The sequence below is a fragment of the Ovoidimarina sediminis genome (assembly GCF_032586175.1).
Classification (GTDB): Bacteria; Pseudomonadota; Alphaproteobacteria; order Rhodobacterales; family Rhodobacteraceae; genus Ovoidimarina; species Ovoidimarina sediminis.
Genome location: NZ_JAWHTE010000002.1, coordinates 55,734 through 110,723 on the forward strand (window position 1 = coordinate 55,734; position 54,990 = coordinate 110,723).

Here is a 54,990-nt window from a genome sequence, read left to right on the forward strand (position 1 = left end):
ACATCGGATGACTAGGACCGGCCTTATGACCACCACCGGCCCCATGGACGCGGCACACACGCCACCCACGGACCGCAGGGCTACTTTTGCGCCTCTCACCCGTGCGCTTGGCGGTAGCGCGGCACCTGGGCGCGTCTCTGAGGCATTTGTCGTACAAGCTGTTTCGGTTTTGATCCGCGTCATTGCGCTCGGAAGGTCTTTGAGGTGGAATTAACATTGGATCGGCTACTGTCCCACCGGCTGGGCCCTGCGCATAGGCGGCGTTATTGCCTTGTTGTGCCTTTCGCAGCGGGGCAATTTCTTTAAGACAAGAATGACCCAGTTCAATCCTTTGGGCCGTGGGAACAAACTGAGAGAGTCACGGCGCAATACCCTGATGCGGTATTGAACGTCGGATTGCAGATTGCAGCGCTCCACAATGAGCGGAACGCTGCAAGAGAACTTCACGCAATAGCCGGCTGAATCAGTCAGATTTTCGATTCACGCCTTAACGCTCGGGCAATTCCTATGCTTGAGAGACCTGCTAGGAGTAACGGAAAACTGGCTGGCAATGGGACTGGAGGTGGTTCTGGTGTATCACTTACTGCCGATAGGCGTATCCGCTGGCCAGAAACAAAATCCAAGTCCAAGAATCCGCCGCCACTACCTGCGACCAACCAGTCAGAAATCCCGGTCGCGCCCGATAGGAATTCGCCGGTGAGCGACCACGAGCCATCTAGCGAACCAAGCGCATACCCATCTGTGCAACAGCCAACCCATGCGTTGCTGGCCTCAAATAGAGTGCCTCCACCGCTCAATGTGTAAGCATCGCTGACATCATCCCTGAGCAGAAAGTCAGCTGTATCTCCCAAAAGGCTCCAACTGGTTGTTATTGAGCCGCCGCTTCCATCCGAAGCCGCATCATGAACGACGCCTAAAGATAATCCGTCGCTCCCATCAAGAAAGTAGATTATCGTCAACCCATCAACGGCAACAGGCCCACCGTTCTGGTCTCCATTATAGCTCGACCCTGCGGGATTGTTATATTGGTAAAACTCCTCGGCCGTAAGAGCCGATTCAAACGGACTGATATAGCCGAGGATGTTTGCATCAAAGTCGCCAGCTCCGGCCGACGTCTCTTGTGCCACTTGGATTGTTGCCGCGCCTGCTGCGCCAGTTAGAAACGCGAATGCAGATGCCGCCGTTAATACTCTGAACAGAGCCCCCATATCGAATCCCCCCCTAGAAAGCTCAACACAAAATCTTCGCCGGCTTTTGACTGAAACCAACCCACCAATTAATACGCTGCCACCGAAAAGATGTGGATAAGCTATCACGAAGTACCAAACTTTTCAAATTTTTGTGAGGAGCTGAGCAGTTGCAAGCTATTGAACAGGAAGGCGCAGAACCTCATCCAGCCGCCGCGCCATCTCGGCCTCCTGTGACCTCCCGCCGTGCACCCACCTCGGATGCTTCGGTCCCGCCTTGTGCCCGCCACCGGCGCCGTGAACGTGGCACACACGCCACCCACGCACTGCGGGACACTTGCACCGTTCTCCCGTGCGTTTGGCCTTAGCGCGGCATCTGGGGGCGTCTCTGAGCCGCTGGACGGGGCCAATGGGGTTATCGTCACTTTTCGTCATCCTCCCCCCTCCTGTAGCTGACATCGCCTACAATGGCCTGGCCGCCGTCCTGAACCTCGACGCGTTCGACGCGTACAATCTGCTGCGCCTTCGCGCGGTACTTCTTCAGCCCGTCCACTTGAGAGAGGAACGTCCGGCTCAGCCGCGTCATCGAACGCTCATACGCCTCCCTCAGTTGATAAGAGGGCGCATCAGCCATTTTTTGCGAAGTTGCTGTCATCGCGACATGCGTGGCCGTCATCTGGCTCACCAGCATGGCCTCGACGGCGTCCCGGGGTTCCATTTCTATGGCCATCGTCGTCATGAGATTCATGTAGTCCAGGCCAGCTGTGCCGAGAGCGTTTAGTGCGGACCTGAGAATGCCTTCTGCTGCTGCATCAGTATCGGTGCCGTAGAGGGTCTTGAGTTGCCCCGTGTCTTCCAGCTGCACATTCATCTCGCGCTCTGCCGTCATCTCAAGCTTCGGGGCCTTGCGACGGGTCGGCGCTTTCTCTGCTGCCGGTGCTTTCTTATCCTTGCTCATGCCTGCCTCACGTATAGGGGAGTGGTTAGTATTAGTGTTCCGTTTCAGAACCGAGAGAACGGCGGGATTTGGCGCTGACGGGTTCTGAGGTGGAACCAAGACTGGCCTTTGGGTTCTCAAATGGAACCACAGATGAGGGCGACGGGTCCGTATCAGAACCGCGTTCTGTTTTTTCAGGCCGCCATTTGCGCCAATCGTTCGTCGCGGGTTCGGCGTCGCGAACGCGCTGCATCTGCTTCGTGGTCAGCCGCCATTCATGCGCGCGGCGGTGATACCAGTTGCCCGGCTCTTCCAGAGCGAGCAACCCGTGCTCAACAAGCTCGTTGTACGCGCGCTGAACGGTCGCCTTACCCATACCCAGGGCTTCTGCAGCCTCCGCGTAAGATAGAGTTATTCGCCCATTGTTGCCGCCGTTAAAGCGTGCGTGGAGTTCGAAGTAGACCTTGATGGCGGCCCCGGAGAGGGACCGCCAGGCAGGCGACTTCAGGAGCGCGTACGGCATCAGCGCGTACTGCCCCTCGGACCGCTTGCCTTTGTTTCTAGCCACGCTGAGCGCCTCCAAGGTAGAGGGCGGCTATGACCCGTGCAGATGACTCTGACAGGCCGTGACGAACTCGCAGACGACGCTCCAGGCGCTCTGTGCTGTCTCGGCGGCGGTTGCGCATGTCACCCCTCATGCCGCCTCTCCGTCGCTTTGAACCAATGTCACGCGCGAGCGTAGAACATACCTGGCGTGGGTACCTGCAAAGGGCCCATCGTGCGGCTCATAGATGGTCTCGATGGTCACGCCCAGATTGCGGAGTATATGAACGTATCCGCTCCAACGCGGGGCAGGGTTGTTGATGGGGGTACAGCCCCGTTCCCCTGCGCTGATGAGTTCTTCCAGTGTCCAACGGACACGGCCAGAGACGGTGATGGTTTGCTTACCCTCGCTGTTCGTGACGAGGTAGTCGGCATCGCCCCACGGGGCATTTTCGCTTGTTGATGTCATCTTTTGCACTCCTTGAGAAAAGGAGGCGCTGGGCGTAGAATGCCAAAGTTCTTTGGATGGAACAGCACCCACCCCCAGCGCCTCGGTTAACCCCGAGCCGGGGGTGGTTGTCATTCCGCCAGTTTTTCCATGGCGGCGTCGATTTCGGATTCCGGCCAATAAAGGCGGGAACCGAGTTTTACCGGTTGCGGAAGCCGCCCGGCTTCAAGGTCGCGGTAAATCGTAGAGCGGCCCCGGCCACCGAGTTTTGCCTGAAGTTCGCGAAAGGTGAGGTAGTGCATCTTGATGCTCCGTGTTGTTGGTCGCGCCAACATGCACCGGAACACATCACTACGCATGTTTTGGAAGCCTTCACTTAATCGTTGCCCAAGGATTAAGTCTCGGCTTCTAACAAACCTGATTTCGAAAGGGCGTTTGTAACAGACTCGTGGGAGTCCCAGTCGACAGCCTGCCAATCTGTCTGAAGCACCTGTCTTGCTACCTCAATTTGTTTCCGAACGAGGTGGAACCGTTGATGAACCATGAGGTCTTTTAGCAAAGAGTATTTGGTGTCATATCCAGCCTCAGATAGACCTTCAGCTACGGCATCGCAGGCACTGATTCCCGGCGATACGTCGTTTCGTGTTATTGACAAGTGAAATAGACTTTCGACGTCTAAAACAAAATCATGGATCGTCATAAGCCGCAAGAAGTCCGGATTACTCTCGCGATGGCGCGGTGTGGGTCTCTTGGCTTTACCTTTTAGAACATCGGCCGCAAGAAACCGGAGGCCGAGTGGAACTGGTTTCCCCGCAATCACGTTCCTGGCACAAATCTCAATGGCGTAGTCGAAAACTTTTGGAGCGCTCTCGGAGAACTTCGCAATCGCCAATGCTGCCTGGTGAGGGAGCGTATCGTAGTGTGTTGGTCCGTACTCGTTTTCGTGTTCGATGGACTCGACTTGAAAAACCCGGCGGCCAATGAATGCTTGAAACGTGATGATGTCGTCTTTGCGCTTCTCTTCCAGGTGCGTTAGCGGCTGCTCGTTTCCTTGAATGCTGTCTACGACCCAGTCAACGGCACGCCGATAGTTCTTATTGGACATACTATGCCCTTCTCACCGATGAGAGTTCTTGCAAACCAATTCGCCCCAACTCTCCATCAGTGCCCGCCTTTGCTCCAGATAATCCGTTCGGCGATACGCGCGCTCTACCGCGCCGCCTGAAACATGCCCCAGCGACGTCTCGGCCACTTCGCGCGGCGTATTCGTCGCCTCTGCACACCAATCTCTGAAACTGGACCTGAAGCCATGGGGGCGCGCCTCAAGCCCGCGGCGCTTCATAAAAGCACTCATCGTCATGTCGGAAATCACGCCCGTCCGGACGCCCGGAAACAGGTAGCCGCCACGAGACAGCTTGCGCGCCTCGTCAATGACCCTCACAGCCTCGTCGGATAGAGGGACCCGGAAATCGGATGTCGTGCCAACGCGGCCCTTCATCGATGTTGCCGGAATGGTCCATACATCCCCGTCGATTTGGTCCTCGTGGATATGGCGCAGGGGATAAGAGCGCACTGCAGTGAGGATGAGAAGGCGCAGCGCGAGTTCCGTGACCGAGCCGCCAGACAGGCTTTGATAGAAAGCTGGCACGTCCTGCCAAGCCATAGACGGCACGTGCTGGACGGTATGACGCTGCTTACCGAGAAGAGCCTTGGCCTTATCGGTGGCTTGCAGGTCCACATCTAACCCCAAGGCTGCAGCATGCCGCAGGCAGATGTTCAACCTGTTCATGGCCTTTCGGGCGGTATCCGCTTTCGCATGCCAGATGGGGGCGAGGGTGTCGCGAATATCGCGCTGGTCAATCTCGGCGATGGGCATCCCGCCTAGCTTTGGAAGAACGTGAAGTTCAAGTGGCGTAAACCACCGCCCTGCCTTGCCATCGGCCTTAAGCTCGGCCTTGCGGCTTTCAAACGCATCGGCAGCTATGTCTCGAAGAAGGTGCATATTGCGCTCGGCCTCGCGGCGCTGCCGCTCCCGCTCCTTGATGGCATCTTTGCCCTGCCGGACGACGGCTCGCCATTTCTCGGCTTCCTCACGTGCCTCCTTTAGGCTCACATCCGGGAATCGCCCTAGGCCCATCTCATGGCGCCGGCCAAAAAGGGTGTATCTCAGAACCCATTGTGCGCCCCCATCGCGCCGCTTATAGAGCCATAAACCTCCGCCATCAGAATACTTGCCTGCATCGGCTGACTTGGCTTTGGTGGCGGTGAGGCGATGAAGCGCGTGCTTCACGTCTATCCCCTTTCCAATCCCCCTCTATATATGGGGTGCATTGGGATAGTACGAAATGCGATGGGGCACTGAAAGCCCTTTTTTTGTTGAAAAGTACGGCGTCCCGGAACATCCTGGGGCATCAAGATATAGGGGTTGGCTGCCTCTCCTGGGCACCAGCCTTCCAGCTTAAGAAGGCAAGGCCCGTGACAAATCACCTTTACAAGTACGACCTTCCCGATGGCCTGGATCTTGGCCCTGTCGTCGCGATCGACTGTGAAACCATGGGGCTGAACCCCCATCGCGACCGTCTTTGCGTCGTACAGCTTTCGGGCGGCGACGGCGACGGGCATATCGTGCAGATCGGCAGGGATCAGACAGAGGCCCCGAACCTCGCACGGCTCGTCACCGATCCGGATGTGCTGAAGCTCTTCCATTTCGGGCGATTCGATATCGCTGCGATCTATCACCGGTTCGGCGCGCTGGCCGCGCCGGTCTATTGCACCAAGATCGCTTCGAAGCTCGTGCGCACCTATACCGACCGGCACGGGCTGAAATTCCTGCTCGACGAACTTCTCGGCATCGATATTTCGAAACAGCAGCAGATGTCGGATTGGGGGGCGGAGGAACTGACCGAGGCGCAACTCGCCTATGCCGCCTCCGATGTGCTTTACCTGCACAAGCTGCGCGAGGCGCTCGACGCCCGGCTTGCCCGTGAAGGCCGCACCGACCTAGCCCAGGCCGCGTTCGATTTCCTGCCCACCCGCGCCCGGCTCGACCTCGCGGGCTGGCCCGAAACGGATATCTTCGCCCATTAGGGAGGTGCCCCGGGGGCGATGCGTCGGCGATACGAGAACTTCCATTCCCGCCTCGTGGCCTGGATGAAGATCCTGCTGCCACTCGCGGCGCTCAGCATTCTTTCGAGCGTCGTGTTCTTCGCTCGCGAGAACGAGGACGTGCGCGACATCCCCTTCCTGATGACCGGCGAGACCGACGCCCCCGATCAGCGCATCGCCGCGCCCGAATACCAGGCACTCACCGATGACGGCGCCCGCGTGAAACTCACCGCACGCGAAGTCACGCCGTCGGAGGAAGACGAGGGCTGGCTCGATATCTCGAACGTCGCGGGTCGGATCGAAACGCGTTCCGGCCGCGTCTTTCAGGCCACGGCGCCGGGCGGGCGGGTGAATTTCTCGGTCGACGAGGCGGAGCTGTCCGGCATCGTCTCGGTCGATACGTCGGACGGGTTTCATATGCTCTCCGACGCCCTGCGCCTGAAACTCGACAGCACCTTCGCCGAAACCGGCGGCGCGGTGCGCGGCGAGGCGCCCTTCGGCGTGCTGGAAGCAGGGGGCATGCGGCTGGGCGAAGCCGAAGGCAGCTTGGGCTCTGAGCTTATGGTTTTCAACGGCGGCGTGAAGCTGGTATATCAACCGCGGCAATGAAGGGTGTGCGTGGCATGGGACGGATCTGGGCATTGGGAATCGCGCTTGCGCTGACCCCCGTCGTGGCCATCGGCCAGGGCACCGGCATCACCCTCGGCAGCCTTCAGCACGACACGAGCCTGCCGGTCGAAGTGACTTCTGACAACCTGTCGGTCGAAAACGAGGCAGGCGTTGCGATCTTCGACGGCAACGTCATCGTCATCCAGGGCGCAATGCGGCTGGCGGCCGGGAATATCCGCGTCAGCTATGGGGAAACCGGCGATGGCGGGCGCACGGAAATCAGCGAAATGATCGCCTCCGGCGGCGTGACCTTCGCCAATGGCTCGGATGCCGCGGAAGCCAGCGATGCCGTCTACAGCCCCGAGGCGGGAACGCTGGTGATGACCGGCGATGTCGTCCTGACGCAGGGCCCGAGCGTGATTTCGGGCGAACGGCTGACCGTCGATCTGGGCGCCGGCACCGGCGTGATGGAAGGCCGCGTGCGTACGATTTTCCAGAGCCAGAACTGATGGCCACCCAACCCGATCTGCGCGTGGCCCCGGGTGGCCAGGGGCTCGAGGTGATCGGGCTTCGGAAAAGCTACCGCAAGCGACCGGTGATCCGCGATGTCTCGATGTCGCTGTCCCGAGGCGAGGTCGTGGCGCTTCTGGGCCCCAACGGCTCGGGCAAGACGACGTGTTTCTACGCCATCGCGGGGCTTGTCGCGATCGACGGCGGGCAGGTCATCCTCGATGGCCGCGACGTCACCACCCTGCCGATGTACCGCCGCGCACGCCTCGGGATCGGCTACCTGCCGCAGGAAGTGTCGATCTTCCGGGGCCTCAGCGTCGAGGATAACATCCTCGCCATCCTCGAGATCACCGAACGCGACCGGATCAAGCGGCACGAACGGCTTGACGAACTTCTTTCGGATTTCTCGATCACGCATCTGAGGCGCGCGCCCGCGCTGTCGCTTTCGGGGGGCGAACGGCGACGGACGGAAATCGCCCGCTGCCTGGCCGCCGATCCGAAATACCTTCTTCTCGACGAACCCTTCGCCGGGGTCGATCCGATCGCGGTGGGTGAAATCCGTCAGCTTGTGGGGCAGCTGAAAGACCGGGGGATCGGGGTGCTGATCACCGATCACAACGTGCGCGAAACGCTCGAGATCGTGGACCGGGCCTATATCCTCCATGACGGCCAGGTGCTTATGAGCGGCACCACCGCCGAAGTCGTCGAGGACGAGAACGTGCGCCGCGTCTACCTTGGCCAGCACTTCAAGATCCATTAACCTTTTGTTGTGGCAACCGCCTATGAAGACGCAATATATCGGGGTGACCCCGGCATTGTTCCAAGGCACTCCGGTTATCGTTGACAACCCTGCCCGGGATACAGCCAAATGCTCTTAATGTTGCACCGTTCGGCCGATCCCGGCACCCCGCATCAGGGGCCCGCTTCACAAAGACCACCCCGGCCAGCCGGTGCATCACCACTCAATCAGATCAATAACAAGACCGGCCGGGCCTCGCCACGGCCGTGAAAACGGAGGACATCGTGCGTTTCCAGATCAGCGGCAAGCAGATCGATATCGGAGCCTCGCTGCAGGCCCATGTCGAACAGGAACTTACAGGGGTGACACAGAAATTCGCGGGCCGGCCTACGGACGCGACGGTGATATTTTCCAAGGACGCACACGAATTCGTCTGCGAAAGCACGATTCACCTCTCCACCGGCCTGACGGCCCAGGCCAAGGGGCAGGCGACAGAGATTTACAGCGCCTTCGACAAGTGCACGGAAAAGCTGGAAAAACAGCTGCGCCGCTACAAGCGGCGGCTGAAGGATCATCACCGCGAGCGGACCGACCCCGTTGAACATATCGGCGCGGCCTCGTATATCCTCGCCGGATCGGACGACTCGGAGACCGAGGAACCCGAAAGCCTGCAGCCGATGATCATCGCAGAGATGGAAACCAAGATCCCATCCCTGACCGTCGGAGAGGCCGTGATGCAAATGGAACTCGCCGGGGCGCCCGTTTTGGTCTTCAGAAACGAAAAACGCGAAAACGGCGTGAATATCGTGTACCGGCGGGACGATGGAAACATCGGCTGGATCGACCCGGACTGACGCTCTGCGACCACCTGACCGAACAGCTCAGCAAAAGAGATTTATCTGACATGCAACTGTCGTCGCTGCTTTCTCCAGAGGCCGTCCGCACTTTGCCAGGCATCACCTCCAAGAAACGCCTGTTTCAGGAGATCGGGGAAATCTTCGAACGCCGCCATGACCTGCCGTCGGGCAGCGCCTTCGACGCGCTGCAGGAACGCGAAAGCCTCGGGCCCACGGGCGTCGGCAACGGCATCGCCCTGCCGCATGCGCGCATCTCCGGGCTCGACGGCGTTTCGGGCGTGTTTCTCAAGCTCGACAAACCGCTGGAATTCGAATCGGTCGATCGGTTGCCCGTCGATCTCGTCTTCGCGCTTTTCGCGCCCGAGGATGCGGGCGTCGATCACCTGAAGGCGCTGGCGCTTGTCTCGCGCACGATGCGGGATACGGCGTTGTGCGTGAAGCTTCGGGCAAACGAAGACCCGGCCACGCTCTATGCGCTTCTGACCGACACACAATCGACCCGCGCGGCCTGAACCGCGCGGGTCGCCGACAACGGGCAGGCCGTCAGGCTGCCGCCGGCTCTCCCCCGAACATCGCCCAAAACTCAACGCGCGCGTTGCTGCGCGGGAAAGCCGCGCCGGGCACCGGCACGCCGAGAAAACGGCACAGCGGATCCCAGCCCTCCGACGGGGTGAAGACCAGAAGCCTGTCGCGCCCGATCGTATCGCGCACCTTCTCGTTGTTCCGCCGGTAGGCCCTGATTGCGCTGTCGCGGTCGAGCCCCGCCTCGCCGCCCTGCCCGAGGATCCGGTCCATCGAATCAAGCACCGCCTGAACCTCCGCTGGCAGGGCAAGGCCCTTGCGGTGCATCCAGAACTTGTTGATCGTCTGCGAATAACTCTCCCACCACTCGTCCTCCGGACGCTCGGTGTGAATCACCTTCGCCTCGGGAAAGGCGATCGACAATTCGTGCCAGAACACCGCGCCGGGATTGTCCACCTGCGCCCTGTAGCCTTCGAAGACATCCGCCCAGTCAACCTCCTCGCCCCGGGCAAGTGCCGCCCAATGCACCGCCTGCCCGGGGTTTCCCAGAACCTCGACCATGTGGTGACAGGGGCCGAACCCCAGCGCCTCAAGCGCCAGTTTCGTCGACATCGTCCCCGTCCGTCCAAAACCCGATCCGATGATTTCAAGTGCCATGATGCGTTCTCCTTCCGACGTCCGTTCGCTGGTGTTGTGGGGAGAATTGTGAAATCAAATTCATCAGGAACCTAGAAAAACGATTTCATTCAGCATGAACGATATTCAGCTTCATCGGCTCGACCTGAATTTACTTGTGACGTTCGAGGCGCTTATGGATGAGGGAAGCGTCGCCGGAGCGGCGAACAGGCTTGGCAAGACCCCCTCCGCCATCAGCCACGCCCTGGGCCGCCTGCGCGAGCAGGCCGGTGATCCCCTCCTCGTCAAGGTCGGCGGCAGGATGCAGCCCAGCCCCTTCGCGCTTCGCCTGATCGAGGATGTGCGCCCGATCCTCCGGGCGGTGCAACGCGCCTTCGCCCCGCCCGAACCGTTCGATCCCGCCACAAGCCGCCGCGTCTTCCGCATCGCCATGCCGGCGATGACCTCGCTGATCGCAGAGATCTTCGAACGCCTGAACCGCGAGGCGCCCCATGTCGCGCTCGAATGGGCCTCGCTCGACGCGGGCATCCTCACCGCGGTGGCGGACGAACAGATCGACCTTGCGCTCATGGGGGCCGACAAGACGCTGCCCGAAGGGTTGATGGAACGGCGAATGGCCCCGCTTGAACGATTGACCTTCCTGCGGCAGGGCCACCCCGCGCTTGCCAACTGGAACCGGCAGGCCTGGCTCGACTGGCCGCATGTCATGGTCGGAATGGCAAGCGCGGGGCGTCAGACGGTGGAAGATCACCTGCGCCGTGACGGGCTGGACCGACAGGTGGGCGCGCGGCTTTCCGAATTCTCCGGTGTCGCGCCGCTCATCGCGCGCACCAACATGCTCTGGACAACCGTCCTGCCCTTCATGGTCCGCGACATCGCGACCTACGACCTTGCCGTGCGCCACCCCCCGGTCGACCTGCCCGATTTCGAGTTCCGCTTTCTCTGGAGCAGCCGGCTTTCGGCCGACCCCGGCAACCGCTGGCTGCGCGACCTCGTGATCGGGGCCTACGAAACGCTGGAGCGCGAGGCGAAGGCTGCGCGGTTTTCCAACGGAGAGTGATGGTTTCTTCGTTGATCCGCCAAGCTCCTGCGTGCCACGGTGCGCGAAGGGGACTAACGGGCAGTCCGGCGCGCACCGGGCTGCGGGACGGGGGGAACACCATGTCGCACAAGACCACCGCGGAAACATATTTCGCCGCCTGGAATGCCAGGGATGCCGACGCCATCCTGGCGACACTGGGCGAGGGCGGAACCTATCAGGATCCGTCAACGGGCGGGCCGATTTCGGGCGAGGCGCTTCGCGGCTATGTCACGGCGATCTGGAACGTGTTTCCCGATCTCGGCTTCGAGATCGCGTCGCATTCGGATGATGGTGCGTCGGCCCAATGGATCATGCGCGGTACCAACCACGGGTCGTATCACGGCTTGCCGCCCACCGGCCGGCAGGTGGAACTTCCCGGCGCCGATTTCTTCACCTTCGATGCCTCGGGCAGAATCGCGTCAGTGACCGGCTATTTCGATGGCGGCGTCATCCCCCGCCAACTTGGCCTCGACATCATCGTGCAGCCCTCCGAGATCGGCCCGTTCCGCTTCGGCACCTCGACCGCCGTTTCCACCGGCAAGCGCGACGAACCCGCCGCCTTCTCGGTCACCTACCTTCAGGCGCGCGACGACGAGAGCGTCGAAGAAGTGCGCAACCGCTCGCGCGAGGCTCTGACAGAGATGCTGGGAATGGAGGCCTTCATCGGCGCTACAACGGCGAAACTGGGTCACCGCCTCGTCACGATCACCGCTTGGAACGATCCCGACGCCCCGCGCCGCCTGATGCGGGAAGGCGCCCACGGGGAGGCGATGAAGTTCTTCTACGACGGATCGTTGGCCTCGGCAGGCTACACCTCGGTCTGGACGCTTCACCGCAACAACGGGTTCTGGGTGCGCTGCAACGCCTGCGGAACGATGGCGCGCAACGCGGCGGATGGCGAGGCCTGCCGCGACTGCGGCGAGGTTTTGCCGGATCGGCCTGCCTACTGGTAGGGAGGCAATCTAACCCGCCCGCCAGGGCCCGTAGCCGAACATCATGTAGTCTTTCTGATAGGCCCGCCGCGCCGCCCGCTCGATGACGCCCGAATAGATCTCGTCAAGTCCGTGGAACGAAGCCTCGTGGTGCGGCAAGGGTGGGGCATCAGCCCCCAGACGCGCGGCGATCGCCGCAAGCTCGGCCTCCAGATCCTCGGCCCGAAGCACCCTGTCCGGCGGACCGAAACTCGAAATCCCCTGCACCGTCGCCGTCTGCGAGGCCCAGGCCCCGTCGATCCGGATCGCCGTCTGCCCGCTGAGGTTTCCCTTGAGAAAGCGCAGGAACGCCAGGAAAGCGGCACCGTGGGCCTTGGTGTCGAAACCGGGATCGGCGGGGTCCTCGGGCAGCGGCACACCATAGCTGCGCCGAAGCGTAGACCGGATGCCGGTGAAAGCCCCATCGCCCGTGGGCAGGATGAACCGGCAGAACGCCTCATGCGCCCGCGCCACGGGATGCGCCACCACCGTAAACGACAGGTGCGTCCCGGCAGTGCGCTTCCATCCCCTGAGCTTGCGTTGGGTGAACCCGGTTTCAAGCGCCTCCGCCGGCCCGCCATCCAGCGCGGCCAGCCAATCCTCCACCACGAGATCGGCCGCGCATTTCACGGGCATGTAGAGTAGCGGATGCCGCCGCGACGCCAGGAAAGAGGGCACGTTCGGCCCGCGCGGCGGTTCGAAATCCGGCACCGCATCCAGATCCACCGGCGCCCGCGCCTCGAGCGCGGCCTTCATCTCGGCAGGGTTCACCACTTTCTCCGAAAGCGGCACGGGGTTCTGCACGCGTCCCTTCTGGGTTGTCTCCTCCGCCAGATCCTTCGCACCCAGAAACCGCGCGAGGCCCGCAATCACATCCGCATCGCCCAATTCCTCGTAGCGAATTTCGAACGGCACCTGCCCGGTGGATTTAAGCCGGTGGCGAATGCGCCCCAGATGCGCCGCACGCCCCGCCAGGTAGGCTTCGAATTCATCGGGCACGAAGCGCGCCTTTTCGCTCTTCGCGCGCTTCAGATCGCCCAGCCACCACTGGTTCGTCGCCCGCGCGATCTTCAGCGAAACATAGCTGTCGAGCGGGTCGCGCGTGAGGATGATCTTCGCAGTCTTCCGGTCTGACAGAACGTGGTCGAGCATCCGGGGGTCGTGATCGGAGAAGAGCCGAAACCCGGCAAGCCCCTTCGTCGCCTTCTGCACCGCCTCGATCAGCCGCAGCGGATCGGCGTCGCGCTCCTTCAGCGTCAGCCCGAACAGCGCCTCCGTCCCCGGCTTGCCGATGAAGCCGGGATTGAACAGCTCTCCATGGCTTGTCAGCCCGGCATAATCGTTCAGCCGCTCCTCAAGCGCGTTCGATCCGGTGCGCATATCGGCGAGGATCACGAAGCTGTCGAAGTTTCGCGCCATGGCCTATCGCACCAGAGCCGGACGCGCGCGTTTCCGCGTCTCGGGCCGCCCGTCGACCAGGGTGAAATCACCAGCGATATGCGGGTTCATTCCCTCGTTGCGCAGATGTTGAAGGAACCGGCCGAACCCCTGAAGCGACCGCATCCGGGGCGCTTCGGTCAGCCCGTGATCCTGCCGTGGGCCCACCTCTTCGACCAGGTCGACGAGGTTTTGCATCGGGTCTTCCAGAAATTCCGCCATCGACCAGATGCGCGTGCGGGCCTTGGCATGCGGTCCGCGCAGGATGTCGAGATACCGCGCCTCGGTCTTCTGAAGAAGCGCGGCCTCTTCCCGCAGTTCCGAAAAATCACGGTTCGAGCGGCACATCGGCACGGCCCAGGCCCCGCTGATCACCATGATCCGGGCGTTCGGGTCAGAGGCCACGAACTCCGCGATTTCCTGGGTATCGCGCGGCCCGAAGAGGAAGCACTGGCGCTCCCCCCGCGTGTTCCACAAAAGGTTCGTCAGAAAGGCGCGCGGGTTGTGATCCCTCAGCGCCGCGCTGTCCGGCAAGCCGCCTGCAAAAACGTTGTGCCGCTCCGCGAACTCGGCCCGCTCCGGCCCGAACAGGTGGCCATGCGCCAGGCATTCCGCCGCCCCCGAAAGCCAGCGCTCGAACCCTTCGAACAGATCACCGAAGCCCGACAGCACGTGATAGGGGCTGGCGGTGCGCCCATTCTCCCAATCCCAGTTCGGGAATCGGCTTTGCATGTAAAGCCCGGCGCGTCCCCGCGTGCGCCGCTCCACCGCACGGGCGAAAACACGGTCTATCTTAGCCGGATTGGGGCTTTCGCCGCGCCGCAACCCCCGGTCGAGGAAGGCATCATAGATCGCATCCGCCTCGGGCCAGATCTTCCGCGCGAAGAACGCCTCCGACCGCACCAGAAGCTGCAGGTGATCGTCGTAGAAGATATGCGGCTTGCCCTGGAAATCGAATTTCGACAGCGTCAGAGACCGGCTTTCCACCCGCCGCGCATAACGCCGGATCAGGGTCTGATAGTAGCTTTCGTCGGGGATCCAGACGCGCCGGAAATAGCGTTCGAACTGCCGTCGCTTCGGGTCTTCGAAAATCTGCGTCAGGGTCTTCCGCGTCAGGCACCACCATTGCGACCCCAGATGCGGCACAATGCCCTCGGGCGTGTTCCTCTGGCGCCGCATCTTGCGCTGTACCCAGACGGCGGCATCGAACAACAGGCGCTGACGCTTCCACGAGAACGGAAAGCTGAAGGCGAAACGTTCGGTGTCGAACCCCCCGATCGTCCAGGGCACGTCGCGTGTTGTCACGCTTTCGATGAAATCGGTGTCGGGATGGGTATCGAGGAAGGCGCGCAACTCGGCAATCGGGCGCAAGGGCAGGCAACTCCCCGACACAAGGTAGACGTGACGCACCTCGGGAAAGCGCTCCAGCATCATCTCTGACGCCGTTTGCGACGCGGCGACAAGCGACCACGTGCCCCATTCGCAGGCATGGCGCCTGCAGAAAACGACGTTCGGAAACTCTTCAAGCTGGCGGCGGAACGTATCGTAGGACGCGCGCGACACCCGTGCATCCACGTGAATGACGATCGGGCATCCCACGCGGGCGAGGTGACGCGAAACCTGGCCGGCCCGCCGCAGCGGATCGTGGACGAGCATGACGAAGCCGAGGCTCACGCCCAGTTCCCCTTCGACATCAAGCCCAGCGCGTCAAGCTGGCGCCAGTTCACATAGCGTTCCGACCACCGGTTCCAGAGGATCGGCCGCTCCTTCGCCCGCGCCTGATAGGCACGGTATTCGCGCCCCTCGGCATAGTGCTCTCGGCGCACCGTTTCCTCGCGCGCCTTCTCGTCGAAGACCGACAGGAATTTCGCGTGCAGAAGAACGCCCGAGGCCTTCTCGCCCCCCCATTCGTCATAGGTCAGGTTCAGCCCGCGGGGCAAAAGCATGTGCGTCCCGCTCACATAGGCATAGCGCCGGTCCCAGTTGACGAGCGGGATCTTGTTCAGCGCGGGCGCCTGGTGCGGATCGTCGGCAAAGAACATCCTCGCCCGGGGGCCGCCCTGGATCCAGAGGTTCCGGTGCCGCCAGTTGCGTTCGATCGTGTAGTTGCCGCTGTCGAACCAGTGGGCGATTTCCAGCGGATCCTGGCCCGCGTGATAGGCCACCTCGTCGATCGGGCCCTTGGGGTAGAGATCAAGAAGAAGCGTCCCGAATGACCGGATCGCGGAGGCCTGAAGCCAGTCGGTGAGCGCCGGCAGGGGCCGCGTGTCGCAGAACGGGTAGATCAGGAATTCGTCGGGATCGACCGTCAGGCACCAGTGCCCGTGCCCATAGGCGTTCAGAAGCCAGTTCATCCAGTCAATGCCGTACCGGGCCCGCCGGTAGCTGGCATTGGTGTGGAAAAGCGAAACGTCCGTCTGCTCCGCCAGGTAATCCGCAGTGCCGTCGGTCGATCCGTTGTCGACGATCAGGAAGTGCCGGGCGCCGAGGTTGCGGTAATACCGCAAGAAGTAGGGCAGCCGGATCATCTCGTTCCGGACGGTCGAGAAGACCAGGATATCGTCGGGCCGGATCGACCGTGTGCGATCGACCGCCCGCATCAGATCGCGCCGCCGCCGCCGGGCACGCATACGCCACCGCTTGCGTTCCAGCCGCAGCCCATATGCTTCGATCACGCCCACGCGTACCGCCCGCTTTGCCTGTTTTCCCCGCCGCCTTGGCCGAAACCATGGGCGGGCCGCCTGTTTTTCGTTGCCGGAAGACTACGCGTTCAGGGCTTGGCTGTAAATCGCCGCCAGCGCGGGCGAGGCGGGATCGGAGATGCGGGTCAACCCCAGCTCTTTGGCCTGCGCCCAGCCCTCGAACGCCGCAGTTTCGGCATGCCACAATGTGGGACCTTCCGCGAGCGCTTCGTAATAGGCATCGTAAAGTTCAGGTTCGCCGAAATGCTCGCCGCGGGCACGTTCGGTCCGGGATCGCTCCACCACCGAAGGCAGGAACTTCGTGTGCAAAAGCAGCGCGTTCTCCCCCCCCCGCCAGTCATTCAGGCGGCGCGGCAGAAGCGAATGGGTCGAGCTGACATAGGCATATCCCTTCCGCCAGTGCACCAGCGGCGTCTTGTTCAGCGTCGGCGCGTGGTCAGGGCGGGCCCGGAAGAAGGCGCGCGCCCTGGGCCCGCCCTGCACCCAAAGCTGCCCGAAGCGTGGCTGCACCCTGGCGCTGTAACCCCGCGCATCGAACCCCTTGAGCAGAAGAAGCGGGTCGTCCCCCGACCCGAAGGATTGCGCCCCAAGCGGCCCGTCCGGGTAAAGCTCCAGCATCAGCGCGCCCTGCACCTCGCGGCCTTCCCGCTCCAGCGCCGCCGTCACATCCGGCAACCGCGCGGGCCCCATCCAAAGCTCATCGGCATCGACCGTCAGGCACCAGTGCCCGGCCCCGTAGCGGCCCAGAAGCGCGTTGATCCAATCCATCCCGAAGCGCGAGGCGCGGTAACTCGCCGTCGTCCGCCAGAGCGAGACATCGGGCTGTTCGGACAGGAAGCGGTCGCTGCCATCGCTGCTGCCGTTGTCGACGGCAAGGATATGGTCGACGCCGAGCCCCCGGTAATGGCTGACGAAGGCCGGCAAACGCTCCATCTCGTCGCGAAAGCAGAGGAACAGCAGGATCGCGTTTCCGCCGATCCGGTCGGTCCGGTCCGTCACGGTGGTCAGATCCCGCGCCGCGCGCCTGGCCCGCCAGCAAAAACGCCGCCGCCGCCAGCGCAGCGCATAGGCCCTGAGCAGAGACATGAGCGTGCCCCGGTCAGGCCGGTAGTTCTTGAGTGGCACGGCGCGCGGCAATCGTGTCGCCCCGATCACAGGCCCCTTCCCCCTTAAGGCGCGTCGCCTATTCGGCGGCGGTCTTCATCGCAAGCGTCCGGTGCAGGAAGTCGCGCAACTCGTCGCCCAGATCCTCCCGCGCCAGCGCAAAGGCCACCGTCGCCTGAAGATACCCGGCCTTCGAGCCGCAATCGAACCGTTCGCCCTTGAAGCGGAAGCCGTTCACCGGCCGCCCCGCCTCGATCTCCTTCGCGATCGCATCGGTCAGCTGTATCTCGCCACCTGCACCCGCCGTCGCGTTGGTCAGGCTGTCCATCACCGTGGGCGGCAGGATGTAGCGCCCGATCACGGCGAGGTTCGAAGGCGCTGTTCCCGGCGCGGGCTTTTCCACCATGCCGCGGATGGGCATGCAGTCGGGGCCCGCGTCGTCCGCGTCGAGAATACCGTAGGCGGGCGTCTTCTCGGGCGCGACTTCCATTGCCGCCACCATCGCGCCGCCGGTATCCGCGTAGGCATCGACCATTTGTTTCAGGCAAGGCACGTCGCCGGCAATCACGTCATCCGTCAGGATCACGGCAAACGGTTCGCTGCCGACAAGACGCCGCGCACACCAAACCGCGTGGCCCAGCCCCAGCGGCCGGTTCTGCCGGATATAGGCGATGGCGCCGGAATCCATGTTGGTGCGTTCCAGCACCTTCATAAGCTGATCCTTGCCCTTCTCCTCGAGAGAGGCCTCAAGCTCGGGCGCGGCGTCGAAGTAATCCTCAAGCGCGTTCTTGCCGCGCGAGGTGACGAAGATGAACTCGCTGATTCCCGCCTCGCGTGCTTCGTCGATGGCATACTGGATCAGCGGGCGATCGACGAGCGTCATGATCTCTTTCGGGATCGATTTCGTCGCAGGCAGAAATCGGGTGCCAAGCCCGGCCACGGGGAAAACTGCCTTCGTCACCTTGCGTGTCATTTTCGTGTACGCCTTCCGATTATTCTACCTAGCCGCTCGCGACACCAACCGATGGCGTCGTGATCCGTTCCCTAACAGACGCAGAGTAACGCAAGCGACACGATTTGCGAGACCAGTCTTCCGCCGGCCGAAGCGTTGTTGCACAAACCGCAATAATCTCGGGCAGGCACCTGCTCACTGTGCCTCGCTGGGAACCAGTTCGACACCGGGCGCACGAGCCAGGAAGAACGGGTTCTCGAAGCCGGACTTGCCGTAGACGAGCGGGCTGTGGTCATCGAATCTCAACACCTCGCCGCCCGCGCCCAGAAGCACCGCGTGGCCTGCCGCCGTATCCCATTCCATCGTCCGGCCGAGGCGTGGATAGAAATCGGCCTCGCCAGCCGCCACGAGGCAGAACTTGAGCGACGAACCCGCGCTTCGGAAATCCTCCACGGCGTAGCGCGCGATATAGGCATCGGTCGCCGCATCCCGGTGCGATTTCGACGCGACGACCGTCAGCGCAGCGTTGTCAGGCTCTGTCACGCCAATCCGCCGAACCGCGCCGGGCGCACCGGGATCGAACGAACCGCTTTCCTCCACAGACGCGCCGTCGGCATCGGTCATGAACAGGCGGCCCTTCGCAGGCGCATAGACGACCCCGCGCACCGGGCGCCCGTCAACGACATAGGCGATGTTCACCGTGAAATCCCCGCGCCGCTGCACGAACTCCTTCGTCCCGTCGAGCGGATCGACGATAAGGAAGGTCCGCGCCTCGACCGAATGGCTCTGCGCCTGCTCCTCGGTCACAAGGGGCACATCGGGGAAGGCGGCGCTCAGACCGGCGGAAATCAGCGCATCGGCGGCCTCGTCGGCCTCCGTTACCGGGCTTTCATCGGCCTTCGCGCGCACGCCCATGTCGTCACGCTCATAGATTTCCATGATTTTTTCGCCCGCCTCGATGGCCAGCCGACGCATTTCCAACGCAAGTCTCGGATAATCCATCATATAGCCCTTTGCGCGTTTGAATTCGGTGACTCGGCGCCTTATGCTCACCCTGTCACCGATCGGCAAGAACCTCGCGCACGATGGAGACGCGGGGGCGACGGGACACAAGGCAGGACGAGCGATGTTCGAAGGACGCGTTCAGAAAAGCATGCTCGGCTCCGGCCGGAACATGCTTCGGCTGATATATCACAACACCGTTCGGTCGGTGCGCAAGACTCATGGCAATGCGCTTGCGGCACTGGGCATCAACATCATGCAATCGGTGATCATGGTCGCGGTGTTCTACGCGATGTTCACGGTTCTGGGGCTCAGGGGCATGGCCGTCCGGGGCGACTTCCTGCTCTACATCATGTCGGGGATCTTCCTGTTCCTCACGCACATCAAGGCGATCGGCGCGGTCCTCGGGGCCGAGGGCGCGACCTCCTCGATGATGAACCACCTCAACATGAACACCGCGATCGCGATCTGTTCGGCCGCTCTTGGCGTGCTCTACATCCAGACGCTGACGGTGATCCTGATCCTGTTCTTCTACAACGCGGGCTGGGGGCCGATCGAAATCTACGATCCCAAGGGGGCCTACGCCATGCTGCTTCTGGCGTGGTTCACGGGCTCGGCCATCGGCATGCTGTTCTTCGCACTGAAGCCCTGGGCCCCGCAATTCGTCAGCATCCTCTCGCAGCTTTTGCAGCGCGCCAACATGATCGCCAGCGGCAAGATGTTTCTGGCGAATACGCTGCCGGCCTACATGCTGGCCATGTTCGACTGGAACCCGCTGTTTCACACCATCGACCAGGCACGCGGCTTCGCATTCATCAACTACAATCCGCATTTCTCGTCGGTCAGCTATCCGATCTATGTGGGCCTCGCCTGCGTCACGCTCGGGCTGATGGGCGAATTCTACACCCGCAAGCATTCTTCACAGAGCTGGAACGCGAAGCGATGAGGTGGCTTCTGGGCCTCCTTCTCTGCTGCGCGACGCCCGCCGCCGCCACCATCGACGCCTGGCCGGCACTGCACGACGTGGTTGGCGTGGCCCCCGACGATGTGCTGAACATCCGGTCGGATCCCAGCGCGGCCTCTGCGATCATAGGCACGCTTGCCCATGACGCCGAGGGGATCGAGGTGATCCGCCCCAGCGAGGATTTCGACTGGGGCCTGGTCAACACCGGCGAAGGCACCGGCTGGGTCTCTCTGCGCTACGTCGTGCCGCAGCCCGGGCAGTGGTTCGGCCAGATCCCGCGCGTGCGTGGCTGCTTCGGGACGGAACCGTTCTGGTCGCTCGATTTCTCCCGCGAGGTGCCAACCTATTCAGAGCCGGATCACGAAGAGGTGCTGACCCTCGGGCACGAGATGATGTCCCTCAACCGGCGCGACCGGGCCGCGTTCCTCATGTCGGGCGATGCGGGGCCCGCGCAACTGATCGTAACCTACGTCGCCTGCACCGACGGCATGTCGGATCGCGAATACGGATTGACCGCCGATTTCCTTCGCCAGACCGGCGAGGGCCCGGCCCTTGTCTCCGGATGCTGCAGCCTTGCCGGGCGCTGAATACGAAGATCCCGCGTCGGCGCTGGCGCTGATGTTCGGCGGTAGCCATATGTCGACCTTCCTTGGCCTCGAAAGCCGCCCCGTGGCTGATGCCGCGCCGGCCCATGTGGCGATCCTCGGGGCGGACACAGCCACGCCCTACCCGGCCGTAGGCCCGTATTGCGCGGGCGGCGCGGATGCGATCCGGCAGGGCAGCGCGCCCTATGCCGGCATCCAGTCGCACTGGAACTTCGATCTCGGACGCCCGGCCCTTCCCGAGGGTGCGGTGGTCGATTGCGGCAACCTTCCCATGGCCGAACATGGGGCGGCGAACCGTGCCGCGCTGTCTGGCGCGGTGCGCGCGCTCCGCGCCCAGGGTGTGGTGCCCGTGATCCTCGGCGGCGACGATTCCGTGCCCATCCCCGTGCTCGACGCGCTCGGCCCCGAACCGCTCTGGATCGTGCAGGTGGATGCCCATATCGACTGGCGCGACGAGGTCGAGGGGGAGCGCATGGGGCTGTCGTCGAACATGCGCCGCGCCTCCGAAATGGATCATGTCGAAGGCATCATCCAGATCGGGCAGCGGGGCCTTGGTTCCGCCCGCAAGGCCGACGTGGCCGCCGCCCGCGACTGGGGCGTACATTTCTTCCCCGCCCGCGGGCTTGAAGAGGCCGATCCGCTTGCGCCTCTTCCCGATGGCGCGCGCGTTGCCGTCGTCTTCGATTTCGATGCGCTCGATCCCGGTATCATGCCTGCGCTGATCGCGCCCACCGCAGGCGGGCTGTCCTACTGGCAGGTGATCGATCTTTTCGACCGGGTCGCCGCGCGGGCCGAAATCGCGGGCATCACGATGTGCGAATTCATGCCTTCGGCCGACCGGAACGCGCAGGGCGCGATCCTCGCGGGCCAGATCCTGACCACATGGCTTGGCCGCCTTACGGGCTGACGCCGGCCACCCGCAGCGTCAGGTTGATCCGCCCGCCCTTCGGCAGAAGCGACGACGATCCGGGCCGCACCCGATCGATCCCGTGATGCGCCAGCCGCGCGGCCCCGCCAAGCGCCACGACATCGCCCGAGGCCAGCCACCGGCTTTCCGTCCGTCCGCCACGCTCTCTCCCGCCGATCCGGAACAGCGCGTCATCCCCCAGCGAGATCGACACCACCGGCCAGTCGAACGAGGCTTCGTCGCGATCCTGGTGCAGGCCCATCTTCGCCTCCGCATCGTAGTAGTTCACAAGACAGGTATCGGGCGCCCGTTCCACTCCGGCCACGGCCTCCCAGACAGCCAGCGCCTCGGTCGGGATGGCCGGCCACGCCACGCCCGAGGGATGGCGCGGCTCATAGCGGTACCCCCGCCGGTCCGACACCCAGCCCACAGCCCCCGCCGAGGTCATCCTGACCGACATCTGCTTGCCCCGCCGCGTCTCAGGCCGGAAGAGCGGCGCAGCCGCCACGACGCCCCGCACCGCCGCCACCAGTGCCTCTTGTGCGGGCCGGTCGAGAAAGCCCGGGAAATAACGCGCGCCGCGCAAGTCGATCCCATTCGCCCCGGCCTGCCCGTCTTCCATCGGAAACGACTCGCTTTTTCCTGTTTTCAAGGGCATCGGCGCGCTTGCAGCGCCCCCAACCCCTCCCTATATACCCCCCGAACGCGGCCGGGGTATGCCTCGGCCCAAACTCTGGGATCGGGCGGCGGTGCCTCGCAAGGGCCGCGAACCCGGTACATCGCCGAAAGAGAGGACAACAGAGCATGGCCAAAGTCATCGGTATCGACCTTGGGACAACCAACAGCTGCGTCGCCATCATGGACGGCTCGCAGCCCCGCGTGATCGAAAACGCGGAGGGCGCGCGCACCACGCCCTCGATCGTCGCCTTCACGGACAACGAACGCCTCGTGGGCCAGCCCGCGAAACGTCAGGCCGTCACCAACCCCGACAACACGATCTTCGCCGTCAAGCGTCTGATCGGCCGCCGGGTGGATGACGCCGAGGTGACGAAAGACAAGGGCATCGTGCCCTATGACATCGTCGACGGCGGTAATGGCGACGCCTGGGTCGAAGCGAAGGGCGAAAAGTATTCGCCGTCGCAGATCTCGGCCTTCATCCTGCAGAAGATGAAGGAAACCGCCGAAAGCTATCTCGGCGAAAAGGTCGAGCAGGCGGTCATCACCGTTCCCGCCTATTTCAACGACGCCCAGCGTCAGGCCACGAAGGACGCCGGTAAGATCGCCGGACTCGAAGTCCTGCGGATCATCAACGAACCGACGGCTGCTGCGCTCGCCTATGGCCTCGACAAGAAAGATTCGAAGACCATCGCGGTCTATGACCTTGGCGGCGGCACCTTCGACATCACGATCCTCGAAATCGACGACGGCCTCTTCGAGGTGAAGTCGACGAACGGCGACACGTTCCTCGGCGGCGAAGATTTCGACATGCGGATCGTCCAGTACCTGGCCGACGAGTTCAAGAAAGAGAACGGCGTCGATCTGACGAAGGACAAGATGGCGCTTCAGCGTCTGAAGGAAGCGGCGGAAAAGGCGAAGATCGAACTGTCGTCCTCGTCGCAGACCGAGATCAACCAGCCGTTCATCTCGATGGATCCGAACGGCGGTCAGCCGCTGCACATGGTGATGAAGCTGACGCGCGCGAAGCTCGAAAGCCTCGTCTCCGACCTGATTAAGAAGTCGATCGACCCCTGCAAGGCGGCCCTGAAGGACGCGGGCCTCTCGGCCGCCGATATCGACGAGGTGGTTCTCGTCGGCGGTATGACGCGGATGCCCAAAGTCGTCGACGAAGTGACGAAGTTCTTCGGCAAGGAACCCCACAAGGGCGTGAACCCCGATGAAGTCGTCGCAATGGGCGCGGCCATCCAGGCCGGTGTTCTGCAGGGTGACGTGAAGGACGTGGTCCTTCTCGACGTCACGCCGCTGTCGCTCGGCATCGAGACGCTGGGTGGCGTGTTCACCCGCCTGATCGACCGCAACACCACGATCCCGACCAAAAAGTCTCAGATCTTCTCCACCGCCGAAGACAACCAGAACGCGGTGACGATCCGGGTCTTCCAGGGCGAACGCGAAATGGCCGCGGACAACAAGCTTCTGGGCCAGTTCAACCTTGAAGACATTCCGCCCGCCCCGCGTGGCATGCCGCAGATCGAGGTCACCTTCGACATCGACGCCAACGGCATCGTCAGCGTCCAGGCGAAAGACAAGGGCACCGGCAAGGAACAGAAGATCACGATCCAGGCTTCGGGCGGTCTCTCGGACGACGAGATCGACCAGATGGTCAAGGACGCCGAGGCGAATGCCGAGGCGGACAAGGAGCGCCGCGAACTCGTCGAGGCCCGGAACCAGGCCGAAAGCCTCATCCACGCGACCGAAAAGTCGATGGAAGAGCATGGCGACAAGGTTGACCCGGCCACGATCGAAGCCATCGAACTGGCGATCTCCGCGCTCAAGGAGACGCTGGAAACCGACGACGCCGGCAAGATCAAGTCGGGCATCCAGAACGTGACCGAAGCGGCCATGAAACTCGGCGAGGCCATCTACAAGGCCGAGCAGGAGAAGGCCGCGGGCGAACCGTCGGAAGACGAAGACGGGCCGCGCGGAGTGGATGACGAAATCGTCGACGCCGATTTCGAAGATCTCGACGACGACAAGCGCGCCTCTTGACGCGTGCACTGAACGCCACCGGCCGGTCTGCGGTATCCGTGGGCCGGCCAGCGCGTTCAAAGGGGACGACCTGAATGGCCAAGCGCGATTATTACGAGGTTCTCGGGGTCTCGAAGGGCGCCGATGCCGACGAAATCAAGAAGGCCTATCGCCGGAAGGCGAAGGAGCTTCACCCCGACCGCAACAAGGACAATCCCGACTCCGAGGCCCAGTTCAAGGAAGCGAACGAGGCCTACGAGGTTCTGAAGGATGCCGACAAGAAGGCGGCCTATGACCGGTTCGGCCATGCGGCCTTCGAAGGCGGCATGGGCGGCGGGCCGCGCGGCGGCCCCGGTTTCGGCGGGCAGGGCGATTTCGCCAGCGCGTTTTCCGATGTGTTCGACGATCTCTTCGGCGAGTTCATGGGCGGGCGCGGCGGCGGCGGGCGGCAACGCGCCTCGCGCGGCTCCGACCTGCGCTACAATTTGCGGATCTCTCTGGAAGACGCCTTCCAAGGCCTCCAGAAAACGATCAACGTGCCCACCGCGGTCTCCTGCGGCACCTGCAACGGCAGCGGGTCGGAAGCCGGCACCGAACCCCAGACTTGCCCGACCTGTTCGGGCATGGGCAAGGTACGCGCCCAGCAGGGCTTCTTCACCGTCGAACGCACCTGCCCCACCTGTTCGGGGTTGGGCGAGATCATCAAGAACCCCTGCAACACCTGCGGCGGCGCGGGGCGCGTTCAGAAGGATCGCTCGCTTTCGGTGAACATCCCCGCAGGCGTCGAAACCGGCACCCGGATCCGCCTTGCGGGCGAAGGCGAGGCCGGCATGCGCGGCGGGCCCAATGGCGATCTCTACATCTTCATCGAGGTGGCCGATCACCCGCTCTTCCAGCGCGACGGGCAGCACCTTTACTGCCGCGTGCCGGTCTCGATGACGACCGCCGCGCTTGGCGGCGACATCGAGGTGCCGACGATCGACGGCGGCCGCAGCCGCGTGAAGGTTCCGGCCGGAAGCCAGTCGGGCAAGCAGATGCGGCTGCGCCAGAAGGGCATGCCGATGCTGCGCGGCGCGGGCGTTGGAGACATGTATCTCGAGCTTGCGGTGGAAACCCCGGTGAACCTGTCCTCGCGGCAAAAGGAACTCCTGCGCGAGTTCGAGGAGGTGTCGAAGACCGACACCAACCCCGAATCGTCGAGCTTCTTTTCAGCGGTGAAGAACTTCTGGGATTCGATGAAAAGCTGAGGTCCCGCTGAGGGGCCTCACTCCTTGGCGTCACCCGCCTCCGGCACCCCGCCCATTTCGAAGTGAATGGCATTGCCGCCGCCCTCGGCCGCCTGCAGCAATCGCAGCTTCATCAGCGCCGGGTTACCCTCGATCATGCGCGCCGTGTTGGCAAGGCTCCGCAACACCGCCTGCTCGCCGCGCGCGGCCTCCAGCCGCCGCTCGGCATCCTTCTGCGCCTCCAGCACCCCGGCATAGGCCCGCTTCAGGTTGGAGGGCAGCATCACATCGCGAAGCGCGACAGTGCTGAGGGCATAGCCCATCGTCTCCGCCACCGGCGCCAGCGCCTGTTCGACGGCCGCAGGAATGACCTCGCGGTCCTCCATCACTTCGTCGAGCGTCATGCCGAACACCGCGTCACGCAGCGCTAGCCGGGCGCGCTCTTCAAGGTCGTAAAGGGCGTTCATCACCGCTTCGTGGCTTTGCTTCGGATCGGAAACGTTCAGGAAGAACGACAGGCTCACCTTCACCGCGACCCGGTCTTTCGTCAGGATCTCCTGCCCCGACAGAACCAGGCTGCGCTGACGCACATCAATCCGCACGACGTGGTCACTCAGCTTGTTGATCCAGTAGGCGCCCGGTTCCAGCACCCTCTCGAACCGTCCATTCCGGTAGTGCAAGCCGCGCTGCCAGGCCCAGATTGTCTGGCGGCCGAGACCATACCGCAACAGCAGTATCCCCAAGGCCAGGACCGCAAGAATCCCCAGAAACGAAACCAGTCCGCCGGACATGGGCACTTCCCTTTGATTGGCGGATCTTGAACCGAAAGCCATCGATGGTCAGGGGGATCCGATCCACAGGCCGGCCATCGATGTTGCCCAAGGGTCGCCCCCGGCCCAAGACCCTGAATGCTGCACCAAAGCAAGACGGGAGTCGAACCCGGCTACGAACATACGTGCCGGTGGCCGGCGATGCCGCCACTGGCCCATCCGCTTCGCAACGGGAAATGCTTGTGGTCCGGGTGCCGGGCTGTCAAGCGATCAGCCCAGCATTAACCCATCCTTCACCATGACCGGGCGAGGGTGAGGCCCATGCCGCGCCACCCGCCTCAGCTTTCCGACGTCACGCCGTCGCTTTTCGACGCGGCCCCCGTCGCGCCCGCCCGCCTGCCCTCCTACCTGCGCGATCACCGCAAGCGGCTGCGCGAGCGCTTCATGGCGGCGGGGGGCGAGGCGCTGCCCGATTACGAACTTCTCGAACTCGTCCTCTTCCGTGCCATCCCGCGCCAGGACGTGAAGCCGCTGGCCCGCCGCCTGCTCGACACGTTCGGCGATTTCAACCGCGTTCTCGCCGCGCCGCCATCGCGCATCGCCGGGGTCGAGGGTGCGGGGCCTGCGGTCGCGGTGGAGCTGAAACTCGTCGCCGCCGCCGCGCAGCGCATGGCGCGCGCGAAGGTTCTGGATCGCCCGGTGCTCTCGGGCTGGGAGGCGCTGCTCGATTATTGCCACACCGCCATGGCGCATCTCGACTGCGAACAGTTCCGCGTGCTCTACCTCGACCGCAAGAACGTGCTCATCGCCGACGAGGCACAGGCCGAAGGCACCGTGGATCATGTGCCGGTCTACCCCCGCGAGGTGGTGAAACGGGCGCTGGAACTCGGCGCCTCCGCGCTGATCCTCGTCCACAATCACCCCTCGGGCGATCCCACACCGTCAGAGGCCGACATCACCGTCACCCGCCGGGTCGAGGCCGCGGGGCAGGCGTTGGGCCTTACCCTCCACGATCACCTCATCATCGGAAAATCGGCGGAAATCTCCTTGCGGGCAGAGGGTTACCTATGAACGCGCCAGACCTCGACACGCCGGTTGGTTTCGCCTTGCCAGGCCCCGCCGTCGCAGGCGATGGGCATCGCCTCTCCGAACCCATGCAGCGCAAGGGGCACCCGCTCCGCCTCGTCGGGCCCCAAGGCCTCGAACAGCGCGGCGCGCACCGCTTCCGCTCGCCGCCGTGACAGATCGGCATTGGCGGCAGGCCCGCCCTCGGCATCGGTGAACCCGGCGAGGATCAGGCGCGCATCGTCCATCTCGCCACGGCGGATCGCCTCTGCCAGGATCCGCACGCTCGCGCGGCTCGGCGCATCAAGCGCATCCGATCCGCCCTCGAACCGGAAGGTGGGCGTCAGCCGCTCCGCCTCCCCGAGAACGTCAAGAACCTGCCGCAGGCTCCGCGCGCCCACATCGCGCCCCGTGGCGCGGATCGCCTTGATCAGCCGCGCGCCCTGCGCCGTCATCGGCCAGGCGTCGATCTTCTGATCGGCAAAGCCCGCCCGCGCCACCACGTCCTGCGCGGCGCCGGTGCCGAGGAAGCGAACGAACCGCTGCGCCACGGGCTGCAGCCGCCAACTCGGGCGGTGCAGGTAGTGCGGAACCGTCAGGGGGTAGTCCTCGGATTTGAGCGCCTGAAGCGTCGGGCGCACGACATAGCCGCAGGGGCCGGAAAGCCCCAGCGCACGCTCCGCCTGCCCGGCTGAGAACAGCGTCAGGCCAAGGCCAAAAGGATCGCCCGCCACCGCCTCTGCCAGCGCCTCCGGCGTGTCATGGCGCACCGCATCGCGCCGGATCTGCGCCGAAAGCCGCGACCGGATCGCCCCGAATGCGCCCGATCGGGCGGTTGGCAGGTGCACCGTGATCGGCGCCTCGGGCCCCCCAAGCTCCGCCCAGCCCGTCACTTCGCCCGACAATACACCCCGCAGCGCCCCGAGCGGCAGATGATCTACCGCCACGCCATTTCCCGCAAGTACCACGATCGCATCAAGCGCCACGACCCGCGCCTGTTCGGGCGCATCAAGCGGGCCAAGTCCGGCATCGGCCGCCATCATCAGCTCATCCACCCCCGGGGGGCGCAGCGCCATCGCCATATCCGCAGTCTCCGCCACGAGATCGGCAAACCCCTCGCGCGCCGTGGTGTGGCGCAGGCGGATGCGCGCCACGTCGCGCTCGGCCTCCACGTCGATCAGAACGTAAAGCTCGTGGCTGGCATCCTCGACCTGCCGCACGAAGCCCAGCCCTTCCTCCGCCGCGAAGGCCTCTATCAGGGGCGGGATCAGCGCCCGCGTGCTGTCGGATGCCCCCGAGATCATCCAGTCCGAAATAAACCCGTCCGGCCCCGGGCAGCCAGGCCCATCGCAGTTCACCGCATCGGCATTCACCGTCACGATGCCGTATTGCGAGGCAATCCGGTACGTCGTGCCGTCGAAGTTCAGAAGCTCGCCGGTGAGTGTCATCGTCCCGGTCCGCGCCGTCAGATCCACCGTGTCGGCCCGGGCCGCGCCCGATGCGACAAGAACCGCCAGACCTGCCGTCAGACAAAATCGAAACATGGGGGAGCGGTCCCGTGCCGGGGTCAGTTGCCGGCGATTTTCAGATCATCGAGGATGTTTTTCAACACCAGAATGTCCCCCACATCCGCGCATCCAGGAAGAGGAACGGTGTGGCGCCGCTCCAGCGGGATGCCGTCGCCCGCGCGCTGAAGGCTGACCAGATCGATGGGGTTGCCGCAGGTCGCTTCCGTCACCCTGACGGCCGCCGCAAGCCGGATCGTGCCCGACCGGGCCCGGCCCGCGGGGAAGGAATAGATTTCCACCTGCCCGCTGTCTTCAATCGCGGGGTCGCCCAGCCGCACCACACGGCCCGCGGTGTCGACGGTGGCCCTCCGGCCAAGCGCCACATGGCCCGCGCTGCCCGGCCCCGCCCCGAATTCGAGCGCGTGAAGCGACAGGTCCGCCCCGGCGCCCCACGCCAGCGCGACGCGAGTGAAAGCACTGGCGTCGGGCACGTCGATCTCGGCCGTGACAGGCGCGCCGCCCTCAATCCGATAGGTGATCTCGGCGGCCTCGGTCATCGCCGGAATGGCGGTGTCGAAAAGCCCCTGCGCATCCGTCAGCCCGCTGAAGCTGAGGCCCGCATGGGTCACGTCCACACGCGCGCCGGGCGCACAGGCCGAGGTGACGCGCAGCCGGATCACGCCGCCCAGTTCGGCGCTCACCGAATGCTCCGTCCGGCACGCTATGCCAAAACCGTTCAGGTTGATCTCGGCATCGCTCGGCGGCCGGTCGGGCGCGAATACGGGGGCGGAAATGCGGATCGGCGCATGCGCCGGCAGATGCAACGCCTCACGCAGCGGCGCCGCGAGGCCGGGCACATCATGCCTCAGCGTATCGCTCGTTGGGGCCGGGAAGACGGGCTGGCGCACTTTCAGAAGCATGTTGTCGGTGCGCGTGGGAATGGGGGTGAAGCCGTCATCCTCGACCGGCGTGGTCGAAACGGCAGAGGCGCTGCCCAAGCCCGACAGCCCGTATTGCGTCACATGGCCGACACCGGCCGCAACGGCCAGCGTCACGACCGCCGTGACAATCTTTTGCTTCGTGTTCGACACCCTTGTGCTCCGGCAAGGAGGATCAAACCGAAATGTTTCAAAGGATTGGGACAGAGATGTGGCGCGCTTATGGCGGAAATCCCACCCACGCCTGCCCGTGACGCATCGGTCACGGACGGCTCAGAGAAGCCGCCCGTGGCAATGCTTGAACTTCTTGCCCGATCCGCAGGGGCATGCCTCGTTCCGGCCGGGATTACCCCAGGTTTCGGGATCGTTCTCGTCGAAACCCTCGCGCGGCGTGCCAACCGGGACCTCTGCCTCCGCATCCGGGTCGGCCATGTCGACCGTCACCGTGGCGGGCCGGGCGGCGGCAACCTGCTGCGCAAGCTGGCGCTGCATTTCCTCCTGCTCCTCGGCGGTCAGCGGGCGGATGCGCGAAAGCTTCTCGGTCACATCCGATCTCAACCCGTCAAGCAGGTTCTCGAACAGCTGGAACGCCTCCGACTTGAATTCGTTCAGAGGATCGCGCTGCGCATAGCCGCGGAAGCCCACGACGGAACGTAGGTGTTCCAGCGTTAGAAGATGCTCGCGCCACTTGGAATCGATCGTGTTGAGCAGGATCTGCTTTTCGATCGAGCGCATCGCCTCGGGGCCGAAGGATGCCGCCTTCGACGCCATGAATTCGTTCGCCGCTCGGATCAGGCGCTCGCGGATTTCCTCGTTCTCGACACCTTCCTCGGCAGCCCAGTCCTCGACCGGCACGTCGATCGCCAGCTTGTCCTTCACGGCCTGGGTCAGGCCCTCGGTATCCCATTGTTCGGCATAGGATTTCGGCGGCATATAGGTGTCGACCAGATCGTCGATCACCTGCTCGCGCATATCCTGCGCGATCTCGCCGATATCCTCAGCCTCCATGATCTCGCGCCGCTGGGCGAAAATCACCTTCCGCTGGTCGTTCATCACGTCGTCGAACTTCAGAAGGTGTTTCCGAATGTCGAAGTTCCGGCCCTCGACCTTCGCCTGCGCCTTTTCAAGCGATTTGTTGATCCAAGGGTGAACGATGGCCTCGCCTTCTTTCATCCCGATCTTCGACAGAACGCTTTCCAGCCGCTCCGACCCGAAGATCCGCATCAGATCGTCTTCAAGCGAAAGGTAGAAGACCGACCGTCCCGGGTCGCCCTGACGGCCCGACCGGCCGCGAAGCTGGTTGTCGATGCGGCGGCTTTCGTGCCGCTCGGTCGCCAGAACGAAAAGCCCGCCCGACTCCAGAACCTTCTGCTTGTCCTCGGCATGTTCGGCTTCGATCTTGTGGCGGATCGCATCGGGATCGGCCTCGGGATCGGCGGCAAGCGCCTCCAGCACCTTCATCTCGACGTTGCCGCCAAGCTGAATGTCGGTGCCCCGGCCCGCCATGTTCGTGGCGATCGTCACCGCGCCGGGCACCCCGGCCTCGGCGATGATCTTGGCTTCCTGTTCGTGGTGGCGGGCGTTCAGCACGTTGTGCTTGATACCCTCCTTCTGCAGAAGCCCCGACAGGAATTCCGACTTGTCGATCGAGGTGGTGCCGACAAGGATCGGCTGGCCCTTCTCATGCGCCTTGCGGATCTCTCTGACGATCGCCTCGAACTTGTCTTTCGTGCCCTTGTAGATCTGGTCGTGCTCGTCCTCCCGCGCCACGGGCATGTTCGTGGGAATCTCGACAACGCCAAGGCCATAGATCTGGCCGAATTCCTCTGCCTCGGTGGCTGCTGTACCGGTCATGCCCGCAAGCTTGTCGTAGAGGCGGAAGTAGTTCTGGAAGGTCACGCTGGCCAGCGTGACGTTCTCGGGCCGGATATCGACGCCCTCTTTCGCCTCGATCGCCTGGTGCAACCCGTCCGACAGCCGCCGCCCGGCCATCATCCGGCCGGTGAATTCGTCGATCAGCACGACCTCGCCATCCCGGACGATGTATTCCTTGTCCTTCTGGAATAGCTTGTGGGCGCGCAGGCCCTGGTTCACGTGGTGCACGATCGACGTCGATTCCGGGTCGTAAAGCGTGTGCTCCTCCGGCAGAATCCCAAGCTCGTGCAGCCGGTTTTCCAGAAACTCGTTGCCCGCGTCGGTGTAGCTGACGTTCCGCGTCTTTTCGTCCAGTTCGAAATGTTCGTCCTGAATTTCGGGGATAAGCGCGTCGATCGTGCGGTAAAGCTCCGACCGGTCCTGGCTCGGGCCCGAAATGATCAAAGGCGTCCGCGCCTCGTCGATCAGGATCGAATCCACCTCGTCGACGATCGCATAGTAATGGTCCCGCTGCCGCATCCGGCTCAGTTCCGGCTCCATGTTGTCGCGCAGGTAATCGAAGCCAAGCTCGTTGTTCGTGGCATAGGTGATGTCGGCGGCGTATTCGTCTTTCTTTTCGCCGTCGGTCTGGCCGGGATAGATCACCCCGGTTCTCAGCCCCAGCGCGGAATAGACCTTGCCCATCCACTCCGCATCCCGCTTGGCGAGGTAATCGTTGACGGTGACGATATGCACGCCCCGGCCCGTCAGCGCGTTCAGATAGGCCGGGAAGGTCGCAACCAGCGTCTTGCCTTCGCCCGTCTTCATCTCCGAGATATTGCCCTGGTGCAGGAAGATCCCACCCAGAAGCTGCACGTCGAACGCACGCAGGCCCAGCGCCCGCTTCGCCGCCTCGCGGCAGTTGGCGAAGGCCTCGGGCAGAAGATCGTCAAGGCTTTCGCCTGCCTCCTGCACGCGCTTCTTGAATTCTTCGGTCTTCTCCTTGATCCCCTCGTCGCTCAGCGCCTCGAATTCCGGCTCCAGCGCGTTGATGCGGTCCACAAGCCCCCGCATCCGCTTCACCTTGCGGTCGTTCGGCGTTCCGAAGACCTTTTTTGAGAGTGTTCCAATTCCAAGCATTCAGACGAAGCCCCGGGGTGCGTTTGACAGGATCGTGTGAGGGGTAGCGCTTGCCCGCGCGTGCCGCCAATCATAGAAGGTGGGGAAACGGCGGCCCCTCGTTTCAGACAAACGCGATGTAAGGGGCCGAACCTATGGTGTCAACGTCGCGAGGCATCGCGGCACGAGAGAGGAATTTCAGATGTTTTTTTGCCGCCCAGCCGCGCTTGCCGCTGGCCTTTTCCTTGCCACGCAGGCCAGCGCCCAGGATGTAACCGCCGATACCGTGGTTGCCACCGTCAACGGCAACGACATCACGGTGGGACACATGATCGTGGCAAAGTCCTCTCTGCCCGATCAGTATCGCCAGTTGCCGGACGACATGCTGTTCGAAGGGCTGCTTGAACAGCTGATCCAGCAGGCCGCCGTGGCCTCCGATGTCGACGGTCTGTCGAAGGCCGGGCAATACGCGCTCGACAACGAACGCCGCGTCCTTCTGGTGGGCGAGGCGGTGCGCGCGGCGACGCAGGATGCCGTCACGGAAGAGGCGCTGCAGGCCGCCTATGACGCGCAATACACCGAAGGCACGGCGGAGGTTGAATTCAACGCCTCCCACATCCTCGTCGAAACCGAGGAACTGGCCGCCGAAATCAAGGCCGAGATCGAGGGCGGCGCCGATTTCGCCCAGATGGCCCGCGATCATTCCACCGGCCCCTCGGGCCCCAATGGCGGGGAACTCGGCTGGTTCGGCAAGGGCATGATGGTCTCCGAATTCGAAGAGGCCGTCGTGGCGATGGCCGCCGGCGATGTCGCGGGCCCCGTGCAGACACAGTTCGGCTGGCACGTCATCAAGCTGAACGAAACGCGCCAGAAGGATGCGCCCACGCTTGACGAGGTGCGCGGCACGCTGGCACAGGAAATTCAGCGCGGCGCCATCGAAACGCTGATCAGCGGCGCCACCGACGGGGCCGAGATCACCCGCGCCGACGCTGGCACGATCCCCGCATCGGTGCTGAGCGACGCGAGCCTTCTCGACCAATGATCTCGCCCCTCGCGCCTGCCGAGGGCTTTCCCGCGATACCCGCCATCGCCGGGGTCGAGCTTGCGGCGGCCGCCGCGGGCGTGCGCTACAAGAACCGCGATGACGTGATGCTCGCCCGTCTCGCGCCGGGCACCACCATCGCCGGCGTCTTCACCCGCTCGGCCACCCGCGCCGCGCCCGTGCTCGACTGTCAGGCGAAACTCGGGCAGGGCCAGGACGGCGGCGCGGCGATCCTCGTGAACTCCGGCAACGCCAATGCCTTCACCGGCGCCAACGGTGCGGCCTCGGTGCGCGCGATCACCGAAGCGGTCGCGGCCGCCACCGGCGTGGCAGAGGCGCGCGTCTTCACCGCCTCGACGGGCGTGATCGGCGAACCCCTGCCACATGACCGGATCACCGCTAAGCTGGACGAAATGGCCGCAGCCCTCGCCCCGGCGGGCTTCGAGGCGGCGGCCCGCGCGATCATGACGACCGATACCTTTCCGAAAGGCGCGGTGCGCACGGTCGATGTGGCGGGCACGGCCGTAACCATCGCGGGCTTCGCCAAGGGGTCGGGCATGATCGCACCCGACATGGCGACGATGCTCGCCTATGTCTTCACCGACGCCAGCATCGGCTTCGACGCACTCCAGCCCATGCTGGCCGACGCGAACGAGCGAAGCTTCAACAGCATCACCGTCGACAGCGACACCTCGACGTCCGACACCGTAATCTGCGCCGCCACCGGCGCTTCGGGCATCGATGTCACCGGCAACGCGGATTTCGCGGATGCGCTCTTCGAAGTGCTGCGCGATCTCGCACACCAGATCGTCCGCGATGGCGAGGGGGCGACGAAGTTCGTCACCGTCACCGTCTCCGGCGCCACCAACACCGCGGATGCCCGCAAGGTCGCGCTCTCGATCGCCAATTCCCCCCTCGTCAAGACGGCCATCGCGGGCGAAGACCCGAACTGGGGCCGCATCGTCATGGCGGTCGGCAAATCCGGCGCGGCGGCCGATCGCGATCTTCTGACGATCCGCTTCGGGGATGTGCTCGTGGCCGAAAAGGGCTGGGTCGCCGCCAGCTACCGTGAAGAAGACGGCGCGCGCCAGATGAAGCGCGACGAGATCGAGATCACCGTCGATCTTGGCCTTGGCGACGGCGCGGCCACCGTCTGGACCTGCGATCTCACCAAACGCTACATCGAAATCAACGCGGATTACCGCTCGTGAAAACCGTGCTCGTCTCGGCCGTCGCGCTGATCGACATTGACGGGCGCGTGCTGATCGCCCAGCGCCCCGAAGGCAAATCCATGGCGGGGCTCTGGGAATTTCCCGGCGGCAAGGTCGAACCGGGCGAAACCCCGGAAGCGGCGCTGATCCGCGAGCTCCATGAAGAACTCGGGATCGAAACCTGGACGTCCTGCCTCGCCCCGCTCACCTTCGCCAGCCACAGCTATGATGACTTCCACCTCCTGATGCCGCTCTACGCCTGCCGGAAGTGGGAGGGTCAGCCGGTCTCCCGCGAAGGCCAGGCATTGAAATGGGTCCGCGCCAGGGATCTGCGCGACTACCCCATGCCACCCGCCGACATCCCCCTGATCCCGTTCCTGCGCGACTGGCTCTGACCCCACCTTCATGTGGTCGGAAATATCCCGGGCGCCATTGGTTCGGGCGACGATGGCGACAGACGTCCGTGATTTCGGGGTCGACGCGGCCCGCCTCGCACGACTAGCCTGCCAAAGCATTTCAGCACGAGAAAGGTGTAAGCAATGCCCGACAAGGCTTATGTGATCGTCAACCTGCACGTTACCGATTTCGACCGGTATTTCGCCGAATACATCCCCGGCACGCTCCCCGTTATCCAGAAGCATGGCGGCGGCGTTCTCGTCGCAACCAACGCCCCGGACAAGGCAGAGGGCGATCTCGACGGCAACTGGCACGTTGTGCTCGAGTTTCCGTCGATGGACGCCGCGAAGGCCTGGTACGAAGACCCGGACTATCAGCCCATGAAGGAGCTGCGAATGACGGAGCTGACGACAGGTGGCAACCTCAGCTTCGCACCCGCCTTCCAGCTTCCGGGATGAAGCGGAAATCAAAACGTGCGGCCCAATGGCCGCCCGCAATTCATTGTCAGCTTTGCGTAAAGATCACTCGAGCGTCCGCTCCACCTCTTCACGCGTGAAGATCTCGATCACGTCGCCCTGGCGGATGTCGTCGTAATTCTCGAACGCCATCCCGCATTCCTGGCCGGATTGCACCTCGGCAACCTCGTCCTTGAAGCGCTTCAGCGTCTTCAGCGTGCCCTCGTGGATCACCACGTCGTCGCGCAGAAGCCGCACGCCCGCCGACCGGCGCGCAACGCCCTCGGTCACCAGACAGCCCGCCACCTTGCCGACGCCCGACACCTTGAAGACTTCGCGGATCTCGGCGTAGCCGATGAAGTTCTCGCGCACCTCGGCCGACAGAAGGCCGCTCGCCGCCGCCTTCACGTCATCCACCAGGTCGTAGATCACGCTGTAATAGCGGATTTCCACGCCCTTCTGGTTCGCGGTGTTCCGCGCGCTCGCATTGGCCCGGACGTTGAAACCGAAGACCGGCGCGCCGCTTGCTTCCGCAAGCCCCACATCCGTTTCGGTGATCGCGCCCACGCCCGAATGCAGAACGCGCACCCGCACTTCGTCGTTGCCGATCTTCTCCATCGCCTGAACGATGGCTTCGGCAGAGCCCTGCACGTCGGCTTTGACGAGAATCGGCAGCTCGGCCACGTTCTCGTCTTCCTTGGCCTTCGCCATAAGCTGTTCCAGCGTCGTGGCAGCCCCCGCCGCCGCGCGCTTTTCCTTCGCGGCATTGGCGCGGTACTCCGCGATCTCGCGGGCCTGCGCCTCGGTCTCGACGACGTTCAGAACGTCGCCCGCCTCGGGCGTGCCGTTGAGGCCAAGCACCTCGACCGGAACGGACGGGCCCGCTTCCTTCACGCGCTCGCCCTTGTCGTTTTCCATCGCACGCACCTTGCCCCATTGCTCGCCGACGACGAAGATGTCGCCCTGGCGCAGCGTGCCGTTCTGCACGAGAACCGTGGCAACGGGGCCGCGGCCCACGTCAAGCTGGGCCTCGATCACGGCGCCCTGTGCGGCGCGGTTCGGGTTGGCCTTCAGTTCGAGGATCTCGGCCTGAAGCGAAATCGCCTCCAGAAGATCCTCAAGCCCGGTGCCGTTGATGGCGCTGACCTCGACGTCCTGCACTTCGCCCGACATCTTCTCCACGATCACCTCGTGCTGAAGAAGGTCGGTCCGCACCTTGTCGGGGTTCGCATCGGGGCGGTCGATCTTGTTGATCGCCACGATCATCGGCACCTTGGCCGCCTTGGCGTGGTTGATGGCTTCGACGGTCTGCGGCATCACCGCGTCGTCCGCGGCCACCACCAGCACAACGATATCCGTCACCTGCGCGCCCCGGGCGCGCATCGAGGTGAAGGCCGCGTGGCCTGGCGTATCCAGGAAGGTCAGAAGCTTGCCGCCCTGCTCCACCTGATAGGCGCCGATATGCTGGGTGATCCCGCCCGCTTCGCCGGCCACCACCTTGGCGTTCCGAATCGCGTCGAGAAGCGAGGTCTTGCCGTGGTCGACATGGCCCATGACGGTAATGACCGGGGGCCGGGGCTCCAGATCCGCGTCGCTGTCCTCGACGGTGTCGATGACCTGTTCCACGTCGGCATCCGAAACCCGCTGAACCCTGTGCCCGAACTCCTCGATGATGAGTTCGGCGGTGTCCTGGTCGATGGTCTGGTTCTGGGTCGCCATGATGCCGTTCTGCATCAGCGCCTTCACAACGTCGGCCACCCGCTCCGACATCCGGTTCGCCAGTTCCGAAACGACGATCGCCTCGGGCAACTGCACGGTCCGGACGACCTTTTCACGCTCGACGGCTCCGCCCATCGCCTTCTGGCGCGCGCGCTCCTGCTTGCGCTTCATCGCGGCAAGCGAACGCTGCCGCCCGCCCTCGCCGCCCGAAAGCGCCTGGTTCAGGGTCAGCTTGCCCGCGCGGCGGCCGCCATCGTCGCGGCCCTTCTGCTGGCGCTGACGTTCGCGGTCTTCGCGTTCCGTTGTCTTGCGCGGGGCCGCCGCCGGCTTTGCGGCGCGCGGCGCGGCAGCGGCATCGGCGGCCGGGGGCGGCGGCGCCTCTGCGGCGGCCTTCGCCTTCGCGGCGGCCTCGGCGGCCTTCGCCTCTTCCTCGGCCTTGCGCTTCAGCGCTTCCTCGCGCTCGCGCTCTTCGCGTTCCTTGGCTTCGGCCTCGGCGCGGCGGCGTTCGCGTTCTTCTTCGCGGGCACGCTCTTCCGCCGCCCGCTGTTCAGCCTCTTCGGTCTCGCGCGCCTTCGCGGCGGCAAGCGCCTTCATCCGGCGCTCCAGTTCGGCGTCCGAGATGCCCGCGGGCCGCTTTGACGGATCCCCGGCCGACGGCTTCGCGCCGTCCGTCTTCTGCGCCGGGGTGGCCGCGCCACCCGGCTTCGGCACGACCACGCGTTTGCGCTTGGTCTCGACGACGACGTTCTTCGTCCGGCCGTGGCTGAAGCTCTGCTTCACCTGACCGGAGCGCGGACCGCCGCGGAGCCCCAATGTCTTTTTGCCGTCGTTATCGCTCATACGTCCTACTAGCCTTTCCGGCGGGCTGTCCGCCGTCTGTCTTCCCGCGAACGCCCGAAAGCCGCTGGGCGTCTTCGATGACCCGATCTGCGAGTCCGCCCGCGGCAAGCGCCGCATGTATCACATGTTCCCGCCCGAAGGACAAACCCAATTCTGACGCGGTCAAAACGCCAAAAAACGAGTCTTTCCCGTCGGGTGGCCGAAGCTTGCTCTTGCCGCGCTCCGACCCGTCAGAGGCCTGAAACAGAACCCGGGCCTCGCCCGTCTCAAGCCAGTTCTTCACCTTCTCATAGCCCGCAACGGCCCTGCCCGCCTTGCGCGCCATCGAAATCAACTCGATCACGCGCCGTGCCAAAGCCGCCTCGACACCGTCGATCAGCCCGTCCGGCACCGTCACCTGTGCCCGCGCCGCCCGGGAAAACAGCTTTCCCTTAACGGCGCGCTCCAGCGCCGCACGATCGGCACTCACCCAGATGCCGCGGCCCGGCAATTTGCCAAGCACATCGGCCACCACGGCCCCGTCCGGGCCCACGACGAAGCGGATCAGCCCCGCCGCCGGCTGGCTTTCGCCCGTGGCGATGCAGCGCCGCTCGGGCGCTGCTCGCGTCTTGGCCTGTCCACCGCGGGACATGGGCACAAAGACCGGGAGCCCGAGATCAGGCTCCCGCCTCCTCTTCGGCCACGCCCTCTTCCCCTTCGGCCTCTTCCTCTTCGACAAGATCGTTGGGGTCGACCCAGCCAAGCTGGATCCGTGCGGTCATAACCATGTTCTGCGCTTCTTCGAGGCTCACGTCGAAGGGCTCCAGAACGCCATCGTCCTTGATGCGCTCACCATCGACAACCGTCCAGCCCCCGGCAAGTTCCCAGTCGGCGCAGGTCGCGAAGTCTTCCAGCGTCTTCACGTCGTCCTTGGCAAGTGCCTCCACCATCTGGGGCGTGAGGCCCTCGAATGCAATAAGGCTGTCCTGCGCGCCAAGCGCACGCGCGTTCTCCAGCGCCTTCGCGTTCTGCGCATCGATGAAATCGCGCGCCCGGGCCTGAAGCTCGTTCGCGGTATCCTCGTCCACCCCGTCGATGACAAGAAGTTCGTCAAGCTCGACATAGGCCACCTCTTCCAGCGAGGTGAAGCCTTCGGAAACCAGAAGCTGCGCGAAGAACTCGTCAAGGTCGAGCGTATCGACGAACAGCTTCGTGCGTTCCTCGAATTCGGCCTGGCGGCGCTGCGATTCCTCTTCCTCGGTCATGATATCGATGTCGAGGCCGGTGAGCTGGCTCGCAAGCCGCACGTTCTGGCCACGACGCCCGATCGCCAGCGACAGCTGCTCCTCGGGCACCACCACCTCGATCCGCTCGGCCTCTTCGTCGAGAACGACCTTCGTCACCTCGGCGGGCTGCAGCGCGTTCACAAGGAAGGTCGGCGCATCCTCGTTCCACGGGATGATGTCGATCTTCTCGCCTTGAAGCTCGTTCACGACGGCCTGAACCCGGCTGCCTCGCATACCCACGCAGGCCCCCACGGGGTCGATCGAGTTGTCGTAGGACACGACGGCGATTTTCGCCCGGCTACCCGGGTCGCGGGCCACGGCCTTGATCTCGATGATACCGTCATAGATCTCCGGCACTTCCATCTTGAAAAGTTCAGCCATGAATTCCGGCGCCGTGCGGCTGAGGAAGATCTGCGGCCCCCGCGCCTCACGCCGCACATCCTTGATGTAACAGCGGATTCGGTCGCCGTTGCGATAGGCCTCGCGCCCGATCTTCTCGTTCCGGCGCAGCACGCCTTCGCCCGTGCCCACGTCGACGATGACGTTGCCGTATTCCTCGCGCTTGACGACACCGTTGATGATCGTGCCCGCGCGGTCCTTGAATTCTTCGTACTGCCGGTCGCGTTCCGCCTCGCGCACCTTCTGCAGAATCACCTGCTTCGCCGATTGCGCGGCGATCCGGCCCATGTCCACGGGGGGCACCTCGTCGACGATCGTGTCGCCCGGCTTCGGATCGTCCAGATACTGCTTCGCCTGCTCGGGCGTCAGCTGCGCCTGGTAATTCTCAAGCTCTTCGGTCTCGGGGTCGATCACCGTCCGCACCCGGGTGAAGGTCGCCTTGCCGGTCTTCCGGTCGATCGACACGCGAATGTCCATCTCGGCGCCGTAGCGGCTCTTCGCGGCGCGCGCGAGGCTCTCTTCCATCGCCTCGATCACCAGCGCGGGATCGATCATCTTTTCCCGCGCCACGGCCTCGGCCGTCTGCAGAAGTTCCAGCTGGTTTGCGGAAGTAATCGCCATCTTCAGGTCTCCTCGTCCCCATCGATGATGGTTTCAATCTCGTCGAATTGTTTTTCGTCCACCTCGCCGGCGTCCTTCCGGGCGCGCAGCACGTCGCGGATCAGGTCGTCGGTCAGCACAAGCTTGGCGTCCGACAGCCAGTCGAACTGCAGGCCGATCGTCACAGGCTCGCCATTCACCTCGATCTCGATCAGCACTTCGGAACCCTCGACGCCCTGCAGCGTGCCCTTGAAGCGACGCCGCCCGTCGATCAGCTCGGCCGTCTCCAGCTTCGCCTCATAGCCTTCCCAGGTCTCGAAATCCTTCAGCCGGGTCAGCGGCCGGTCGATCCCGGGGCTCGAAACTTCAAGGTTATAGGCATCCTCGATCGGGTCCTCGACATCGAGCGTCGCGCTCACCGCCGTCGAGATCTCGGCGCAGTCGTCCACCTCGATCCCGCCATCGGGACGCTCGGCCATGATCTGCACCGTCGCCGTCTTGCCACCCATGTAGCGCACGCGCACAAGCTCGAACCCCATGTCCTCGATGACAGGGGTGATGATCTCGGCAAGGCGCCGGTCCATGCTGGCTTTGGCCACAAGGTCGGACATGGGTTGGGTCCAGGAACAAAAAAACGGGCCAGCGGCCCGTCGGTGGTGTCCGGTGGAGCCTCGGGGGTGGAAGCCGAAGCACCGCTATTGAGGTGCATATACGCCCGCCCCCCCGAATCCGCAAGAGGTCAGGTGAAGAACCAGCGCCCCGCGATCCGGCGCGCATCGGGCGGGGCCACAAACCCCAGATCCACGCTGTGCCCAAGCTGCATCTTCGCCCCGGCCTCCGGTGCGCCCGCGGCGATCCGAAGATCGCTCTCGGCAGGGCCCGGGGCCAGCGTCAGCCCCGCGTCATCCGCCGCCCGCACAAGCGCGCTCACAAGCGCGCCCGCCCCGGCAAACTCCGCCGCCTCCGGCGCAAGCGACAGCGACAGGGGCCGCGACGCCGCTGCCGCCGGCACCTCGCCTCTCGCAAGGCACTGCGCGCAGTCCGGCGCGCCCTCTGCCGCGACGACACGCAGGGGCGCGTGATGCGACACCGCCGTCATCCCAAGCCGCCGCTGCCGCAAAAGCGCCTTCTGCGCCTCGGCATCCAGGTCGAGCGCAAGATCCACCCGTCCGCTGATCAGCGCCTCGAGCCGCGCGTCAGGCTTCCTGACATGCAGGATCTCAAGCCCGTCGAACCAGGCCCGCCCACGCCCCTCGACGCGCGCAAGCCTCAGCCCCGCCTCTCTCTCGGTCGTCACCGCCCGGAACGCCCCGGTGCCGGTAAGCCCGCTCTCCCCGGTCAGGATCGCATGGGCCGGATCGGCCAGTGCAAACGGAAAATCGGGATCCGGCCGGTCCAGCAGGAACCGAACCGCCGCGGCATCCCGCACCTCGATGCGCCGCACGCCGGCAACCCGGCCCTGAAGCACCGCCGCCACGTGATCCGCCGTCAGAGGAGTGCCGTCGTGAAACACCCGCTCCGCCAGCGCAAAACGCCAGGCCGCCCCGCCGTCCGAACCCTGCCACGCGCTCGCAAGCCCCGGGTGCAGCGCCCCGGTCGGGCCCAGCGCCGTCAGCGTCTCTCCCAGCGCATCGTTCAGGATCCCAGCCAGCACGCCGAAGCCCGGCACAGCCATCCGCAACACGCCGCCCGGCCGCGGCGCCGCATCCGCCGCAACGCCGCTCGCCGCCAGAAGCGAGGCCAGCGCACCCGAGCCGATAAGGCTCCGTCGGTCGATCCGGCGCAGGGGTGGCTTCCGGCTCATGCCCGCGCCCCCCGGCCCTCGCCCAAGGGGCTCAGGTTGTGCCTCAGCGCATTCGTCGTCCGCACAAGCTGCGCACTGATTCCCGGCTCCGACAGCGCGTGCCCGGCCCGCGGCACGATCGCGAAACGCGATGCGGGCCAGGCCTCGTGCAGCTTCCAGGCCGAAACGGGCGGGCAGATCATGTCATAGCGCCCCTGCACGATCGTGCCGGGCACCTCGGCCAGAACACCGGCCCGCTTCAGGATCGCCCCGTCTTCCTCAAGAAACCCGCCATTGACGAAGTAGTGATTCTCGAGCCGCGCGAAGGCGCGCGCATATTCCGCCGGGCTCTCCCCCGCCGGTCCGTCGTTCGAAATCGAGGCCAGCGTGTTCTCCCAGTTCGCCCAGGACCGCGCGAACCGCGTCTCCTGCATCAGGTCGCCCGAGAACAGCCGCCTGTGATAGGCCCCGATCAGGTCGCCCCGCTCGTCCGCGGGCACCATCTCGGCGAAGCGCGCCCAGACGTCGGGCCAGAAACTCCCCGCTCCGCCGCCGTAGAACCAGTCAAGCTCCGCCTTCGTCATCAGGAAGACGCCGCGCAGGATCAGGTGTACCACCCGGTCGGGATGGCTCTGGGCATAGACAAGCCCCAGCGTCGCACCCCAGCTTCCGCCGAAGACAAGCCAGTTCTCGATCCCCAGAGTCTCGCGGATCTGCTCGATATCGCGCACGAGATGCCAGGTCGTGTTCGCCTCGACGCTCGCATGGGGTCGCGACCGGCCACAACCCCGCTGGTCGAACAGAATCACCCGGTAATGCGCGGGGTCGAAATAGCGCCGCATCGCCGGGCTGCATCCGCCGCCGGGCCCGCCATGCAGGACGATCACGGGCACGCCTTCGGGATTGCCGCATTGTTCCACATAGATCCGGTGGCCATCGCCCACGTTCAGCATCCGCTGATCGTAGGGGTCGAGGGCGGGGTAAAGGAACTGACCCGCAGTTCTGGAGGCTGCCACCTTGTCCATCTTGGTCTATATAGCCCTGAACGCCCCCGCCTTCGAGAGCGAACCGCACACCGATTTTCCGGAGCCCTGAATGCCTAGCCCTGCCACAACGGTCGATTCGGATGAAGTCGCGAAATTCGAACGCATGGCCCGCGACTGGTGGGATCCCGACGGCGATTTCCGCCCCCTGCACCGGATGAACCCCTGCCGGCTCGATTACGTCACCCGCCAGATCGCGGGGGAGTTCGGGCGTGATCTTTCATCGTCCCGTCCCTTCGCGGGGCTCGAGGTGCTCGATATCGGTTCGGGCGGCGGGCTGATGGCCGAACCGCTCGCGCGCCTCGGCGCCGCCGTGACGGGCGCCGACGCCGCACCCACCAATATCGAGGTGGCGGCGGCCCATGCCCGCCTCACGGGGCTGAAGATCGATTACCGTCACACCACCGCCGAGGCGCTGGCGGAAACCGGCGCCACGTTCGACGTAGTGCAGGCGCTCGAGATCATCGAACACGTGGCCGATCCTGCGGCCTTTCTCGCGGCGCTGCGCCGCCTGATCCGCCCGGGCGGCCTTCTTCTCCTCTCGACGCTCAACCGCACCGCGAAAGCCAGGGCGCTCGCGATCGTCGGCGCCGAATACATCCTCCGCTGGGTCCCGAAAGGCACCCATGACTGGGCGAAGTTCATCACGCCAGACGAGCTGTCGGGCCTTATGTCCGGTGCGGGCTTCACCCCGGTCGACCGGCAGGGCATGGTCTACAACCCCCTGACCGGCGACTGGGCGCTCTCCGACCGTGACCTGTCGGTTAACTACATCGCCGCCGCCCGCCCCGCCGCGTAACCCGGCCCCTTCATGTGGCCGTAAATATCCCGGGGGAGGCGCGCGGCACGCGCGGCGGGGGCAGCGCCCCCTCCCGTCACGCCCCGCCACTCTCGTCGAAACCCTTCCGGATCTCGCGCAGGATCGGCAGCACGGCCCGCACCCGGTCCGCCCCGATATCCTCGACGACCTGCCCGATCACCGGTGCGATCGCGGCCAGCGCCGCCTCCCGCGCCCGGCGGCCCGATGGGCTGATCGACACGAGCTTCCGCCGCGCATCCTCCCAGTCCGGGCTGATATGGATATGCCCGGCCCATTCGAGCTTCGACAGCGTGTTGGTCATCGCCCCCCGGGTGACGTGAAAGCTGCGGGCCAGCTGGGCCGGCGTACGCTCGCCCCCTGCGCGGGCAAGGTGGTTCAGCACGGAAAAGTGCGACAGTTCCATCCCCTTCGGCAACGCCTTCGACAGGCGTGCGCGCGCCAGCTGATCCGCCATGAGGATCTCGCTGAAAAGGGCAACCGCCAGCGAATCGTCCGTTTTCGACATCAGGGTCCTTCGAATGGGCGCCCGTGCGACAACGACGGCACGCGGCGGCGCGACTGTCCCACAAGCCCCAGATCCAGATCAACCAGCGCGACACCGGGTCGCGCCCCCATGTCGGTCATGACCCGGCCCCACGGCGAGACCGCAAGGCTGTGGCCATGGGTCTCACGCGCCCGGCCCTGCGCCGCGGCGTGACGGCCGCACTGCGCCGGCGCCAGAACGAAGGCCCCGGTCTCGATCGCGCGCGCGGTCAGAAGCGGTTCCCAGTGATCCGGCCCGGTCCCGGGCGAGAAGGCGGCGGGCACGGTCAGGATCTGGGCCCCCGCCTCCGCAAGCCGCCGGTAGAGCGCGGGAAATCGCAGGTCGTAACAGATCGTCAGCCCCACCCGCACCCCGTCGACCTCGGCCAGCACGGCACGATTCCCCGGCTGGAAGGCCGCCGATTCCCGGTAGGTCTCGGTCTCCGAGACATCGACATCGAACATGTGGATCTTGTCGTAGCGCGCCGCGATCCGCCCATCCGGCCCGATCAGGAACGACCGGTTGACGAAGGGCACCGGCGCGTCCTCCGCCTTCAGCGCAAGCGACCCGATCAGAAGCCAGATGCCGTGCGCCGCCGCCCGCTCCCGCAGCCCCGCAAGAGTGGGATCCTCCGCCTCGGTGGTCAGAACCTCCAACTGCCGCGTCCGGCTGGCGGACACGCAATTGGTCACCTCGGGCGTCAGGACGAACCGCGCGCCCTCCGTCGCGGCCTCGTCCACGCGCGCCCGCGTACCGGCGAGGTTCGCCATCGGATCGTCGGAAGAGTTGAGTTGAACAAGGGCTGCCCGCATGGGGTCAGCCTGCCAGCATCCCGTCCAGCTTGCCAGCCCGCTCAAGCGCGAACAGATCGTCGCACCCGCCTACATGGGTCTCGCCGAAGAAGATCTGCGGCACGCTGCTGCGCCCGTTCGCGCGCGCCATCATAGCCTGCCGCAGATCCGGGTCGCGGCTCACATCGATCTCCGAAAAGCTCACGCCCTTCGAGGTCAGAAGCCGCTTGGCGGCGTGGCAGAACCCGCAAAGGGGCGACGTGTAGATTTCGATGTTGCTCATGGAACAGGGCCTTTCGAGCGCTCATATAACGTGTGACCCGCCCTTTACAACGCGCGCCAGTGCCAGAACCGAGACCTCGGACGCTCCCGCCCGGTAAAGAACGCGTGAAGCCTCGCCCAGTGTCGCGCCCGATGTCATCACATCGTCGACTAGAAGAACCGGACGGCCCCGGATCGCACCCGTCCTGCGGGCGTTCATGGCCAGCGCCCCGGCCATGTTCGCACGACGCTCCTCCACAGTCATGCGCTCCTGCGCCCGGGTCCGCCGCGTGCGCAGCAGGGCGTCGGGGAGAACCTTCACGTCCCAGATCCGCGCAAGCGCGCCCGCCAGCGCCGCGGCCTGGTTGAACCGCCTGAGAAAAAGCCGCGTCCAGTGCAGCGGCACGGGCACAAGGCACGTGCCCTCCGTCAGAAGCGGCAGCCCCCGCTCAGCCATCCAGCCCGCAGCGGGCCGAATCAGATCCATCCGGTCGCCGTGCTTCAACCCCAGCACCAGCCGCCGCGCCCCCTCGCGGTAATCCAGCGCGGCCCGTCCCCGCGCCCAGGGCGGATGGGTCACGAGGCAGGCGTCGCACAAGGCCCGCGCCCCCGCCGCCTCGCCCAGAAGCGGCTCCCCGCAGGCATCGCAGACAAGCCCCTCGATGAACGGGGTCTTCAGCCAGCACGGGCCGCAAAGCCCGTGAGGCGAATCCACAAGCTCTCCGCAGCCCACGCATTGATCGGGGTAGAGAAGCTTCAGAGCGTTTTGCATTCTCCGCCCCCCGCACTAGGGTCCGCGCCATGACCAACGCCCCGCTCACCGACCGAAAGGCCCTCGACAGCCACCGCCGCCGCGCCCGCCGCGCGCAGGGGCAGGATGTCTTCCTGCACACCCGGGTCCGGGACGAGATCGAGGAAAGGCTCGCTGCGGTTAACAAAACGTTTACGGCGCCGGCCATCGTGACACCCTATCCCGATCTCTGGGAAGGCGCGCGGCCCGGCGCGCGCTGCATCCCCGACACCGAACTCCTCGATCTCGCGCCCGGCGCGCATGATCTCGCGATCCATGCGCTCGCCCTCCACTGGGCCGACGATCCCGTGGGCCAGCTCATCCAGCTTCGCCGCGCGCTCCGCCCAGACGGGCTCTGCCTCGCCGCGCTGTTCGCCGGGCAGACGTTGCAGGAACTCCGCCGCGTGCTGGCAGAGGCCGAAACCGCCCTCCGCGGCGGCCTCTCCCCCCGAATCGCGCCGATGGGCGAGATCCGCGATCTGGGCGCGCTCCTTCAGCGGGCGGGCTTCGCGCTTCCCGTCGCCGATGCCGAAACCCTCACCGTCACCTATCGCGACCTGCCTCATCTCCTGCATGACCTGCGCGGGATGGGAGAGACGAACGCCCTGGCCGCCCGCGACCGGCGGCCCCTCAGCCGCGCCATTCTGGCCCATGCAACCGCGCTTTACGCCGAACACTTCCCGGCCCCCGGAGGCGGCATTACGGCGACGTTCGAAATCGTCTTTCTCACCGGCTGGGCCCCCGACGACAGCCAACCCAAACCCCTCCGTCCCGGCAGCGCGGCACAACGGCTCGCCGACGCGCTCGGCACCGAGGAACGCAACACGGGCGATCCCGCCCGCCCCGATGCCCGCCCCGGTTCCAGCGCCGGTGATTGACGCCGCATCCTATCCCTCTATGTAGACACCCACGTTTTCCACCCTTATTCCGCGAAGGCCGATATGTTCGACGCTGAAACGACGAAGCCCGTGACAGACACCGCCAAACACCTGCCCGCGGATCATCCGCCCCTGCCAAAGCGCCGCATCGGCATTCTCGTGGGCAATCTCGGCACGCCGGACAATTACGATTACTGGTCGATGCGCCGCTACCTGAACGAGTTTCTCTCCGATCGCCGCGTCATCGACTACTCGCCCTGGATCTGGCAGCCGCTCCTGCAGGCCGTCATCCTGACGAAGCGTCCCTTCTCGTCCGGCGCGGCCTACAAGTCGATCTGGAACCACGACAAGGGCGAAAGCCCCCTGATGACGATCACCAAGGCGCAGACCGAGAAGATCCGCGCCGCGCTCACCGAACGCTACGGCGACGAGGTGACCGTCGATTTCTGCATGCGCTACGGCAACCCGTCCACCAAGTCGAAGGTGCAGGAACTCACTGCCCAGGGCTGCCGCCAGATCCTGTTCTTCCCGCTCTACCCGCAATACGCGGGCGCGACGACGGCCACGGCGATCGACGAATTCTTCCGCTCGCTCCTGGATGAGAAATGGCAGCCCACGGTGCGCACCGTCCCCGCCTATTTCGACCGGCCGGCCTATATCGAGGCGCTCGCCCAGTCCGTCGAACGCGCCTATGCGGAGCTTGATGAACGCCCCGACGTGCTCGTCGCCTCCTATCACGGCGTGCCGAAGCGCTACCTGATGGAAGGCGATCCCTACCATTGCCAGTGCCAGAAAACCTCGCGCCTCCTGCGCGAACGCCTGGGCTGGCCGGAAACGGAAATCGTGACGACGTTCCAGTCCCGCTTCGGGCCCGAAGAGTGGCTGAAGCCCTACACGGTCGAAGAGGTCGCGCGCCTCGCCGAGACAGGCAAGAAGAAGATCGCGGTCATCGCGCCCGCCTTCTCGGCCGACTGCATCGAGACGCTGGAAGAGATCAACGAAGAGATCCGCGAAAGCTTCGAAGAGGCGGGCGGCGAAAGTTTCACCTACATTCCCTGCCTCAACGATGACGACGCCCACATCGCGGCGCTCGTCGAGGCGATCGAGGATAATCTCGTGGGCTGGGTCACCCCGGCCGCCTGATCGCGGCACCCCAAGTGTCGGCAAAGAAAAACGGGCGGTGGCATCAACCACCGCCCGTTTTTTCATGTCAGTCCGGTTCGGACCCGATCAGTTAGCCGCAACCGCGCCGATGATCAGAAGAAGCAGCATCGGAACGACGATGTCGCCGCCCGAGGATCCGCTGGCTTCCTCGACAATCACTTCCGGCTCCATCACCGGAGCGTCCATGCTGCCCGCCGAAGCGGTGGTGGCAGCAGCGGCAAACGCGGCCGCAACAAAGATATTCTTCATGGATGTCCTCCATAGTTATCTACCGGCATACCCAGAGCAGACGCGTCAGCCGGCGTTACCGCACCTTGACCGCTGCTCTTTCCAGAACGCGGCTGAGTCGGCAATGGTTCCAATGATTTCGTGGTGCCGTGGCGCCACATTGTCGTCAAATTAGCAACACCTGGGTGCCATTTTTCGTCAGGCTGAAAAGTTCGGCAATGTGCTCATTGTACAACCCGATACAGCCGTTCGACGACCGGCGCCCGATCTTGCGCGTGTCGTGCGTGCCGTGGATCCGGTAATAGGTCCAGGACAGGTACAGCGCATGGGTGCCAAGCGGATTGTCCGGCCCCGGCGGCACGTAATCGGGCCATTCGGGGTTGCGCTTCTTCATCGAGGGCGTCGGCCGCCAGTCGGGGCCCACGACCTTGCGCACGATCTTCGTCCGGCCCCGCCGCGTCAGGTCCTCGGTCATCGGCACGCTGGTGGGGTAAAGCTTGTAAACGCTCTCGTCCGCGCTCCAGAAATGCAGCGCGCGCGAAGAGATATCGACAAGCACCGCCCCGTTCCTGAGGTTCGAGAAGTAAGGCTGCCAATCCTGTGCGCGAAATCCCGAAGCATTCCTCCGAACCGGGCCCATCGGGGCCCAGTCGGGTGCCACCTCGGCCTCGTATTCGGTGCTGTTCACCTGGGCGATCGCGGGGGTCGCAAGGCCGATCGCGGCGGTGCCCAGAAACGCCCGGCGGCTCAGCGCTGTCAGTTTCTTTTCCATGTCACATCCTTCAAAGGCTGCGGGTTCGGATCGCGGCGAAGTGTATCAAACAGCGTCGCGCCCGCAACGCCAACGCCAGACGACGCGCAAGGTTTCGCGCGCAGTGTTTGAAAGGGGCAACCGAACCGGCTAAGACCGGCGCTGAGGCAAGTTTTTCCAGAAGGCAATCGATGCGTATCTTTCTGCCCTATCTCGTCCTGTCCGCGCTGGCGGTTCTTACCGCCTGTTCTCCTTCCGAAATCCGCGGCCCCCAGATCGGGCCAGACGGGCTTCCGCTTCCGACCGTCTACAAGATCCGGGCGAGCGACGAGGACGATATCAAGATCAGGATGCTCGATTCCGTAAATGCGCTTCGCCGTGCGGCGGGTGTGGGCGAGGTTACAATGGATGCCCGCCTCAACGCCGCTGCCGCCACCCATGCCCGCGACATGGCGCTCCAGAACCGGCCCTGGCATTTCGGTTCGAACCTCGCGTCGCCGATCGACCGCGTGGCCCGCACCGGATATGACGGGTACTTCGTGGGCGAGGCCATCTCGGAAACCTATGAGAATGAGACCGAGACGCTGTCGGCCTGGATGAGCGAGGATTACACCCGTTCGTTGCTCCTCGATTCCCGCGCCACCCGCATGGGCTTCGACTGGTTCCAGGAAGAGAACGGCAAGCTTTGGTGGACGCTCGTCCTGGGCTCCTGACCAGGGCTTCATGTGGCCCTGAAATATCCTGGGGAGCCGCCCGGTACGGGCGGCGGGGCAGAGCCCCGTCTCTCACGCTGCGGATGATGCGCCCGGGTTCCGCTTCCAGACCGACCAGTTGAGCGCTCCGGCCACGGTGACCCAGGCGAGGTACGGCACGAACATCACCCCCGCCCAGACATCGATCCGCCAGAACGCGATCAGCGTCGCCGCCACGGCAGCCCAGAGCGCCAGCAAGACGACGAACCCCGCCCCCATCCGGCGCAACCCGAAGAAAACCGGGGTCCAGAGCGTGTTGAGCGCGATCTGCACCGCGAAGAAGGCGAAGGCATAGGCGTTCGCCTCGGCCACCGCCACGCGCGCCGCCGCCGCCGCGATCAGCAGGTAAAGCGTCGTCCAGGCCACCGGAAACAGCCAGTTGGGCGGGGTCCAGGGCGGTTTGTCGAGCTTCTCGTACCAGTCCCCGGGCGGAAAGATCGCACCGGTGGTGCCCGCCGCGAAGCAGGCTGCAAGAAAGATGGCAAAAAGGATCCAGTCCATACCGCCTCAGATCGCCTGCGCGTGGTCCGGCTCAAGTCCCGCCGACCGGTCCCGCGCCTCAAGCTGCGCCAGAACGCCCAGCAACGCCCCCGACCGGCCTTCGCCCCACGGATTGGTCGCGGGCAGATCCCGCGCCGCCGCGTCGACCAGAAACCGCGTTTCCCGAAGCGGATCGGCATAGATCGTCGCGGGCAGCGCCGACACCATCGTCAGCGCGCTCCGCATGATCGAAACGCCCAGCCAGCCGATCTTCTGCGCCCGGTAGGTCCGCGCCCGATAGGAAATCGTGTCATACCCGTTCCGCGAAATCGCCCCGCCGATCCCGGCATAGATGTGCCGTGCGGCGAAGATCCCGGGCCGCGCCGCCTTCGGCAAAAGCCCGATCCCCGGTTCGGCGCGGTAGTAAAGCCGGTCCGCATCCCTCAGAAGCCGCCGCACGAGGCCCCGGATCTCGGGGCCCGGAAGCGGATCGGCGAAGAACGCCTCGGGCGCCACCCCGATCTCCTCCATCCACTGAAGCGGCAGGTAAAGCCGCCGCTCGCGGGCATCCTCGCCCACGTCGCGCGCGATATTCGTCAGCTGCATGGCGACGCCCAGGTCGCAGGCCCGCGACAGCGCATTCCTGTCCCGCACCTTCATCAGCACGGTCATCATCGCGCCCACCGCCGCCGCCACCCGGGCCGAATAATCGTAAAGCTCGCTCAGGGTTTCGTACTGCCGGCCCATCGCATCCCAGGCGAGGCCTTCGAGCAGTGCCTCGGGCAGGGCCCGCGGCATCTCGAACTCCTCGACGACGCGGGCAAAGGCCCGGTCCGACGGCGCATCCAGCGGCCGCCCGGCATAGATCAGGTCAAGCCGGTCCCTCAGCCCCAGAACGGCGCGCGGCTTCGCGTCGTTCAGATCCACCGCGTCATCGGCCAGCCGGCAGAAGGCGTATAACGCCAGGGCCGGGTCGCGCACCGTCGCCGGCAAAAGTTTCGAGGCCGCGTGGAAACTCAGCGATCCATGCCGGATCGCCTCCTTGCAATGGGCCAGATCGCGCTCTGCTGTCATTCGGCGGCCACCTTCGTTTCGTCCACCCGCTCCGCCGGGATCACCGGGTTCGCATCGGGCACAAGCTGCGCCAGAACCTCGGCGCTGCCCACCACGCCGGGAAGCCCGGCACCGGGATGGGTGCCCGCACCCACAAGGTAAAGGCCCTTCGCCTCCTCGCTCACATTGTGCGGGCGGAACCAGGCCGACTGGAAGATCCGCGGTTCGATCGAAAACCCGCAGCCGTGGGGCGACAGGTAGCGGTCGCGGAAATCCTCGGGCGTCAGCACCACGTTCGCCGTCAGGTGATCGCCGAGACCGGGCAAGAGGTTGGCCTCCAGCTCCGCCTGAACAGCCTGCCGGTAGCGCTCCGCCTCGCGGCTCCAGTCGACCGGGTCGTCGAAGCCCAGATGCGGCACGGGTGACAGGGCATAGAACGTATCGCCCCCCTCCGGCGCGACGCCGGGATCGGTCACGCTGGGGCGGTGCACATAAAGGCTCATGTCCTTCGAAAGCTTGCCCTTCAGGAAGATGTCGTTGACGAGGCCCTTGTAGCGCGGCCCGTTCAGGATCGTGTGGTGCCCCACATCGGGCCACATCTCCCGGGTGCCCTTCGTTCCGAAATACCAGACGAAAAGGCCCATCGACCACCGGCTGCGCTTCAGTCTCGCGCCCGTCCAGCGCCGCCGCGCATGGTTTCTCAGAAGCCGGTCATAGGTGTGGCCCGCATCGGCATTCGACACGACGACATCCGCCGCAATCACCTCGCCCGACGCCAGCCGCACGCCCCGCGCCCGGCCGCTGTCGATCAGGATCTCGTCAACCTCGGCCTCCATCCGCAGAAGCCCGCCCTGTTCGCGCACGACATTCGCCATCGCCTCCGCGATCGCCGCCACGCCGCCCATGGCGTAATGCACGCCGAATTCCTTCTCGAGGTGGCTGACGAGGATGTACATCGACGTCACGTGGAACGGATCGCCCCCGATGAACAGCGGGTGAAACGACAACGCCATTCTCAAGCGCTCGTCCTTCACCCGCCGCGCGGCATGGCCGTAAACCGACCGGTCCGCCCTGAGCCAGGCGAAGGTCGGCAGAACCTTGATCAGTTCCCAAAGCTCGTTCATCGGGCGGCGGCCCAGATCCTCGAACCCGAATTCATAGCGCCGTTCGCTGTCTTTCAGGAACCGGTCATAGCCCTTCACATCGCCCGGAGAGAGCCGCGCCACCTCCGCCCGCATCGCCTCGGTCGATTGCCGCGCGGTGAAGTGCGAGCCATCGGGCCAGCGGATCTCGTAGAACGGGTCGAGCGCGCGCAGATCCACATCCGCATCGAAGGATCGCCCGCAGGCCGCCCAAAGCTCGCGAAACACCTGCGGCACCGTCACGATGGTCGGCCCCAGATCGAACCGGTGCCCGTCCTTCCAGATCGCCGAACCCCGCCCGCCGGGCACATCGAGCCGGTCGATCACGGTAACGCGGTATCCCTTCGCCCCGAGCCGCATCGCCGCCGCAAGCCCGCCAAGCCCGGCGCCGACGACGACCGCGTGATCGCGATGCCCGAAGGCCACCGATCGCTCTCCCAGAGACTGCAGCATTCGCAAGCCCAATCTGTCCAATTCAATTGACAGTATGTTCTGATAAGTCACTGTGCGTCAACAAAGCATGCTTTGAATTCCGATGCGTATGTGTAAATATAAGTTGACACCAACGGGAGCCGAGTGATTCAGACCGTCAGCATCAGCTTCTTCCGCTTTCCTTCCGCCGCCGCCCGTCTCTGGGTGCTCGGCCAGATGGGCGCGGCCCGGCTCGACTTTCGCCGCATGCGCGAGGCCGGGTTCTTCAAGCTGTGCGGCTCCGGCAAGGGCGAAGGCTTCCTGCCGGTTCCGAACACGGCGGTCTGGGCGATTCTCGCCACCTGGCCCGATGCCGATACCGCCCGCGACCGCGTGAACGCCGCCCCGGTCTACCGCCGCTGGCGCAGCCACGCTTCGGAAAGCTGGACAGTCTATCTCAGCGCCACCTCGGCGCGCGGCGCATGGTCGGGCGTCACCCCCTTCGAGGTTGGCGACGCACCCACAGACGGGCCCATCGCCGCGCTCACCCGCGCCACCGTCCGGCCAAAGGCGATCGCCGGCTTCTGGGGCCGCGTGCCGCAGATCGACGTCGTGATCGGGGCCGACCCCAACGTGCTGTTCAAGATCGGGATCGGCGAGTTGCCCTGGCTCCACCAGGTCACCTTCTCGATCTGGCCCGATCTCAAGACCATGCACGATTTCGCCCGCGCCGACGGCCCCCACGCACTGGCCATCCGCGCGGTGCGCGAACACGGCTGGTTCCGCGAAGAACTCTACGCCCGCTTCACCGTCCTCGGGCACGAGGGTCTGTGGAACGGCAAAGCCCCGCTTCAAGGGTCCGAAAGGATTGCCGCATGACGAAACCCTATCCCTTCTCCGCCATCGTCGGGCAGGAGGAAATGACCCTGGCCATGGTGATGACCGCGATCGATCCCGGGATCGGCGGCGTGCTCGTCTTCGGCGATCGCGGAACAGGCAAATCCACCGCCGTCCGGGGCCTCGCCGCCCTCCTCCCGCCGATCCGCCAGGTGGCCGACTGCCCGGTGAACTCGGCCCGCGTCGAGGATTGCCCCGACTGGGCCGAAGTTCCCCTAAAGCGCATCGTCAAGAAACCCACCCCGGTGATCGACCTGCCGCTCGGCGTAACCGAAGACAGGGTGACGGGCGCGCT

General features: G+C 64.8%; 58 protein-coding genes (1 of these 58 cut by a window edge). 24 read left to right on the top strand and 34 right to left on the bottom strand.

The window, feature by feature from the left end:
* Nucleotides 1-467: 467 nt before the first annotated feature.
* From RXV90_RS03195 to RXV90_RS03225, 7 genes are all read right to left on the bottom strand, one after another.
* Nucleotides 468-1,208 carry a hypothetical protein gene (locus RXV90_RS03195; RefSeq protein ID WP_316646836.1) on the bottom strand — a complete coding sequence of 247 codons (741 nt, stop codon included), beginning with the start codon at nt 1,206-1,208 and terminating at the stop codon, nt 468-470.
* A gap of 400 nt (nt 1,209-1,608) precedes the next feature.
* On the bottom strand, nt 1,609-2,145 hold the full coding sequence (locus RXV90_RS03200) for a hypothetical protein (RefSeq protein WP_316646837.1): 537 nt from the start codon (nt 2,143-2,145) through the stop codon (nt 1,609-1,611).
* 31 nt (nt 2,146-2,176) lie between these two features.
* A complete protein-coding gene (locus tag RXV90_RS03205) occupies nt 2,177-2,692 on the bottom strand; it encodes a helix-turn-helix domain-containing protein (RefSeq protein ID WP_316646839.1) in 516 nt (171 codons plus the stop codon).
* A 126-nt stretch (nt 2,693-2,818) separates the two neighbouring features.
* Nucleotides 2,819-3,250, bottom strand: coding sequence for a winged helix domain-containing protein (locus RXV90_RS03210; RefSeq protein WP_316646840.1), 432 nt, complete (start codon nt 3,248-3,250; stop codon nt 2,819-2,821).
* The gene (locus tag RXV90_RS03215) at nt 3,247-3,417 is read right to left on the bottom strand and encodes a helix-turn-helix transcriptional regulator (RefSeq protein WP_316646841.1); all 171 of its coding nucleotides are present in this window, start codon (nt 3,415-3,417) and stop codon (nt 3,247-3,249) included. Before RXV90_RS03215 ends, RXV90_RS03210 begins: the two co-directional genes overlap by 4 nt.
* A 92-nt stretch (nt 3,418-3,509) precedes the next feature.
* On the bottom strand, nt 3,510-4,220 hold the full coding sequence (locus RXV90_RS03220; RefSeq protein WP_316646842.1) for a hypothetical protein: 711 nt from the start codon (nt 4,218-4,220) through the stop codon (nt 3,510-3,512).
* A 12-nt stretch (nt 4,221-4,232) separates the two neighbouring features.
* Entirely contained in the window at nt 4,233-5,405 is a 1,173-nt protein-coding gene (locus RXV90_RS03225; RefSeq protein ID WP_316646843.1) for a tyrosine-type recombinase/integrase, read from the bottom strand.
* 185 nt (nt 5,406-5,590) lie between these two features.
* On the opposite strand from RXV90_RS03225, the gene RXV90_RS03230 reads away from it, so the two are divergent.
* From RXV90_RS03230 to RXV90_RS03255, 6 genes are all read left to right on the top strand, one after another.
* The gene (locus RXV90_RS03230) at nt 5,591-6,202 is read left to right on the top strand and encodes a ribonuclease D (RefSeq protein WP_316646844.1); all 612 of its coding nucleotides are present in this window, start codon (nt 5,591-5,593) and stop codon (nt 6,200-6,202) included.
* A gap of 18 nt (nt 6,203-6,220) precedes the next feature.
* Nucleotides 6,221-6,829, top strand: coding sequence for an LPS export ABC transporter periplasmic protein LptC (lptC, locus tag RXV90_RS03235; protein WP_316646845.1), 609 nt, complete (start codon nt 6,221-6,223; stop codon nt 6,827-6,829).
* 14 nt (nt 6,830-6,843) lie between these two features.
* On the top strand, nt 6,844-7,338 hold the full coding sequence (locus RXV90_RS03240; protein ID WP_316646846.1) for an LptA/OstA family protein: 495 nt from the start codon (nt 6,844-6,846) through the stop codon (nt 7,336-7,338).
* Nucleotides 7,338-8,099, top strand: a complete 762-nt coding sequence (gene lptB / locus RXV90_RS03245) for an LPS export ABC transporter ATP-binding protein (protein ID WP_316646847.1) — start codon at nt 7,338-7,340, stop codon at nt 8,097-8,099. The genes RXV90_RS03240 and lptB overlap by 1 nt, the downstream gene beginning before the upstream one ends.
* 263 nt (nt 8,100-8,362) lie before the next feature.
* Entirely contained in the window at nt 8,363-8,932 is a 570-nt protein-coding gene (hpf, locus tag RXV90_RS03250; RefSeq protein ID WP_316646848.1) for a ribosome hibernation-promoting factor, HPF/YfiA family, read from the top strand.
* A gap of 50 nt (nt 8,933-8,982) precedes the next feature.
* Nucleotides 8,983-9,447: a PTS sugar transporter subunit IIA gene (locus RXV90_RS03255; protein ID WP_316646849.1), complete on the top strand. Its 465-nt coding sequence runs from the start codon at nt 8,983-8,985 to the stop codon at nt 9,445-9,447.
* A gap of 31 nt (nt 9,448-9,478) precedes the next feature.
* Here the strand turns inward: RXV90_RS03255 and RXV90_RS03260 are convergent, their stop codons facing one another.
* Nucleotides 9,479-10,114 carry a sulfotransferase family protein gene (locus tag RXV90_RS03260; RefSeq protein WP_316646850.1) on the bottom strand — a complete coding sequence of 212 codons (636 nt, stop codon included), beginning with the start codon at nt 10,112-10,114 and terminating at the stop codon, nt 9,479-9,481.
* A 94-nt stretch (nt 10,115-10,208) separates the two neighbouring features.
* Between RXV90_RS03260 and RXV90_RS03265 the strand changes: the two genes are divergently transcribed.
* Nucleotides 10,209-11,153: a LysR family transcriptional regulator gene (locus RXV90_RS03265; protein WP_316646851.1), complete on the top strand. Its 945-nt coding sequence runs from the start codon at nt 10,209-10,211 to the stop codon at nt 11,151-11,153.
* Between the two features lie 101 nt (nt 11,154-11,254).
* Nucleotides 11,255-12,127: an ester cyclase gene (locus RXV90_RS03270; protein ID WP_316646853.1), complete on the top strand. Its 873-nt coding sequence runs from the start codon at nt 11,255-11,257 to the stop codon at nt 12,125-12,127.
* Nucleotides 12,128-12,136: 9 nt separating this feature from the next.
* On the opposite strand, the gene RXV90_RS03275 is transcribed toward RXV90_RS03270, so the two are convergent.
* The 6 genes from RXV90_RS03275 to cysQ all read right to left on the bottom strand — a co-directional run bounded on the left by RXV90_RS03275 (nt 12,137) and on the right by cysQ (nt 19,342).
* Complete coding sequence (locus RXV90_RS03275) at nt 12,137-13,564, bottom strand: nodulation protein NodH (protein WP_316646854.1); 1,428 nt, start codon at nt 13,562-13,564, stop codon at nt 12,137-12,139.
* A 3-nt stretch (nt 13,565-13,567) separates the two neighbouring features.
* A complete protein-coding gene (locus RXV90_RS03280; RefSeq protein ID WP_316646856.1) occupies nt 13,568-15,256 on the bottom strand; it encodes a DUF5927 domain-containing protein in 1,689 nt (562 codons plus the stop codon).
* Nucleotides 15,253-16,212 carry a glycosyltransferase family 2 protein gene (locus RXV90_RS03285; RefSeq protein WP_410482339.1) on the bottom strand — a complete coding sequence of 320 codons (960 nt, stop codon included), beginning with the start codon at nt 16,210-16,212 and terminating at the stop codon, nt 15,253-15,255. The genes RXV90_RS03280 and RXV90_RS03285 overlap by 4 nt, the downstream gene beginning before the upstream one ends.
* Nucleotides 16,213-16,344: 132 nt before the next feature.
* Entirely contained in the window at nt 16,345-17,409 is a 1,065-nt protein-coding gene (locus tag RXV90_RS03290) for a glycosyltransferase family 2 protein (RefSeq protein ID WP_316646858.1), read from the bottom strand.
* A gap of 58 nt (nt 17,410-17,467) precedes the next feature.
* Nucleotides 17,468-18,361: a UTP--glucose-1-phosphate uridylyltransferase gene (locus RXV90_RS03295; protein ID WP_316646859.1), complete on the bottom strand. Its 894-nt coding sequence runs from the start codon at nt 18,359-18,361 to the stop codon at nt 17,468-17,470.
* Between the two features lie 174 nt (nt 18,362-18,535).
* Complete coding sequence (gene cysQ, locus RXV90_RS03300) at nt 18,536-19,342, bottom strand: 3'(2'),5'-bisphosphate nucleotidase CysQ (RefSeq protein ID WP_316647158.1); 807 nt, start codon at nt 19,340-19,342, stop codon at nt 18,536-18,538.
* A 124-nt stretch (nt 19,343-19,466) separates the two neighbouring features.
* Here cysQ and RXV90_RS03305 point away from each other — a divergent pair, with 124 nt between their 5' ends.
* Genes RXV90_RS03305 through RXV90_RS03315 form a run of 3 tightly spaced genes read left to right on the top strand, consistent with a single transcriptional unit; the run spans nt 19,467 to nt 21,818 of the window.
* Nucleotides 19,467-20,288, top strand: coding sequence for an ABC transporter permease (locus RXV90_RS03305; RefSeq protein WP_316647161.1), 822 nt, complete (start codon nt 19,467-19,469; stop codon nt 20,286-20,288).
* Nucleotides 20,285-20,893: a peptide-binding protein gene (locus tag RXV90_RS03310; RefSeq protein WP_316646860.1), complete on the top strand. Its 609-nt coding sequence runs from the start codon at nt 20,285-20,287 to the stop codon at nt 20,891-20,893. Before RXV90_RS03305 ends, RXV90_RS03310 begins: the two co-directional genes overlap by 4 nt.
* Nucleotides 20,880-21,818, top strand: a complete 939-nt coding sequence (locus RXV90_RS03315) for an arginase family protein (protein ID WP_316646861.1) — start codon at nt 20,880-20,882, stop codon at nt 21,816-21,818. Before RXV90_RS03310 ends, RXV90_RS03315 begins: the two co-directional genes overlap by 14 nt.
* Here RXV90_RS03315 and RXV90_RS03320 read toward each other — a convergent pair.
* Nucleotides 21,808-22,440: an alpha-ketoglutarate-dependent dioxygenase AlkB gene (locus RXV90_RS03320; RefSeq protein ID WP_316646862.1), complete on the bottom strand. Its 633-nt coding sequence runs from the start codon at nt 22,438-22,440 to the stop codon at nt 21,808-21,810. The two genes, RXV90_RS03315 and RXV90_RS03320, sit on opposite strands and share 11 nt — an antisense overlap.
* 182 nt (nt 22,441-22,622) lie before the next feature.
* On the opposite strand from RXV90_RS03320, the gene dnaK reads away from it, so the two are divergent.
* Nucleotides 22,623-24,542, top strand: coding sequence for a molecular chaperone DnaK (gene dnaK / locus RXV90_RS03325; protein ID WP_316646863.1), 1,920 nt, complete (start codon nt 22,623-22,625; stop codon nt 24,540-24,542).
* Between the two features lie 74 nt (nt 24,543-24,616).
* Complete coding sequence (dnaJ, locus tag RXV90_RS03330) at nt 24,617-25,768, top strand: molecular chaperone DnaJ (protein WP_316646864.1); 1,152 nt, start codon at nt 24,617-24,619, stop codon at nt 25,766-25,768.
* Between the two features lie 17 nt (nt 25,769-25,785).
* Here dnaJ and RXV90_RS03335 read toward each other — a convergent pair whose 3' ends face one another.
* Nucleotides 25,786-26,538 (bottom strand): slipin family protein, encoded by a 753-nt coding sequence (locus tag RXV90_RS03335; protein ID WP_316646865.1) that lies wholly within the window; start codon nt 26,536-26,538, stop codon nt 25,786-25,788.
* Nucleotides 26,539-26,838: 300 nt separating this feature from the next.
* On the opposite strand from RXV90_RS03335, the gene radC reads away from it, so the two are divergent.
* Nucleotides 26,839-27,588 (top strand): RadC family protein, encoded by a 750-nt coding sequence (gene radC / locus RXV90_RS03340; protein ID WP_316646867.1) that lies wholly within the window; start codon nt 26,839-26,841, stop codon nt 27,586-27,588.
* On the opposite strand, the gene RXV90_RS03345 is transcribed toward radC, so the two are convergent.
* The 3 genes from RXV90_RS03345 to secA all read right to left on the bottom strand — a co-directional run bounded on the left by RXV90_RS03345 (nt 27,579) and on the right by secA (nt 33,022).
* The gene (locus tag RXV90_RS03345; RefSeq protein WP_316646868.1) at nt 27,579-29,126 is read right to left on the bottom strand and encodes a substrate-binding domain-containing protein; all 1,548 of its coding nucleotides are present in this window, start codon (nt 29,124-29,126) and stop codon (nt 27,579-27,581) included. The genes radC and RXV90_RS03345 overlap by 10 nt on opposite strands.
* A gap of 23 nt (nt 29,127-29,149) precedes the next feature.
* Nucleotides 29,150-30,181: a hypothetical protein gene (locus tag RXV90_RS03350; RefSeq protein ID WP_316646869.1), complete on the bottom strand. Its 1,032-nt coding sequence runs from the start codon at nt 30,179-30,181 to the stop codon at nt 29,150-29,152.
* 120 nt (nt 30,182-30,301) lie between these two features.
* Complete coding sequence (secA, locus tag RXV90_RS03355; RefSeq protein ID WP_316646870.1) at nt 30,302-33,022, bottom strand: preprotein translocase subunit SecA; 2,721 nt, start codon at nt 33,020-33,022, stop codon at nt 30,302-30,304.
* Between the two features lie 181 nt (nt 33,023-33,203).
* Here secA and RXV90_RS03360 point away from each other — a divergent pair, with 181 nt between their 5' ends.
* The 4 genes from RXV90_RS03360 to RXV90_RS03375 all read left to right on the top strand — a co-directional run bounded on the left by RXV90_RS03360 (nt 33,204) and on the right by RXV90_RS03375 (nt 36,108).
* Nucleotides 33,204-34,043: a peptidylprolyl isomerase gene (locus RXV90_RS03360; protein ID WP_316646871.1), complete on the top strand. Its 840-nt coding sequence runs from the start codon at nt 33,204-33,206 to the stop codon at nt 34,041-34,043.
* On the top strand, nt 34,040-35,254 hold the full coding sequence (gene argJ / locus RXV90_RS03365) for a bifunctional glutamate N-acetyltransferase/amino-acid acetyltransferase ArgJ (RefSeq protein WP_316646872.1): 1,215 nt from the start codon (nt 34,040-34,042) through the stop codon (nt 35,252-35,254). Before RXV90_RS03360 ends, argJ begins: the two co-directional genes overlap by 4 nt.
* Nucleotides 35,251-35,649, top strand: coding sequence for an 8-oxo-dGTP diphosphatase MutT (gene mutT / locus RXV90_RS03370; protein ID WP_316646874.1), 399 nt, complete (start codon nt 35,251-35,253; stop codon nt 35,647-35,649). Before argJ ends, mutT begins: the two co-directional genes overlap by 4 nt.
* Before the next feature lie 144 nt (nt 35,650-35,793).
* Nucleotides 35,794-36,108, top strand: a complete 315-nt coding sequence (locus tag RXV90_RS03375) for a DUF1330 domain-containing protein (RefSeq protein ID WP_316646876.1) — start codon at nt 35,794-35,796, stop codon at nt 36,106-36,108.
* Nucleotides 36,109-36,171: 63 nt separating this feature from the next.
* On the opposite strand, the gene infB is transcribed toward RXV90_RS03375, so the two are convergent.
* The 6 genes from infB to pip all read right to left on the bottom strand — a co-directional run bounded on the left by infB (nt 36,172) and on the right by pip (nt 43,736).
* Nucleotides 36,172-38,664, bottom strand: coding sequence for a translation initiation factor IF-2 (gene infB / locus RXV90_RS03380; protein WP_316646878.1), 2,493 nt, complete (start codon nt 38,662-38,664; stop codon nt 36,172-36,174).
* Nucleotides 38,654-39,295, bottom strand: coding sequence for an RNA-binding protein (locus RXV90_RS03385; RefSeq protein ID WP_316646880.1), 642 nt, complete (start codon nt 39,293-39,295; stop codon nt 38,654-38,656). The genes infB and RXV90_RS03385 overlap by 11 nt, the downstream gene beginning before the upstream one ends.
* Nucleotides 39,296-39,320: 25 nt before the next feature.
* A complete protein-coding gene (gene nusA / locus RXV90_RS03390; RefSeq protein ID WP_316646881.1) occupies nt 39,321-40,949 on the bottom strand; it encodes a transcription termination factor NusA in 1,629 nt (542 codons plus the stop codon).
* Nucleotides 40,950-40,951: 2 nt separating this feature from the next.
* A complete protein-coding gene (gene rimP / locus RXV90_RS03395) occupies nt 40,952-41,539 on the bottom strand; it encodes a ribosome maturation factor RimP (protein ID WP_316646882.1) in 588 nt (195 codons plus the stop codon).
* Between the two features lie 128 nt (nt 41,540-41,667).
* A complete protein-coding gene (locus RXV90_RS03400; protein ID WP_316646883.1) occupies nt 41,668-42,732 on the bottom strand; it encodes an ABC transporter substrate-binding protein in 1,065 nt (354 codons plus the stop codon).
* Entirely contained in the window at nt 42,729-43,736 is a 1,008-nt protein-coding gene (gene pip, locus RXV90_RS03405; protein ID WP_316646884.1) for a prolyl aminopeptidase, read from the bottom strand. Before pip ends, RXV90_RS03400 begins: the two co-directional genes overlap by 4 nt.
* 70 nt (nt 43,737-43,806) lie before the next feature.
* Between pip and ubiG the strand changes: the two genes are divergently transcribed.
* Nucleotides 43,807-44,553, top strand: coding sequence for a bifunctional 2-polyprenyl-6-hydroxyphenol methylase/3-demethylubiquinol 3-O-methyltransferase UbiG (ubiG, locus tag RXV90_RS03410; protein ID WP_316646885.1), 747 nt, complete (start codon nt 43,807-43,809; stop codon nt 44,551-44,553).
* 76 nt (nt 44,554-44,629) lie between these two features.
* On the opposite strand, the gene RXV90_RS03415 is transcribed toward ubiG, so the two are convergent.
* From RXV90_RS03415 to RXV90_RS03430, 4 genes are read right to left on the bottom strand one after another with little or no spacing between them, the layout of a single operon-like run.
* Nucleotides 44,630-45,079, bottom strand: coding sequence for a MarR family winged helix-turn-helix transcriptional regulator (locus RXV90_RS03415; protein WP_316646886.1), 450 nt, complete (start codon nt 45,077-45,079; stop codon nt 44,630-44,632).
* A complete protein-coding gene (locus RXV90_RS03420; RefSeq protein WP_316646888.1) occupies nt 45,079-45,909 on the bottom strand; it encodes a carbon-nitrogen hydrolase family protein in 831 nt (276 codons plus the stop codon). The genes RXV90_RS03415 and RXV90_RS03420 overlap by 1 nt, the downstream gene beginning before the upstream one ends.
* 4 nt (nt 45,910-45,913) lie before the next feature.
* The gene (grxC, locus tag RXV90_RS03425; protein WP_316646889.1) at nt 45,914-46,171 is read right to left on the bottom strand and encodes a glutaredoxin 3; all 258 of its coding nucleotides are present in this window, start codon (nt 46,169-46,171) and stop codon (nt 45,914-45,916) included.
* 21 nt (nt 46,172-46,192) lie between these two features.
* Nucleotides 46,193-46,921, bottom strand: coding sequence for a ComF family protein (locus RXV90_RS03430; protein WP_316646890.1), 729 nt, complete (start codon nt 46,919-46,921; stop codon nt 46,193-46,195).
* Nucleotides 46,922-46,950: 29 nt separating this feature from the next.
* On the opposite strand from RXV90_RS03430, the gene RXV90_RS03435 reads away from it, so the two are divergent.
* Together RXV90_RS03435 and hemH are read left to right on the top strand one after the other, a co-directional pair.
* Nucleotides 46,951-47,817 carry a methyltransferase domain-containing protein gene (locus RXV90_RS03435; RefSeq protein ID WP_316646891.1) on the top strand — a complete coding sequence of 289 codons (867 nt, stop codon included), beginning with the start codon at nt 46,951-46,953 and terminating at the stop codon, nt 47,815-47,817.
* A gap of 63 nt (nt 47,818-47,880) precedes the next feature.
* A complete protein-coding gene (gene hemH, locus RXV90_RS03440) occupies nt 47,881-48,960 on the top strand; it encodes a ferrochelatase (protein ID WP_316646892.1) in 1,080 nt (359 codons plus the stop codon).
* Nucleotides 48,961-49,047: 87 nt separating this feature from the next.
* Here the strand turns inward: hemH and RXV90_RS03445 are convergent, their stop codons facing one another.
* A complete protein-coding gene (locus tag RXV90_RS03445) occupies nt 49,048-49,230 on the bottom strand; it encodes a hypothetical protein (RefSeq protein WP_316646894.1) in 183 nt (60 codons plus the stop codon).
* 145 nt (nt 49,231-49,375) lie between these two features.
* The gene (locus RXV90_RS03450; protein ID WP_316646895.1) at nt 49,376-49,981 is read right to left on the bottom strand and encodes a L,D-transpeptidase; all 606 of its coding nucleotides are present in this window, start codon (nt 49,979-49,981) and stop codon (nt 49,376-49,378) included.
* Between the two features lie 170 nt (nt 49,982-50,151).
* On the opposite strand from RXV90_RS03450, the gene dalA reads away from it, so the two are divergent.
* Nucleotides 50,152-50,673: a divisome-associated lipoprotein DalA gene (gene dalA / locus RXV90_RS03455; protein WP_316646896.1), complete on the top strand. Its 522-nt coding sequence runs from the start codon at nt 50,152-50,154 to the stop codon at nt 50,671-50,673.
* Nucleotides 50,674-50,745: 72 nt separating this feature from the next.
* Here dalA and tspO read toward each other — a convergent pair whose 3' ends face one another.
* The 3 genes from tspO to RXV90_RS03470 are packed head-to-tail and all read right to left on the bottom strand — an operon-like array spanning nt 50,746 to nt 53,840.
* Complete coding sequence (gene tspO / locus RXV90_RS03460) at nt 50,746-51,213, bottom strand: tryptophan-rich sensory protein TspO (protein ID WP_316646897.1); 468 nt, start codon at nt 51,211-51,213, stop codon at nt 50,746-50,748.
* A 6-nt stretch (nt 51,214-51,219) separates the two neighbouring features.
* Nucleotides 51,220-52,266 (bottom strand): 15-cis-phytoene synthase, encoded by a 1,047-nt coding sequence (gene crtB, locus RXV90_RS03465; protein WP_316646899.1) that lies wholly within the window; start codon nt 52,264-52,266, stop codon nt 51,220-51,222.
* Nucleotides 52,263-53,840 (bottom strand): phytoene desaturase, encoded by a 1,578-nt coding sequence (locus tag RXV90_RS03470; protein ID WP_316646900.1) that lies wholly within the window; start codon nt 53,838-53,840, stop codon nt 52,263-52,265. The genes crtB and RXV90_RS03470 overlap by 4 nt, the downstream gene beginning before the upstream one ends.
* 123 nt (nt 53,841-53,963) lie before the next feature.
* Here RXV90_RS03470 and crtA point away from each other — a divergent pair, with 123 nt between their 5' ends.
* Nucleotides 53,964-54,677, top strand: a complete 714-nt coding sequence (gene crtA, locus RXV90_RS03475; protein WP_316646901.1) for a spheroidene monooxygenase — start codon at nt 53,964-53,966, stop codon at nt 54,675-54,677.
* Nucleotides 54,674-54,990, top strand: partial view of a magnesium chelatase ATPase subunit I gene (gene bchI, locus RXV90_RS03480; RefSeq protein ID WP_316646902.1) — the 5' portion only. Its footprint extends 709 nt past the window's final position; only the first 317 of its 1,026 coding nucleotides appear in the window; it begins with the start codon at nt 54,674-54,676; its stop codon lies beyond the right edge, outside the window. Before crtA ends, bchI begins: the two co-directional genes overlap by 4 nt.

What these genes read in the sequence shown, in the direction of transcription:
- RXV90_RS03195 (WP_316646836.1), bottom strand. Translation starts at nt 1,208, where the DNA reads ATGGGGGCTCTGTTCAGAGTATTAACGGCGGCATCTGCATTCGCGTTT.
- RXV90_RS03200 (WP_316646837.1), bottom strand. Translation starts at nt 2,145, where the DNA reads ATGAGCAAGGATAAGAAAGCACCGGCAGCAGAGAAAGCGCCGACCCGT.
- RXV90_RS03210 (WP_316646840.1), bottom strand. Translation starts at nt 3,250, where the DNA reads ATGACAACCACCCCCGGCTCGGGGTTAACCGAGGCGCTGGGGGTGGGT.
- RXV90_RS03215 (WP_316646841.1), bottom strand. Translation starts at nt 3,417, where the DNA reads ATGCACTACCTCACCTTTCGCGAACTTCAGGCAAAACTCGGTGGCCGG.
- RXV90_RS03220 (WP_316646842.1), bottom strand. Translation starts at nt 4,220, where the DNA reads ATGTCCAATAAGAACTATCGGCGTGCCGTTGACTGGGTCGTAGACAGC.
- lptC (WP_316646845.1), top strand. Translation starts at nt 6,221, where the DNA reads ATGCGTCGGCGATACGAGAACTTCCATTCCCGCCTCGTGGCCTGGATG.
- RXV90_RS03240 (WP_316646846.1), top strand. Translation starts at nt 6,844, where the DNA reads ATGGGACGGATCTGGGCATTGGGAATCGCGCTTGCGCTGACCCCCGTC.
- lptB (WP_316646847.1), top strand. Translation starts at nt 7,338, where the DNA reads ATGGCCACCCAACCCGATCTGCGCGTGGCCCCGGGTGGCCAGGGGCTC.
- RXV90_RS03255 (WP_316646849.1), top strand. Translation starts at nt 8,983, where the DNA reads ATGCAACTGTCGTCGCTGCTTTCTCCAGAGGCCGTCCGCACTTTGCCA.
- RXV90_RS03260 (WP_316646850.1), bottom strand. Translation starts at nt 10,114, where the DNA reads ATGGCACTTGAAATCATCGGATCGGGTTTTGGACGGACGGGGACGATG.
- RXV90_RS03265 (WP_316646851.1), top strand. Translation starts at nt 10,209, where the DNA reads ATGAACGATATTCAGCTTCATCGGCTCGACCTGAATTTACTTGTGACG.
- RXV90_RS03270 (WP_316646853.1), top strand. Translation starts at nt 11,255, where the DNA reads ATGTCGCACAAGACCACCGCGGAAACATATTTCGCCGCCTGGAATGCC.
- RXV90_RS03275 (WP_316646854.1), bottom strand. Translation starts at nt 13,564, where the DNA reads ATGGCGCGAAACTTCGACAGCTTCGTGATCCTCGCCGATATGCGCACC.
- RXV90_RS03285 (WP_410482339.1), bottom strand. Translation starts at nt 16,212, where the DNA reads ATGCGTGCCCGGCGGCGGCGGCGCGATCTGATGCGGGCGGTCGATCGC.
- RXV90_RS03295 (WP_316646859.1), bottom strand. Translation starts at nt 18,361, where the DNA reads ATGACACGCAAGGTGACGAAGGCAGTTTTCCCCGTGGCCGGGCTTGGC.
- cysQ (WP_316647158.1), bottom strand. Translation starts at nt 19,342, where the DNA reads ATGGATTATCCGAGACTTGCGTTGGAAATGCGTCGGCTGGCCATCGAG.
- RXV90_RS03305 (WP_316647161.1), top strand. Translation starts at nt 19,467, where the DNA reads ATGTTCGAAGGACGCGTTCAGAAAAGCATGCTCGGCTCCGGCCGGAAC.
- RXV90_RS03310 (WP_316646860.1), top strand. Translation starts at nt 20,285, where the DNA reads ATGAGGTGGCTTCTGGGCCTCCTTCTCTGCTGCGCGACGCCCGCCGCC.
- RXV90_RS03320 (WP_316646862.1), bottom strand. Translation starts at nt 22,440, where the DNA reads ATGGAAGACGGGCAGGCCGGGGCGAATGGGATCGACTTGCGCGGCGCG.
- dnaK (WP_316646863.1), top strand. Translation starts at nt 22,623, where the DNA reads ATGGCCAAAGTCATCGGTATCGACCTTGGGACAACCAACAGCTGCGTC.
- dnaJ (WP_316646864.1), top strand. Translation starts at nt 24,617, where the DNA reads ATGGCCAAGCGCGATTATTACGAGGTTCTCGGGGTCTCGAAGGGCGCC.
- RXV90_RS03335 (WP_316646865.1), bottom strand. Translation starts at nt 26,538, where the DNA reads ATGTCCGGCGGACTGGTTTCGTTTCTGGGGATTCTTGCGGTCCTGGCC.
- radC (WP_316646867.1), top strand. Translation starts at nt 26,839, where the DNA reads ATGCCGCGCCACCCGCCTCAGCTTTCCGACGTCACGCCGTCGCTTTTC.
- RXV90_RS03345 (WP_316646868.1), bottom strand. Translation starts at nt 29,126, where the DNA reads ATGTTTCGATTTTGTCTGACGGCAGGTCTGGCGGTTCTTGTCGCATCG.
- secA (WP_316646870.1), bottom strand. Translation starts at nt 33,022, where the DNA reads ATGCTTGGAATTGGAACACTCTCAAAAAAGGTCTTCGGAACGCCGAAC.
- RXV90_RS03360 (WP_316646871.1), top strand. Translation starts at nt 33,204, where the DNA reads ATGTTTTTTTGCCGCCCAGCCGCGCTTGCCGCTGGCCTTTTCCTTGCC.
- argJ (WP_316646872.1), top strand. Translation starts at nt 34,040, where the DNA reads ATGATCTCGCCCCTCGCGCCTGCCGAGGGCTTTCCCGCGATACCCGCC.
- RXV90_RS03375 (WP_316646876.1), top strand. Translation starts at nt 35,794, where the DNA reads ATGCCCGACAAGGCTTATGTGATCGTCAACCTGCACGTTACCGATTTC.
- infB (WP_316646878.1), bottom strand. Translation starts at nt 38,664, where the DNA reads ATGAGCGATAACGACGGCAAAAAGACATTGGGGCTCCGCGGCGGTCCG.
- RXV90_RS03385 (WP_316646880.1), bottom strand. Translation starts at nt 39,295, where the DNA reads ATGTCCCGCGGTGGACAGGCCAAGACGCGAGCAGCGCCCGAGCGGCGC.
- nusA (WP_316646881.1), bottom strand. Translation starts at nt 40,949, where the DNA reads ATGGCGATTACTTCCGCAAACCAGCTGGAACTTCTGCAGACGGCCGAG.
- rimP (WP_316646882.1), bottom strand. Translation starts at nt 41,539, where the DNA reads ATGTCCGACCTTGTGGCCAAAGCCAGCATGGACCGGCGCCTTGCCGAG.
- RXV90_RS03400 (WP_316646883.1), bottom strand. Translation starts at nt 42,732, where the DNA reads ATGAGCCGGAAGCCACCCCTGCGCCGGATCGACCGACGGAGCCTTATC.
- pip (WP_316646884.1), bottom strand. Translation starts at nt 43,736, where the DNA reads ATGGACAAGGTGGCAGCCTCCAGAACTGCGGGTCAGTTCCTTTACCCC.
- ubiG (WP_316646885.1), top strand. Translation starts at nt 43,807, where the DNA reads ATGCCTAGCCCTGCCACAACGGTCGATTCGGATGAAGTCGCGAAATTC.
- RXV90_RS03415 (WP_316646886.1), bottom strand. Translation starts at nt 45,079, where the DNA reads ATGTCGAAAACGGACGATTCGCTGGCGGTTGCCCTTTTCAGCGAGATC.
- RXV90_RS03420 (WP_316646888.1), bottom strand. Translation starts at nt 45,909, where the DNA reads ATGCGGGCAGCCCTTGTTCAACTCAACTCTTCCGACGATCCGATGGCG.
- grxC (WP_316646889.1), bottom strand. Translation starts at nt 46,171, where the DNA reads ATGAGCAACATCGAAATCTACACGTCGCCCCTTTGCGGGTTCTGCCAC.
- RXV90_RS03430 (WP_316646890.1), bottom strand. Translation starts at nt 46,921, where the DNA reads ATGCAAAACGCTCTGAAGCTTCTCTACCCCGATCAATGCGTGGGCTGC.
- RXV90_RS03435 (WP_316646891.1), top strand. Translation starts at nt 46,951, where the DNA reads ATGACCAACGCCCCGCTCACCGACCGAAAGGCCCTCGACAGCCACCGC.
- hemH (WP_316646892.1), top strand. Translation starts at nt 47,881, where the DNA reads ATGTTCGACGCTGAAACGACGAAGCCCGTGACAGACACCGCCAAACAC.
- RXV90_RS03445 (WP_316646894.1), bottom strand. Translation starts at nt 49,230, where the DNA reads ATGAAGAATATCTTTGTTGCGGCCGCGTTTGCCGCTGCTGCCACCACC.
- RXV90_RS03450 (WP_316646895.1), bottom strand. Translation starts at nt 49,981, where the DNA reads ATGGAAAAGAAACTGACAGCGCTGAGCCGCCGGGCGTTTCTGGGCACC.
- dalA (WP_316646896.1), top strand. Translation starts at nt 50,152, where the DNA reads ATGCGTATCTTTCTGCCCTATCTCGTCCTGTCCGCGCTGGCGGTTCTT.
- tspO (WP_316646897.1), bottom strand. Translation starts at nt 51,213, where the DNA reads ATGGACTGGATCCTTTTTGCCATCTTTCTTGCAGCCTGCTTCGCGGCG.
- crtB (WP_316646899.1), bottom strand. Translation starts at nt 52,266, where the DNA reads ATGACAGCAGAGCGCGATCTGGCCCATTGCAAGGAGGCGATCCGGCAT.
- RXV90_RS03470 (WP_316646900.1), bottom strand. Translation starts at nt 53,840, where the DNA reads ATGCTGCAGTCTCTGGGAGAGCGATCGGTGGCCTTCGGGCATCGCGAT.